Here is a 57,671-nt window from a genome sequence, read left to right as displayed (position 1 = left end):
AAGTGAAACCACATCTTGATGTTGATGAATTAACGCCTCACCTAAGATAACTTTTTGACTTGCGACTTTATACCAAACGAGAATTTTAGATTGATGGAACATACCAGCCTCCTGCCGAAATGAATCGAGCGAGTTGTTAGTCTACAGATAAATTCACTCGCTGGATCGATCATTTTTTCAGCTAAAAGGGCAAGCTTCAGCAAATCAAACGGTTACTATTTAGACTAATTAGGCATACTGCGGCTTATCTAAAACGTCTCTGGTAATAAGTTGGTAAATCACCATCTTATCAGGTCAAGATGGTTGTTTATTGAGCATGCTAGCTGGTAAATGCATCTCTTTAAGGCTCGTTACACTGCTATAGTGAGCGAATATCGGCTTCGCTGACAAATAACGACGTAGCATATCCCCCGCAATGGTTGCGATCAGCTGCTTTTGATCGTCTGCAGAATAAGTACGATTAAATTTTAACTGTTGTGCCCATTCGCCATGAGGGGTCGATAATGCCAAACAAAAGGCATCGTCTTGCAGTGGACCACTTACTAACGCAAGATCTGTGGCACACTTCTCTTTTGTCGCTCCTGCCAACGCAAATACCGCAGCAAGAGGCTCTTGTTCACTCAGTCCGGCTTCAGCACCATGACTTAATATCCAACTATGACCACTTAAGCGAGCAATTTGCTCATCACTGAGTAACCAATAGGAAAGCCATCCCTTCGTCGCCTGCTCAGCTATCGATAACGACAGTCCTTTATCTCGCAATAAATGCCCAAGATGAGTCAGCATAGGTTCATCGACACTCACCACATAAGCTTCAATATGCGAATGAATCAGCTGTAATACCCTGACTCGTGTCGCTAAATCATTAGCCGGGCCAAAAAGTTTAATTTCGATAAAAGGCAAATACGAGCGATAGCCAAGTTGATAACCTTGTGGAAGCTGTAACTTATCAAGCTTATCGGAAAGCCCGGATTCCGAGCTACCAAACGTATACAACTTGCTGCATTCAAAACCGACTTGTTGCGGAAACTGCTGTTGTAGGTCTGGCAAAATCTGTTGCTGAACCATCAACTTAAACTCGCTTGGCACCCCTGGCGTAAAATAAAACCAGCAATCATTGATAGACAATTTAAATCCACATGCGGTACCAATAGGGTTATCAATCAGGGTCGCTTTCTCTGGTAACATCGCCTGTTTAAGATTACTGTCTGGCATGGTTTTTTGGCGCTGAGCAAAAAAACGTTGTAATACTTCAACCCATTCAGGAAAGACGACTAAACGTTGATCAGCGGCTTGAGCCGCCGCCGCTGTACTGAGATCATCGCTGGTCGGGCCTAATCCACCATTCACAATGACGACCTGATTATTGAAGCTGAGCATTAACAACTCTTCGACCAAGGCAGATTGACTATCACCTACCGTAGAACGTTTGGTGAGACTAAAGCCATTTTCAAAAAATAGCTGTGATAACCAAGCCGCATTGGTATCGACGATGTCACCATGCAATACCTCTTCTCCAGTACTTAACATTGCTATCTTGAGCATAGTTTGACCTTATTTGAGTACTCGTTTCTCATTATAGCCATCAGTATAACCAACCGATGGCATTAGATATACTTGGTTGAATGCTTAAATCCGAACCAACGCTATACTTGAACACTGAAAATGACCGCAAGCGGTAAGTCGTTCAATGAATAAGCCTATTGATCATTTTCATCATGAGCATTTTCATGGATAATTAACCCTTTATACTACTGAGCATGTTGAGCGAGCTAAAAACTCAACCGTTTGACCCCATCAACAACGATTTATTTAATGATTGGAGCGTTTTGTGCCTAAAAAATATAGTCTTGCATTGCTATTATCTTGCACTTCTTATGCCAATGCGGCGTACTATCAAATGCCCCAACATATAGAGTTATCTTATAATGTCGACTGTCTACAAGTCGTTTGTCATCAGCCAGAAGCCGTAGTTCCTTCGCAACTCACTTTTGTTACACCATTAAAGCAACAACCAACACTAAAGATCGAAGATTCATCACTACCGCGTTATTTAACCATTTCAGATACTCGGGACTGGGCTTATTTAAGAGGTCAAACATACACCATATTAGGACTCAGTGTTGCGACGGTAGGATTGATGACTCTGCTCCCTGAATCGATCACAAAATGGGATGAAGAGGACCGCAATCTAAGTGGCTTAGGCCGAAAATGGAAAGATAATGTCACTTCTGGACCAACGTGGGATCGCGATGAGCATTTTCTGAACTATATTATGCATCCATATTTTGGCGGGGTGTACTACACCGCGGCAAGACATGCTGGCTTTAATGAATTTGAGTCTTTTCTTTATTCGGCCACGATGTCGAGTTTCTTCTGGGAGTATGGTGTAGAAGCGTTTGCTGAAGTCCCCTCTTGGCAAGACCTCTTTATTACCCCTTTCTTTGGCGCGGTAGTCGGAGAACTGATGTTTGAGAAAGAGCAAGACATTGTCGCCAATGGTGGTGAAGTATTTGGTTCTCAACGTCTAGGCAGCGTCAGCCTCTTTCTGTTGAATCCTGTTGGACACATTCATAGTTGGGTCAGTGATGCTTGGGGTGGTAGTGCTGAAGTGACATTCCAAAGTACACCTTGGTTTGGTGATAGCAATGCGGCTAAATTTGCCCTCAATTCCGGTGCAAAATACGATAGTCAGTTCTATGGTATTGATTTTAAAATTTCTTTTTAACGGATTCTCAAGGTGGCCTTTTCGCTAAAGGTCACCTTATTCAATGACTTTTGTGCGAAAAATAGAATTATCAGACCTTGATCGGTATCCTTTTCGCAAACATTGACCTACCTCAATTTTTATTCATCATAACCGCCTACACTGATAATAAGCGTTCAGGCTATGCTAGGAGGTCATTATGAATAGTACTTTTATTGTAAACTTTGTTGGCACAGCCACTGCCGCAACGATCAAACAATTGGCGGCGATCACTCATGAAAATGAGGGAAAATGGCTAATCAGCAAAGTCAACTTCATCGACAATCAAGTGGCTGCGGTGATTAAAATTGAAGTACCGCAAAACAACGCGGACATAGTGAAATCCGCCTTTCAATCTCACTCCGAATTGCTGGTACAAATTATTGATTGTGAAGCACAAACAAACCAAGAAGAGCAGATTTATCACGTCCGCTTAGATGCCAATGATCGGTTTGGGATTGTTAATGAAATCACCCATTTACTTGATGGGCAAGGGATCAATATTCTTGATATGGATTGTCAACGAGTGTTTTTAGCAACTGGTGGTGGCGTGAGTTCGAGTCTATTTAGTTCAACGATGGCCATTCGTTTACCAGCAGAAATCCGGATTGAAGATGTCATTAAAGAGCTGGAAGCACTCAGTGAAGATACTCGGGTAATGTTAGAATCTTAAATAAAATTGCTCCAATAACAAAGGGAGGCATAAACGCCTCCCTTTGTTATGCAGTGCTAAGCAGACAAAAGTTAAACCGACCACTGAGACAAAGAACGTTTGAAATCTTGATAACCAAATTCATTTAATTTAATGATTTGTCCATCACGGCGCTCGCAATACACCGATGGCATTTTTAGGCCATTAAACCAGTTTAGCTTCACCATGGTATAACCGGCGCTGTCCATGATATGCAGCTTTTGCCCGATCTGTAATGGTTCAGCAAACTTGGCAACACAGAACTGATCGCCAGCAAGACAAGAGCAAGAACCAATCACATACTCATGTTCACCCTGTTCATTGGCTTCGAGTACCGATGCTGGCTCACGATAAATCAAAGTATCAAGACGATGCGCTTCTGTCGCCGAATCAACAATCGCGGTTTGCATTTCGTTATCTACAATATCAACAACGGTCACGACTAAATCTGTGGTTTGAGTGATGATCGCTTCACCCGGTTCAAGATACAACTGAACCTTGTGCTTATCAGCAAAAGCTTTCAGCGCATCGGCGAGTTTATCTACATCGTATCCCGGCCAAGTAAAGAAGACACCGCCACCTAAGCTTACCCAGTCAAGTTTATCGAGATAAGCACCAAACTTGTCAGAAATGGCATCAAGCAGCGCAATAAATGCGTCCACATCCTTGTTCTCACAGTTCATGTGGAACATCACACCATTGATAGAGTCGAAAACACTGGTATCTAACTTATCAAACTGTACTCCGAGACGAGAAAATTTACGAGCAGGGTTAGCTAAATCTTGCCCCGCATAACTCACTCCCGGATTTAAACGTAAACCTAGTGATGCCTTACCTTTCACCAAGTGGCGATAAGCCGCCAACTGAGATTGAGAGTTAAAGATCATTTTGTCGCAAATATCAGCAACCTCTTTAACATCCTGCTCACTGTAACCAACACTGTAAGCGTGAGTTTCACCGCCAAACTTCTCATAACCTAGCTTGACTTCAAACGGGCCCGAGCTGGTCGTGCCATCAAGGTAAGGCTTAATGATGTCAAACACGCCCCAAGTCGAGAAACATTTCAATGCTAGCACTAATTTAACCCCTGAACGTTCTTTTAAACGCTTAGCGATTTCCAAATTAGCGATCAACTTCGCTTCATCGATCATGAAGTAAGGGGTGTTTAATTCACTCTTTTGCATCTGATTTTATTCCTATTCATATCCAGTGACTTTCATTACTGGAAATATCCTAAAAAGGAAAAAACAGCCGCTACTCAGTAGCTGCTGTTTTAAACACGCGGTATTTATTTCACATCTCTAGAATCAATATCCAAGCAATCAGTTCTAGGATGCCCTCAGCGATCATTACTTGAGAATTTTAATATCAGGCTGTCCTGGCTCAAGTTCAATCACATCCCAGTCCAAACCAATCGATGGCATGGTTTCTAAGAACGGATCGGGATTCAACTGCTCCATATTGAATACTCCAGCTTCAGCCCACTCACCACGGAAAAACTGTAGCGCAGCAGTAATCGACGGTACACCCGTCGTGTAAGCAATTGCTTGGTGCTCAACATCCTTATAAGCCACTTGGTGATCAGCGTTATTATAGATAAAGACACTGCGTTCTTTGCCGTCTTTTCTACCTTGAACCCAAGTACCAATACAGGTCAATCCGGTATAACCAGGAGCGAGTGACGTTGGATCGGGTAACATGGCTTTTAACACTTGCAATGGTTTCACTACCGTTCCGTCATGCAGAGTTAATGGCTCTGGATTCAGTAAACCAATATCTTTCATCACATTAAAGTAATTCAGGTAGCGATCGCCAAAGCCCATCCAGAATTCAATCCGTTTAGCTGGAATAAATTCCTGTAGCGAACGAATCTCGTCATGAGACATTGAATAGACTTTAAAGTTACCGCAATTAGGGAAATCAAACTCCAGCATACGGGTATGGCAAGGAACGCTTTTCCACTGTCCCTCTTCCCAATAGAAAGAGTCACCCTGAATTTCCAGTAAGTTAGTTTCTGGATCAAAGTTGGTGGCGAATTTTTTACCATGATCGCCCGCGTTAATATCTAACACGTCGATGGTATCAATTTCATCAAATAAATGTTTGACCGCATAAGCGGCAAATACACTCACCACACCTGGATCGAAACCCGCACTCAAAATACCGGTAATACCTGCTTGTTTAAACTTATCACGAAATGCCCATTGCGGATCGTAAGCTTCTGGTACTTGCTGCCCTTCTGTGCATAAGTCAACAGCCACTGACGTATCTAGATAAGAGACTTTTGCTTGGTAGCAAGCTTCCATAATTGTGACGTTAACCCAAGGAGGACCAGCATTGATCACTAGATCAGGCTTCACCTCATTAATCAACGCAACAAGTGCAGCAACATCATCGGCATCCACTGCGCGAGCTTCTAGCTTCTTAGTCGAATCTTTAAGGTTATTTTTACCTTTAATGGATTCAATGATCTTCTCACACTTCCCGATAGAACGAGAAGCAATGGTAATATCACCCAGTACGTCATTGTTTTGCGCTGCTTTGTGAGCAACTACCCAACCAACACCGCCCGCACCAATCTGTAGAATTGACATAGTATCCGTTACCTTTATTTCGCTAGCTCAACCGCTAGAGTTTCAATTTTAGCCAGTAAAGATTCAAAATCTGAAATCTTTAAGCATGGGTTCAAGATTGTGAATTTCAAAGCTGTTTTGCCATCCACTATGGTTTCGCCAAGTACAGCGACACCGCGTACCAAGGCCTGCAGACGAACGGTTTTATTCAGTTCATCTAAATCAGACGCTTGTGTGTTTACCGCGCGGAACAACACGGTAGATAAACAAGGTTCAGCTAACAGTTCAAAAGCGTCATGCTGGCGAACTAGCTGCGCCACTTGTTGAGTTTGCTCAAGCAAGTGATCATACATGGCACCCATTTGTTGTGGTCCCACGTTTTGCATAGTCATAAACACTTTTAACGCATCAAAGCGTTTGGTCGTCGCAATCGATTTATCGACCAAGTTTGGTAACGTATCGTGTTCACGGTTTAAATAATCCGCATGATGAAGCAGGTATTTAAAGTTGTGTTTGTCTTTCAGTAGTAACGCACCACAACTGATGGTTTGGAAAAACAGCTTATGGAAATCGACACTAATAGAGTCAGCGCGTTCGATACCATTTAAACGCTGCTTGTGACTACTTAAAATCAGCGCGCCGCCATAAGCACTATCGACGTGCATCCATAGATCATGTTGCTGAGCGGCATCGGCAATCGCCACTAAGTCATCAATGGCACCGTGATCGGTTGTCCCTGCCGTACCCACAATCGCAAAAGGTATTAACCCTTCCGCTTTCGCTTGGTGCATCACAGCGTCTAGCTGAGTGACATCCATCGTGCCATTTGGCAATGCGTCAACAGCAAGAATGGCTTTTTCACCTAAGCCCATCCAAGATGCAGATTTTTGTACCGTAAAGTGTGATTTTTTCGAACACACAATCCGCAGCTTATCGGCATAGTCAGGCAAACCAAGTTTTTGAATCGAATGACCACTTAATTTATCGGCAATCCAATCACGAGCTAACATCAAGCCCATTTGGTTACTTTGCGTGCCACCACTGGTAAAAATACCGTCCGCTTGTGAACCTAAGTGGTATTTGTCACACATCCAATCGACCACTTTCTGCTCAACAAAGGTTGCCGCAGAAGATTGATCCCAAGAATCCATGGATTGATTGAGTGACGCGATGATCGCCTCAGCCACTACCGATGGCATCAATGGTGGAGTGTGCAAGTGAGCAATACAATCTGGATGCTGAACAATGATCGAATTTTTAGCAATCAGTTCAGCAGTATCTGAAATCACATCGTGCAAAGACGCATTTTTATTATCCAGATCAACGGCGTTAATCGCATTTTCGAGGATCTTTGGTTCTAACCCCGAATAAGGCGCATTAACTTGCTCAAATACTGCTTTCATTGCAGCCGTAGTGTGATTCATTACTTGAGCGAACGCTTGGCTGCCTAAATGCCCAGTATGGATAAAGTGCTTTTTCCACTGTTCATTCGCGGCTTCAGGTTCTTTCAAGCCTCCGCCAGCCGCAAGAATGGCTTCTTCTAACACACGTAATGCAAAATCAATTTGCTCGAAAGAGATGATCAATGGTGGTAAGAAGCGGATCACCGAACCATCACGTCCGCCTTTCTCAACAATTAGTCCGCGCTCTAATGCGGCGCGTTGAATCGCCAGCGTTAATTGTGGTGCCGATTTAGGCTCGCCAAATTTATTCAGCTCACCACTTGGATCTTGAATTTCTAAGCCAAGCATCAGACCTTTACCACGAACCTCGGCAATACAATTCACACGGCGTTGAATGTTTTCTAAGCCCATGCGTAAGTATTGTCCCGCAATATTGGCGTGCTCAACCAAATTATCGCGAACAATAATTTCTAGTGCTTTAGCTCCAGAGATCATCGCTAATTGGTTACCGCGGAAAGTACCCGTATGTTCGCCTGGACGCCATGTATCGTGCTGTTTATTGATCACCAAAATCGACATCGGTAAACCACCGCCAATCGCTTTTGATAAGCAAAGTACATCAGGGATGATTCCTGACTCTTCAAACGCAAAGTGATAACCAGATTTACCAACCCCACACTGAATCTCATCGAAAATCAGTAAAATGCCATGTTCATCACAGATACGGCGCAACTCACGTAACCAAAATGCTGGCGCAGGGATAACGCCACCTTCACCTTGCACGGGCTCGACAATAATGGCAGCGGGTTTCATGATACCGGCTTCGTCATCATGCAATAAGCGCTCTATATAACGAATGCTGGCTTTGGCTCCCTCATCACCGCCGAGTCCAAACGGACAACGCAGGCTGTATGGGAAGGGCATAAAATGCACATCGGACATTAAACCGGTACGACGTGCCTTGGTATTTAGGTTGCCCATCATACCCATCGTCCCATTGGTCATGCCGTGGTAAGCGCCACGAAACGCAAACATGGTATTACGACCAGTCGTTTGCTTGGCTAATTTAATCGCGGCTTCGACGGCATCCGCACCAGAAGGACCACAAAACTGAATGACACACTGTTCAGCAAGTTCTGTCGGTAAAAATCCTTTCACTATTTTAATAAAATGGGTTTTTGCCGTAGTCGCTATATCCAAGGTTTGATAAGGCAAGCCAGAATCGAGCTGGTCTTTCAACGCTTGATTGATTTCAGGATGGTTATAGCCTAACGCAAGCGTTCCTGCGCCAGCTAAACAATCGAGGAAAAGCTGTCCACGGGTATCTTCCACTAAACAGCCAAAAGCCTGTTTAATCGCAATCGGTAAACGACGTGGGTAAGAACGTACCGCGGATTCGTGTTCGGCTTGATCAAGCAAAACTTGATCAGGCGTTAGATCATAAAGACCATCTAGTATTGGTACTTGGTTGGAAAAACAGGTTGCGATAGTGTTATCGACTTCAAAGGCTGTACTCATCTTCGTCCCCTTGAAATGGTTAAAATTCTGTCCATTATTCATCGTCGTGCGAGGAAAAATGACAAATAGCAAAATTTCCGATGCTGTCGTAAGACACCTTCGGAATACGGACCATTAGCGTAAATGGCAAATCACTAAAACAGAGAATCAAGGTTCGGTTATGCTGCTGTCTTGATAAACAGGGCATAGAGGAAGCACAAAGCTGATTATTAATGTGTGTAAGTTAAGTGAGTTCAATGTTGGGTTTCCCATTCACATGCTGTTTCCACAGCAAGAGTATCCCGTCTATCAGCAAAAGGTTTGCTGATACCTACCCTACGTGGTGCCGCAATCAGCTTGAATGTTCACCACGCGTATCCCCCAGAAAACGCAGTCCGAGATTGAGGCGGACGTTAACATAAAATTGACCGCGTTCGCAATGATTTTTATTCTATCATTCAGCCAAATAATCACTGTATCATTCATACTCTTGAGCAATAAGTGGTAACAAACCTCTAGCGCATGATCCATGCACTAGAGGTTGATGATTAAACATAATAAAAGAGCAATTAGAGTTGGTTGACCCTAGCTTTTGTTGTCGTGGTCTTTACCCGCGGGCTCGGCTTCTTTGACGGGTAAATGACGGCTGGCCAATTCATGCGTTTCTAGATCATAACGCTCTTTAATCACGTCCTTCACGACACCATCCCACTGTGGTACGCCAACAAAATAACTAGCGCGAGCTAAAACATGAGCAGCAATCGGTGCCGTCAAGATAACAAATACCACTACAGCGAGAGCTCGTACCACAAAGGCCATGTCTCCCCAGTTAACCACAGCAAACGCCACCACCATCAAGCCAACACCCAATGCCCCAGCTTTGGTTGTTGCATGCATGCGAGTTAATAAATCTGGCATACGGTTAATACCAATGCCTGCTAGCAACATTAAAAATGAGCCGGTAAGAATGAGTATCGCAATAATTAAATCAGTCATCGTCTCTGTGTCCTCGTTTTTCTAAATAACGGGAAAAACCGACCGCTGCCATAAATGACGTTAAGGCCAACACAATCGCCACATCAATAAAATAAGGCTGTTGATAGCGAATGCTGTAGAGCACGACTAAGCCAACGGTTAAAGAGGCCATTAACTCTAAGGCCACCACCCTATCAGGTAAAGATGGACCTTTTAATAAACGTACCGTTGCCAAAACCAAGCTAATTGCTAACATGGCAAAGCAAAGGGTATAAACAATATTCAACATAGTCTGTTACCCCAGTAAATCAATCACACGAGCTTCAAGACGCTTGAACTCTTCAATCTGACGAGCTTCATTCTCAAAGTACATTAAATGGACATACAACACGCTTCTATCGGTGGCCACATCCAATGCCAAAGATCCCGGTGTGACGGTAATTAATGTCGCAAACATAGTGATCGCCCCTTCGTCTCGTAAATCGAGAGGAATCGCAATCACGGCTGGTTTCATTAAATGCGTCGGCGTTAATACATCATAAGCCACTCGCCCATTAGCCTTAATTAAATCCCAAATGAAAAACAGTCCAAAACTGATCACTTTCGGTAATTTTTTAAAATAGGCTTTAAACGTTGGGCTATCTCGTAGCAAATAAGCCAAAATCACGTAACTCATCAGCATGCCAGCAAATAAGTTAGAGATGGTATAGGTACCCGATAAGATGAGCCATACCAAGGCAAGCAGCATATTCCATCCAAAGGCTTTCATGACTGACCTCCAAGTACCGCATCAATATAAACTTGTGGATTCATCACCTGCTCAGCGGTAGCATTCATCAGCTGAATAAACCACTCTGCACATAAACCGATGGTAACACTCATTAACACCATAAGGATGATTGGAACGTACATACAGAAACGTTCACTATCACTCATCGGTGAATTCGTTTGCGCATCATCAGGTAATTTCTTCCAAAAAGCCTCTGCCCAAATTTTAATCATTGAATAAAGTGTTAGAAGGCCAACCGCTAACGCAGAACCAACGGCAATCCAATGGCTAATACCAATCCCTCCGGTTATCACCACATATTTAGCAATAAAACCAGAGAATGGCGGAAGTCCAGCTAACGATGCAGCACTGATCGCAAACAAGAACGCTAATAAAGGCGCACTACGGTATAACCCACCTAACTTATCCAGTTGGTAGCTACCGTAACGACGATACATCACGCCGCTGATCAAAAATAAATTAGTTTTCACAATCATGTGGTGTACGACGTATAAAATACCACCAGCAATAGCTAACGGTGTGAACAACGCTAAGCCTAACAGCATATAACCAATCTGACTGACACTGTGGAAAGCAAGGATACGTCGAACCTCAAATTGAGCCGCAGCCCCTAACACACCCACCACCATGGAGAAGATCCCCATCCATAACAAAATAGTTTGGTGAGTAAATGCCACATCGGAGATAAAAATCAAACTAAACACGCGATACAACGAATAGACGCCAACTTTAGTTAATAGGCCAGCAAAAATCGCAGAAATCGCTACTGGTGGTGTGTGATAAGATGCAGGTAGCCAGAAAAACAGCGGGAACGCTGCTGCTTTAATCCCGAACGCCACCAAAAAGAGCAACGAGATTAACGTGACAATTTGTGGGTTGTCGGATGCCGCTAGCTTTTGCGCTAAATCAGCCATATTTAATGTACCAGCATAAGCGTATAACAAACCAATTGCTGATAAAAATAACGCCGATGATAATAAGTTTAGGGTCACATACTTTAATGCCCCTTCCATTTGGGCTCGTTCACCGCCAAGGATCAATAGACCAAATGACGCAACCAGCATGATCTCAAACCAAACGTAGAGGTTAAAGATATCGCCAGTTAAGAAAGCACCGATCACCCCAGCCAGCATCAGATGCAATAATGGATAAAAACCAAACGCTTCGTGTTCTTCGCTCATGGTTGCCAATGCATAGATGGAAACACATAACGCAACAAAAGCAGAAGACGTAACTAACGTCACCGCCAGTAAATCGGCGACCATGGAGATACCAAACGGCGCTTGCCATCCCCCCAAGTGAGTAACTTGAATTCCATTTAAATACACGTTGTGGAATAAAATCAACGTAGCAATCAATAGTGTGGAGTTGGAAAGCACACTAACCCAACGTTGCAGCTTTCGATGACGCCAAATGACCATCGATAATGCCGCTGCAAACATAGGAATAAGAATAGGCATTAATAACATCATAATTGAGTATCTGTCGTCTTCATTTTGTTCATGTCATCCGCACCAATGACTTTATAGGCGCGATGTATCAGTACTACGGCAAAAGCCAGTACGCCAAAGCTGATCACAATCGCCGTTAATATCAAAGCCTGTGGGAGTGGATCGGCAATATCAGCAAACGGTACGGTCATTCCTACCGGGATCAACGGCGGAGCACCTCTCACTAGCCCGCCTCCGGTGAAGATCAGTAAATTAGCCGCATTGGATAAGATCATTAAACCAATAACAAGCTTAACAATACTGCGACGTAACATCATAAATAGAGCGGCGGCATACAATCCGCCAATCACGAAAGCAAATAAAGTGGTCATGTTACTTAATCCTCCACTTCAGCAAGGGTCAGCAATAACGTCGTTACCATACCAATAACGACCAGATAAACCCCGATATCAAATAATAATGGTGTACTCAATTTCAGTTCACCGACGCCAGGTAGATAAACCGTCCACCACACGCTGGTCAAAAATTCACTGCCGGACAGAATCACACCGATCACACCACTAAACATGGCAATCATTAATCCAACCCCCATCAGTTGTGAACTATCGACACCAATAAGACGTCGGGTCTGGACTGGTGTGAAAGCAAACAGATGCAAGGCAAAAGCACTGGAGGCAACAAGACCAGCAATAAAGCCGCCCCCTGGTTCATTATGTCCACGCAGCAATAAGAAAATCGAAAACAGCAACAACATTGGCAATAGAAATCGTGCCGCGACTTGTAGAATTAACGCACTATCTGTTTTCATGGTTTATTTTTCTCCAACTTGATCATCGCCGTGACTCCAATGGCGGCCAAAGCAAGAACAAATAGTTCACCCAAGGTATCTAACGCACGATAATCAACCAGTATTACGTTAACAATATTGCGTCCTTTTGCTATCACATAACTATTTTCAATTAAGTAATCACTGATCCGATCGGGTTCGGCAAATTGAGTCACGGTCATCACCAGCAATGTCATCATGCCACCAAACACAATGGCGACAAAAGCATCACGCCAACGAACGTCTGAACTTGATAAGCGTTGAAAACGCGGCAATTTAAACAATACAAAGACCAACATGATCACCGTTAGCGTTTCAATCAGTATCTGGGTAATCGCCAAATCAGGGGCACTAAAGAAGACATAAATCAACGCCATACTAAAGCCTAGTGCGCCGATCGCTGCAACCGCACCCAAACGCTGCGAGGTGATACAGGCATAACTCACTACCGCAATAATGATGCCCGAGATCAGAATCTCGTAAACCTCAACGCCAGAAAAATCCAGCGTACCATACCAACCAACGCGCGTGGCAATGGTGTAGCCAACCAATACAATGGTGGTAATAAAGATGGTTAAAATGTAATTGGAAAGATAACCATTTTGTACACGACCTGTTAACCATTTAGAAAAAATCACTAACCCTTGCATAAAGAGGTCGTAACCTTTTTCTGGACCATAGTTAAGTAAAGGCTTAGCCAAAATAGCTTTAGGCGCTAAACGGCCCCAGCGTTTAAAGAGTAAATAGCCCCCTGCTAATGCGACTGCACTGAGCAGTAAAGGTAAATTAAATCCATGCCATAAAGATAAAGCGATAGGATCAACCTTATACCCAGAAATGGATGAAGCCGCAGCAGTAATGAGTGGTGAAACCAATGATGGAATCAAACCAAAGATTAGCCCTAAACTTGCGAGGAGTGAAAAACCAATCCGCATAGCAAAAGGAGCTTCATGGGCTTCTTTCGGCGTTGTGATCACCTCTCCCCAAAACGGCTTAATCGCAACCAGTCCGGCACAAGCCGCTAAGCAGATGGAAGAGACTACGCCAACAAACAGTAATGAACTTTGCCATGGACTGGTTAACAGCCCTTCTAACATCGCTTCTTTAGCAATAAAACCGAAAACCGGTGGAATACCTGCTAGAGCTAATGCCGCTAGTGACATAAAAATCGCCGTCTGTGGCATGCTGCGCCGTAAACCACTCAACTGACGAATGTCTTTGGTTCCGGTCTCATGGTCCACCGTACCGGCGGCCATAAACAAAGCCCCCTTGTACAGTGCATGGGCCAATAAAAACACCATGGCAGCAATTAACGCCGCTTCTGTACCAATCCCTATTAATAAGGTTAAGGTGCCTAAAGAAGCAACCGTGGTATAAGCTAAAATACGTTTTAGATCGGTACTCGTCACCGCCATTACCGAGCCTACCAACATCGTCAATGCACCGACGCCAACGAGCAGCATCGTCCAAGTGCTGTCTCCTGCCATGACTGGTTGTAAGCGAGCCATTAAATAGATACCAGCTTTCACCATCGTAGCGGAATGTAGGAATGAGCTAACTGGCGTTGGTGCTGCCATTGCGTTTGGTAGCCAAAAATGAAATGGAACCTGAGCCGATTTAGTAAATGCTCCCGCCAATACCAGTAACATCATTGGTAAAAATAGGCTATGTTGCTGGATTTCTGCTCCTTGACGGACAATTTGATCCAACTGGTAGGTACCGGCAATCTGACCGAGCAATATGACTCCCGCCATTAAAGCAAGGCCACCACCGACCGTAACAAACAGCCCCTGCAAGGCTGATTTACGCGACTTTTCTTGCTCATGATGAAAACCAATCAGCATATATGAAGTAATACTGGTCAGTTCCCAGAAAACAAACATCGCCATAATGTTATTCGCTAACACGACACCAAGCATGGCGCCCATAAATGCACAAAGATACATCACTAGCTTACGCTGATCGACGTGGCCTGACAGGTAACTTCCTGCATACACGACAACTAATGTACCGATCCCAGTGATCAATAATGCAAACAATAGGCTTAAGCCATCAAGACGAATATCAAGCGAAATACCTAATGACGGAATCCAATCGTAATAGAATAATAAGCTATGCCCAGCCGTCACCTGCGGAACAAAGCCTAAGAAATACACAAACAGCAAGGCAGGAAGCAAAGCAACCCACCATACTGCACGCTCACCTAATTGGCGATACAGCCAAGGTACAAAAAAAGCAACAATAAAACCTGACATTAATGCTAATAGCATCTAATGACCTCCAAACGTCGAAATCCTGTCGTAGACAACAAGGGTTCGTTTCCCTAATGCAAGTGATTAAATGACAACCACACTAAAAATAAAGCTGAACGGCGAATGCGAACCGTGTTACGTATTATCCTAAAAGGTTAATACTTTAATATAAACAACTTACATGAAGAGTAGCTTACTCTTCCTAAAACAAGAAAGCATAAAAACAAAGTTTTATGCTTTCTGAGAGTATATTGACCTTTCAAGGGATTTTTCTATAAACCATGAAGCATTAACACAAAGTAAAGATAGGCACATGCATCGTGGTTCAGCACCAACCAGAACTTACGTTACTGCCATCACCCATGTATACGGCTCGAACAGTCAATAAGGCCTAGTATCTCCTTAACTAAGGCTCTAATACCATAGGATAGCAATCTCTTGAAACATTAAGCCACTATCCAATCACACTATGTTTAATCCGCCGACTAGATTGGCGAAGCATTGAGTGATTAGAACTTCGCTTTGATCTCCTTCACTAAAATAGGCTCATCAAGCAATACTTTTTTCGGTAGCGTAGCACGTAGCATAATATAGCCCGCCAGCGCCGCGGCGGTTGACCCAATCAAGATACCTAAACGGGCATAATTATCCAAAATAAGATGAGCATGACCGAACGCTAACGAAGAGATAAAGATCGACATCGTAAAGCCGATACCACATAACACCGAGACAGCAAAAATATGCCGAGTATCAATACCTTCTGGTAACTTTGTCATCCCTAATTTGACGGAAATCCAGCTAAAGGTAAAGATGCCAAGCGGTTTACCGACAAAAAGCCCTAACGCGACACCAACAGGTAACGTTGATGTTAATCCCGCTAACGAGATCCCTTCTAACGAGATCCCTGCATTCACAAAAGCAAACAGCGGCAGAATGGCAAACGTTGACCATGGATGTAACCAATGCTCTAAGCGCTTTAATGGCGATGGAGAGGTTGCCTGTTTACCTTTCAAAGGAATCGCAAAACCGATCATCACGCCAGCAAGGGTGGCATGAATCCCTGATTGTAGGACAGCAAACCATAATATTGCGCCAAGTATCAAGTATGGCACTAACGACGTGACCTTGTAACGATTAAGTAAGTATAAACCACCAGCCGTCAGTAAACCCATTGCTAACGCAACACTCGATAGCTCACTGGTATAAAATAGGGCAATAATAATAATCACGCCAAGGTCATCAATAATCGCCAACGCTAATAGAAAAGCCTTCAAACTCACAGGCACTCGATTACCCAGTAACGCCATAATCCCCAAAGCAAAGGCAATATCGGTGGCCGCAGGAATCGCCCATCCCTGGCTTGCCGTAGGATCCGCTGAATTAAACCAAGTGTAAACCAATGCTGGCGCTAACATTCCCCCTAAAGCAGCAATGGCTGGGAATAAAGCCTGCTCTTTTGATTTTAGCGATCCTTCGATTAATTCGCGTTTTACTTCTAGGCCAATTAATAAAAAGAAAATCGCCATCAGCCCATCATTGACCCAATGAGAGAGAGACATACCGAAGACATAAGCATGCAGAGCATGCTGATAAAGCTCATTAACAGGTGAATTGGCAATCAACATAGCCGCAATAGCAGCCATAACTAATAAGACTCCACCCGCGGCTTCTGTTTTAAAGAAACTACGAATCATGCGTATCATGGGGATATCGTCCTTTGTGATGATAAGAATCAACGATGAAATGTACCTAACGACACTAAACACAATAAATCCGGTACAAGAAGATGAGACTGAGTCTACTCACTCGCTGCTCGGTTTAAAAATCGCTTCTAATGAAACTAAACATCGGAAAATCCGATCTATAAAGACAAAACAAACGTAATTTCCGTCGTTAAAATAGACAAAAATAATGTAATAAAATATGTTCACTCAAAAATCACATCAAAAGATCATTTATAAAAATAAAACTTATCAAATAGTTAAAATGATAATATTGATTTTAAAGAAAGGAATTCAGAATTCGAAATAAGTCAAGACACGATAAAATGAACAGCCATGCTTGTACCGGTAAACATGAGGTAAAAATAGAAGATGGGGAGATAAATCAGCTATTGAGTCGTCATACGCTTAAACGTTGAACACAATAAAAGGCATGAGCTAGGGTCTGTTAACTTTTCGAGCTGATTTTTACAGCAGTTAGTGGTTTTTTATACAAGGCATAAGCGTTGGAATGTAGTAACTCTACCTGATAAGCCGATAACAGGGTAGAAAGAAGCCACCAACGCTGCCCGAAGGATTAGGCCAAAATACACGGGCTACGATCAAACTAATAACCCGTCAGCTGCATAAAACCACGAGCAGAATGCGAGCCTTGAGAATGAATGGGCCCTTGCCAATAAGGCTGGGTGAAGTCTAACCACAGATTAGGATTCAGTGGGCTCAAGGTAATATCGATATTTTCTTTAGCGATCACGACCTGCCATTGCAAAGGTAACGTTTTTCCATTGGCAAGTTTGACTGATGGCAGTGGTATCATCTTGATTTCTTGCTCAGTCAAATGAGTCACCTTTCCATCTTTACTCGCCAAGGTGCCATAAATATGAGGTCTTTGATGCAGGTAGCGATGTCGAGTGACACTCAACGTTCGCTGTTGATCAAGGTGTAATACAAACCAATCTAAACCTTGCTGCTCTTGGCCTATCAGGCGGCTGCCCCACTCTTTACTTATCCATGCCTGGCCACGTACGGCTATCGGTTGTGTATAAGGCGTTAAACGTAATGTACCTTGAATAGAGACAAATGGCGCATATACCGAGTAAGAAGCCAGTGATGAATGATGATTTTGTCGCAGCTGAAACCCTTGTTCGCCCGGTAAAATATAAGGACCTTTAGGTGTCATATGCATCGCCAATTGAAAATTATCGGTGGCAATATCTAACTGACTCGGCAATGGCCCCGCACTTAATGATCGCCAATGCCAGTTATCGATCCACATCCGAAATGGCGGTGTTGTCACATCGGCTTGACCAATCCCCCCTCGAGCAATACGCTGTTCTTTCCAAACTTGATAAGCATTGGCTACCGCAACATGCGATAAAAATAGTTGCGAATTTTGCCAGCCGACGCCTTGCTCAGAATCATTGGCCAACTTAAAGAAATTCCATACTATCCCGTATTCTTGGCCCTGTTCATCTTGCACATTAGCGAATACATGCCACCACTCATGTTGATAGTGAGGATGCAGAGCAAAATCTTGGGGTAGGCGTACGGGATTATCGGGAGAGGCATCAGCAAACGCCTGTTGCCCATCGATAGAATAAGTAACAGGTGACAAACGATCAGCCGATAAAGTCAGAAAATAAGTCACACCTAGCCAGATCAATAAACAAAGCGCGACCAAAAAGATCGCCACCAACCATCGCTTGTAGCTCATGATCTTGCTCATAATGCATCCCTTAATGATTTAATCGCCGACTGACGAACTAAACGCATCACTGGAAGCGCCCCAGAAATAATCAGCGCCAGCATCGATAACATAGCCGTTTTCGCATAAGCGGCTGGCATCAGTTGTAACTCAATACTCCATCCAAATGAGTAACGGATCACCACATCAATCACCAGTGTTGCTAATGCCAAACCAAGCGGCAAGGCAATCAATAAGGAAATCAACCCAAAAACCAATAGCTGTAACGCACCAATCACCACTAACTCTTTACCTGATACACCCAAACAACGCAAAAGGGAGATATGCCGCTGACGAGAGACCTCTCCCGCTAAGGTTGCAAAGAATATCCCACACACTGCAATAAACAGCGTAATGTTACTTAAGCTATCAGCGATAGCAAACGTGCGATCAAATACCTGCATGGCTTGATGATGAATAGAACGGTTATCAAATACACGCTCAGAATTAAGACGAAAGACACTATTTAAGCGGGTCAGTAATGCTTCCCCTTCCGTTACCTGATCAGCGTTAAGCGTCACCGCTAAAGAGACATTGCCGCTACTCATAAAACCGTGCAACCAACTTTGGTGAGACATCATGACTTGATGGTAGGGATTCCCATAATCATAATACACCCCGACCACTAACCAATGTTGTCCTAAAGGCATCGATAAATCGATATAGTCACCCGGACGAATGCCAAGCCGTAACGCCATTGATTCGCTAATCATTACGCTGCGGGATTGATGAAGAAGATACCAGTAATCGGGAACACCAACTTTAATGGTTAATGATTGCCGCTCACCTTCAGAATCACCTGTACTCACCATTTGGATCATACCTTTGTCACTGGCGAGATCTTTTTCCCAACGATGCCAGACTTCTTGCACTTCAGGTTGTTGAGTCAGCCATTGTGTCATCCGTGCTGCCGAACTATTGGTTGGATAAAGATAAATATCCGCGGCTAATCGTTGATTCAACCATTTATCCGTGGTGTCTCTAAAACTGCCGACCATGGTTTCTACACCAATATTCGCCGTCATCGCCAACATGAACGCCATGGTCGCAACGCCTCGATAACTCATGCTGGCAGCGGCATCCGCAAAAAACCAACGTATTTTTACGCCACGTAAAGTATAAGAAAAACTGACAAACAGTTTCCAAATAAAATAAGGCGTTAACAACGCGGCGCTGAGGAGCATTAAGGTAATGATCACAAATCCAGAGGTTTGACTTTTCGGTGCTTGATAAATCGCGATGGCTGAGACGAGCAAGCCACAAGCCACTAATCCTTGAAAGGTAAATTCTGAGCCAGCAAAACGAACCATCGACAAACGTGTGGTTAACCGGATCGGTTGAGACTTGAGCAGACGAATTAACGGCCAAGCACAAGACGCTAATGCAGCGCAAGTAGCCATCAGTAAACTATAGCTACTCCAGCGCCAGCTCCACCCAACGGAAAGTCCTACGTTTGCATCATACAAATTGCTTAAGCTAGCAGATACCGAGGGTAATAATTGGTTGGCCAAAACTAACCCCAAAACGTTACCACATGCCCAACTGATTAAAATCAAACCGATCAATTCTATCGATAGCGCTTGCGCTAATTGCCAACCAGAAACTCCGGTTTGTCGTAAGATCCCCACTAATGGCTGACGCTGAATTAACGATAACGACATGGCTTGATAGAAAATAAACATACCGACTAAAAAAGACAGCATACCCAGTGCAGTTAAGTTCATATGAAAAGCTTGGGTGAGAGACTCTAACTCACTACGCGTGGTACGTACTAACGCCATTCCACTGGGTAAGCTATCGGTTAATCTTTGCAATTTCTCTTTTGGCATATCACCGCAAGCAATCACCGATAACCCAGAGCTTTGACGAATACTACGCACCAATGAAAGGTCGGCAACGACTCGTGTACCATGAATCAACCCATTGGTATCAATCAATAGTGGGCCAAGTAGGCTGCCATCTTGTAATGAAATGTAGTCGCCATTATTCCAACCTTGTAACGTTGCAAAGCCATCACTGACTAAAATCGGATGTGGCGATTTAAATAAGGCTAACGTACTGATTTCACTTAATGACTGACGATTATTAAGAGGGAGCATCGCTACCGGATCAATCCCTAAAAGCGAAAACTCCGTCCCAGTTATCGTGGTTAAGCGATAATGATCAATAGGCACACATTGATGGAAACCTTCTCGACGTAACTGAACGTAAAAACCTTGAGGAATTTTATTAGCAATATGTTTCGGTCGAATGCGATAAGGAAGAGGATTGGCAAACAGTTTTTCACCATGCTGATAGCTTTGTTTTGCATGATGATTAATCGCCGTCACACCAACTAATAAAGAAACACTGAGTGTTAAACCCAGCCAGACGAGAAAAATTTGTAACGGGTAGCGACGATAATGCCCAAGTAACGCTTTAACTACGGGCAATAACATGCAACCTTCCTCCTTGTAAGCGAATACAACCTTCCATGTGCTGCGCCACTTTTTCACTGTGAGTGACTAACAATAAGGTACATTGTAACTGACGACTCAATGAAGTCAGTAAGCGCATCACTGCTTCAGCATTGCGTTCATCAAGGCTACCGGTTGGCTCATCCGCTAGAAGAATTTTGGGTTCCATATACAAAGCACGAGCAATTGCCGCTCGTTGCTGTTGACCACCCGACACTTCTTCAGGATAACGACCTAAAAGCGGCATTAAATCTAACGAGGAGAGAATTTGTCTCAATAAACCTTGGTCTTCGGGCAAACCTTTGAGTTGCCGACAGAAGCGGATATTATCGGCGACATTTAAAGTCGGCAACAGGTTAAACTGTTGGAATATATGACCAATATTATTACGCCGAAAGGCGGTGCGTTTATGCTCTGATGTACTGTGCATCGCAAAGCCGGGAAACCAAATCTCCCCCGAGTCAACACTATCTAAACCAGCGATCAAATTGAGTAAGGTGCTTTTGCCAGAGCCACTCTCCCCCATTAATGCCAACTGATCACCTTGATTTAACGTCAACTCTGCACCTTGCAACACAGGGTGGAACTCATCACCATCCACAAAACCTTTGCTCAGGTCTATCAGCTGTAACATTAAACCGCTCACACCATTGCTTAAAATTAGGATTGAGAATCTACACTAAATCCCTTCGGGTAGGAAGTATTTTGGCTGTAGATCACAGAATATAAACATAATTGCACCAACTTGTTGTTATGTGTCTAATTTCCTATCAAATTCCGCATCCATTTTTTACTGATCATTCGCCATAATGAGCCGACCCATTTGATCAATTCTTCGACTAAAAACAACAAATAAATCCACTCAGGTTTAACGTTAAAATAGATAGCGGCAATCGCCGCCAGAGGGATACCGATAATCCACTGCGCGACCACATCCTGTCCAAGACAAAACTTGACATCGCCTCCAGCACGAAGGACTCCGACAATCACTGTCATGGGTACTGAACGCAAGACAATACCAAGGCTTAAAATCACAATGAATTTTTCTGCTAACTGACGAGTTTCTGCGGTCAGAGCACTAAACGCATTTAAGATAGGGATCTGCACAATAAACAGAACCATAGCAACCAGTATCCCAGACAGCAGACTCAGCACCGTAACACCAATGGCTTGGTAATAAACCGCATCATACTGCTTAGCGCCTAACTGATTGCCGATCAGTACTGCGGCCGCATTAGACATACCAATTAGAAAACTCAAAGAAATCGATTCAACAGGCGTCATGACGGATAAGGCAGCCAGCCCCTGCACTCCACTTTGGCCCATGATGGCGTGGTAAACAAATAACCCCCCAGCCCATGCTAAAAAGTTAAACGTCGTCGGGAGTGATAAGCGTAGAAATCGTTCAATGGTTTGCCAGACCATAACCGCTTTTACATCAAGTAGTCCAAAAGCTAATAGATGCTTTTTCCAATATAAGTAACCATACAAACAGCCCACTTCAAGAAAACCACTGAGTAACGTTGCAATCGCTGCGCCTTGAATGCCGAGTGCTGGAAAGCCTAATTTGCCGAAAATTAGCACCCAGTTCAAAAATACGTTGGCCAGAATCCCAATACTACTGAAAAAAGTACTAATGCCTGGCTTATGCATCGCACGTAGGCCGACCGCCATACTACTGACACAGGCAACCGCTAACATGCTAAAAGAGGTAATAACGAGATATTGACTGCCCAGTTGATTAACGAGAGCCGAATCGGTGGTCAATGCCATAATTTGCTGTGGAAAAAATAAAAATAAACCCACCGTTAATACCGCAAACAACATCGACACCAACCAAGTTAAGGCGGTACTTTCTCTCACCCCCTGTTTATTCGCTGCTCCCCAATATTGAGCGGTTAATAGTGCCCCACCTGTCGTTACTCCTACGAGCATAATTGTGGTCACGAACGTAGCTCTTGCCGCCACACCAACCGCCGCAATTTCTGCCTCACCGAGCTGCCCCAGCATCAACACATCCACTAGCCCGCGGCTAGAAAACATAATGCTTTGTAAAGTAATCGGCAAAGCAATCGCTATCAAGCGACGCAAAAAGTCACCTTTGGTGTAATATATCACTTGTGAAACAACGGACAACGGAGCACCTCAATGGCAAACATTAACGAGAAAAAGGCATCTTGAGTCGCATCAATACCAATCGCCGGGCCGTTTCATCGAGATTACTGGACCAAATGATATCGCTACAACGTCAAGTTAGAAGGCTGAATAGTGGCTGAAGATTATACGCTCAAGCCTTAGCCTATCCCAAGGAATAAAAATGAAAAAAGTATTAGTATTAGGTGCTTCAGGTTACGTCGGCTCTCAGCTTATCCCTTTATTACTTGAACAAGGTTATCAAGTCACCGCGGCGGCTCGGCAAGTCGATTATTTTACCGATCGCACTCCTAAACATAAAAATCTGACCATTATTTACCTTGATTTAGCCGATCAACAGCAGACTTGTCACTGGGTCAAACAAGCGGACTTAGTCTACTTTTTAGTGCACGGCATGGCCCATGGCGGTGATTTTATCGACTACGAATTATCCCTAGCGAGTAACATGCGCGAAGCTTTACAACACAGCCAAGTCAAACACGTCATTTATCTTAGTGCTTTACAACCACCATCCGGCCATTCTGACCATTTAGCCGCTCGACAAAAAACTGGCGAAATTTTACGTCAAAGCAAAGTTCCCGTAACCGAATTAAGAGCAGGAGTGATCATCGGCCCTGGCTCAGCGGCTTTCGAGATCATGCGCGATTTTGTTTATAATTTACCCATTCTGATCACACCGCGATGGGTCGATTCAAAAGCCAACCCGATTGCTTTAGCTAATCTTAACCATTATCTGTTAGCGCTTGCTAAGGAAACCCCCGAACAACATCAACAATTTGAAGCGGGTGGCCCCGATACCCTCACCTACCGTGAACAATTTGAAGTGATTTGCCGATTAGCCAATAAACCCTTTCGGCTTTGGTCTACTGGTTTACTCACTCCTCGAATGGCCTCTTACTGGCTTGGATTAGTGACCTCGGTTCCGTCGAGTATCGGACGCGCATTGTTAGATGGCCTTGCCCATGATTTTATTGCCAATAACGATGCGCTTCAGCAACGTTATCCACAAACAATGATTGGTTATTACGATGCGGTAAAGTCCACCATCGAACAAGAGGGTACCTTTGTACGCAGTAATGTCTGGGGCTTTGACCCCGGCGCAATGCAGCGTTGGCAACCGGGGTTTGGATTTTATCCTAAGTATACCGGCGCAACCATAACCACCGATGCCAGTGCAGAACAGCTCTGGAAAGTCGTCAAAACCATGGGCCAACGCGATCAAGGCTATTTTTTTGCTAATTCGTTGTGGCGAACACGTGAATGGCTCGATGTGTTATTTGGTGGAGGAAAACCGGTTCGACGCAGCCCACCAGGAACCGAGTTACAAGTGGGCGATTTTATCGACTCATGGAAGGTGATTCGCTGCCAACCGCCGCGCTTTTTGTCTTTATTGTTTGGCATGAAAGGGCCTGGCTTAGGGCGTCTGGAGTTTGCCATTAAAGATCTTGGTGAACAACGTGAACTGACTATTACCGCATGGTGGCATCCACAAGGGTTTCGAGGCCTTCTTTATTGGTTTGTGATGATGCCTGCGCACCTATTTATTTTCAAAGGTATGGTCAGAGCGATCGTGAAAAAAACCAAAAAATGAACCCGTGGGTGTCACTGACCGACGGATGAGTTACCCCGGTCACAATCACGGCGAAAACCCTCGACAGTGCGTAGAATTGACACTATTTTACATTGATAATATCAATGCCAACTTATAATAAATAACACAAGGGTATCAATGTGAACGTCATATATCGATGGATAAGCCTACTCTGTATCGGATTAATATCCTTTCACACACCAGCGACATTCGCCAATAGTGGCTATACCGAAACCCGCTACCCATTGGTACTGGTCCATGGCATCTTCGGTTTTGATAGTATCGCCAAAATAGATTACTTCTATGGCATTCCTCATGCACTCAGTAAAGATGGTGCTACCGTATTTACTGCGCAAGTCGCAGCCGCTAACCGCTCAGAAGTACGCGGCGAGCAACTATTGGCACAAGTTGAAACCATTCTAGCCCTAACCGGCAAAGAGAAAGTCAATCTTATCGGTCACAGTCAAGGCAGTCCAACCGCTCGTTATGTCGCCTCAGTGCGTCCTGATCTGGTTGCTTCGGTAACTAGCGTTGGTGGTGTTAACTGGGGATCGCGAGTCGCTGATATTGTGAGAAATACCGTACCAGAAGACTCGATTTCTGAGGCCTTAGCCGTCAAAATCACCAATAGTTTTGTCACTTTGATCAACGTACTCTCCGGTGGCAAGGGGCTAGAACAAGATGCCTTAGCGGCGCTCGATACCTTAACCACGGAAGGCTCATTGGCTTTTAACCGTCATTATCCAGAAGGCCTTCCGACAACCTATTGTGGGCAAGGTGAAGCGATCGCCAGTAATGGTGTTCATTATTTTTCTTGGACTGGTTCATCGGCCATTACTAACTTGCTTGACCCCACCGACATCCCTATCGGAGTTTTAAGCCTTGCTTTTGATGAACCCAATGATGGCTTGGTCTCTGTCTGCAGTAGCCATCTTGGTCAAGTCATTGGTACCCACTATAAAATGAATCATCTCGATGAAGTCAATGGGCTTTTAGGCATTCGCCATCTTTTTGAGGTTTCACCCGTTACTCTTTATCGTCAACATGCCAATCGTTTGCAACAACTTGGACTGTAATGATGCGTTATAAACCCATGATGGTTGCCCTAGCACTCGGAGTATTGATAGTGACATTGTCACTAATATGGTTGCATGATGATCAACCCGTGACCGCCCAACCACCGAGTGTACTGAAAAGTGACGTTGATCTTTCCTCCCCTCGCGATTTCTTGAATTATCTGGTATCAGAAATGGATCAGATCGATGTTAACTTATTAAAACAACAATTTGCGCATTATATTGATGAAAAAATCAGCTTTGATGAGCCTTTGTTTCATCAATTAATCGACTATCACCACGCTCTCGATAAGTTAAGCTTTTCATCACTGAACGGACTCGCTGCAGATTGGCAACGTCTGCATGACAAAATCGTTCATCTTCAAGGCGTTCATTTTTCTACCGATCAGCAATCTTTATTTACTGAAGAAAATCGTATTCGACAGCTCGCGATTGATAAACAAAAACTGTTTGAAATCTATCCACAACAAAAAGCGCAACGCTTATGGGATGAGCAGATAAACCAACAACCGGATTACATTCAACGTAATGAACATAATGATCGTTTATTAAAAGCGGTTCTCACATTAGATGAGCAAGACCCACAAGACCACTACCTAGCTTTAAAAGAATGGGTAGATGAAGAAACCATTCAACGTCTTAATCACCTTGGGCAATCAAGACAGCAGTTTGATCAACAGTGGCAGCATTATGTTGAGCAAAGAAAAGTAATTGTTAAACGTTTAGCCGATCATCCTGATCAGCAACAAACACAGTTAGACGAGCTACGTCGTCGCACGTTTTCCGAACAAGATTTACGACGTGTACAAAGTTTAGAACGCATTCACTTTGATCAATAAGCACTGTGATCAATAAGCACTTTGGTCAATGAGATAGTGTAAGTAAGGGGTCGAATGAGTCACTCACCATTGCGGACAATAATTATCGGATTGAAGTGAGCAAACATCATCAACAACTGATGTAGATTCAAAGAGGAAACATTACTTTTATACTTATCAGAGCCACGATAAATCGTCGCTCTGATTTAGGCTAACACGGTGAAATTAAGGGGCTTGAAAAGACAGGGGAATTTCCGCTAATTGGGTCCCTTGATTATCTGGAAAAATCACATATTCGCCATGGTATTTGACGTTTGATTTGTAATCAGTGCGTTTATGAAGCATAAATCCTGCTGCCGCAGCTTTCTCGACAAATCCGGCATGGTGACCACGCACAAACCAGTTCATGGGTTTTATCAAGGCTTCGCCATCAAAACAATCATCACACTGCCTTGAGCAAAGCGCGAAAGAGTTTTGCCCTTCGATAAATATTTGTACTTTACCACAATCAACTAATGGTTCAGAGGTTGAGACTTCCCATCCGGCTTGTTCCATTTCGTCCAAAAAGGCATCTATTTTCTTATCCGTTAAGTGATTATCAGCATGCTCATTGAAAAACTGGGCGTAATACGCCGAAATACGTCGAAATTGCAACCACAATCCTGATTGATTCCCCTTCGAACGCCCCGCTTTTTGCCAAACGGTTAAATCATCGCGTACACAGCGGTCAAAACGCTGACTTTTTAAAGATTTGCTCACCCAATGCACTAAAAAATGATTATTTGCCACGGGAGCATTCGCCAACTTTCCAGCAACGTGTTCTTGTGCTAACTCTTCTAACGCGCTGTTCACCAGCTTCTGAATTTCTAAATAATACTTCGCCACTATGCGTTTCTTCCCAATGTCCAATAAAAACCCGCAGACAGCACGGAACATGCTGACATCACTAAAATCATTGGCCAAGTCACATCGCTTGGCATTGAGGCAACCACGGCACCAATCACCGAGCCGGTACCAAAGCGCAATGTACCGGACAAAGAAGAAGCCGTACCAGCGATTCGAGGATAACCGCTCAATAATAGCCCCATCGCATTACTGCCAATGGTTGAAATGGTGCCAATAAACAACACCACAAAAGGAACGGTTCCCCATAATCCCCAATCAAGTGCCCAACCGACAAATAAACCAACGCCCGCCAATAACTGAATAAATAATCCAAAGCGCAACATGGCATGCGAACCAACGCGTCGCACAAATCGACCATTAATGCTGGTCATCGCGATCATCGCAATAATATTGAGCGCAAACAGATAACCAAACTGGTTTGGTGTCACACCATAAATGTCAATATAAACAAAAGATCCTGCGGTCAAAAAGGCAAACATTCCCGAAAATGAAAAAGCTCCAGCGAAAATCAGCCCCATCGCCTGACCATTACGGCATAATTGCGCATAGTTTTTCATGGTGTTCATAAATCGCAATGGTTGACGATTTTCTATTGCCAGTGTCTCAGGCACTTTCCAAAGTACCATCGCCATCACGACCACAGCAAAGATAGCCAACACCCAAAAAATGGAACGCCAACCAAACCAAACGGCTAAATGCCCACCAATCAATGGCGCAACTAACGGCGCGAGTGTAACCACTAAGGTGACAAAAGACATTGCACGAGCAAAGTCTTCTCGATCAAACATATCGCGCACAACCGCCTGAATCACTACCGCGGCAGCTGCGCCTGCAAACCCTTGAGCGGCACGAATATAAGTTAATGCCTCGATACCATGTGTCGTGGCACTAAAAACCGAAGCCACCGCAAATAAAAACACCCCTGACAACATCACCGGACGACGACCATAACTGTCCGCTAACGGGCCGTGTAATAATTGTCCAATCGCAAAACCTGCAGTATAAGCCGTTAACGTTAATTGCACGGAACCGGCAGTAGTACCTAAATCTTTCGCGATAGCGGGCATTGCAGGTAAATACATGTCGATAGCGAGTGGGGTTAACGCCCCGATAGCGCCCAACACAATAAACAGCAAAAAGCCAAGGCTAGAAGCATCATATTTAGCGGGGGCAGTATTGGAAGTCATAAGTCTCCGTTTTATCAATGAATATGATTTAACTCTGGTCGATAGCCTATCGACTCAATCGCTGATGTTGCCGATCAGCAACCCATTTCTTTATTCCGAGGGCTTAGGATAAGCGTTCGCTACGAAGCCGATTGTATGTTCAAATATAAGGAAACTCGATGGCCGTGTTTCCTAAGGTTGAGCGATCAGTTCCAGACAGAAGCGATTTCCGATTCGGTCAAATAACGAGATTCTCCCGGCTCAAGGCCAGGGTCCAAAACAATATCGCCCACACGTTCACGATGTAACCCAACCACCTTATTACCAAGGGCAGCAAACATGCGCTTAACTTGATGATATTTACCTTCGTGAATGGTCAACAAAACCTGTTGTTGATCTATGATTTCTAGCTGAGCAGGTCGGGTTAGATCTCGCTCACCGCGTAACTCAATTCCCTTCGCGAACTGCTCAGTATACTCGGCGGTAATAGGATCCGCGAGCCAGACACGGTAGGTTTTTTCACAGTGGTGTTTAGGTGAAGTCACTCGATGTGACCACTGCCCATCATCAGTGATTAACACGAGCCCTGTCGTATCAACGTCCAAGCGCCCAGCAAAATGCAAGTCCCGTTGGTTAGCCTCATCCAATAACACAAATGCCGTTTGGTTGAAGCTGTCTTCATGAGAACAAACATAACCTTGAGGCTTATGCAGCATAATATAACGAGGGCCACTTAAGGTCAGCGCTCTGCCTTGCCACTCAACCTGGGATAACTCGGTAACTTGACATGAACCACTTTTACGAACAATACCATCGACCGTTACATCGCCACTTTTTAAAAGTTGAGTCGACTCTTTACGTGTGGTGCCGAGCGCATTACACAAAAATTTATCTAAACGCATGAATACCTCATCTGCTTTAAGTCAGGTATTATACAAGCCTCACTCAAAATAGTTGAACTATTTCACATAATTAATCCCTTGCCTTTATGTATACCTTACGACCTTATCAAGCAGATTCAGTCAAAGCCGTGATTCATTACTTTCGTCAGCACAGTACCCCTGCGGTGATTGTCCTCCCTACCGGTGCAGGAAAAAGCTTAGTGATTGCTGAATTAGCACGTTTAGCCAAAGGACGAGTATTAGTTCTTGCTCATGTGAAAGAACTGGTGGAACAAAACCATGCCAAATATGAAGGCTATGGACTCACTGGCGGAATATTTTCTGCCGGACTAGGACGAAAAGAGAGCGAACATGCGGTGGTGTTTGCTTCCGTACAGTCTGTGGTACGAAATTTATCGACTTTTCAACAGCCATTTTCGTTATTAGTGATTGATGAATGTCACCGAGTCCCCGACGATAAAGACAGCAGCTATCAAAAAGTCATTAGCCACTTATTGACCCTCAACCCTAAGATGAAGGTGCTCGGTTTAACCGCAACCCCTTATCGACTAGGCATGGGATGGATCTATCAGTATCACACTCGTGGACTCGTGCGCAGTGAAGAGCCACGTTTTTTCAAAGACTGTATCTTTGAATTACCGATCCACTACTTGTTGGATGAAGGTTTCTTAACTCCAGCGCGTCTGATTGACGCACCTATCCTCAGCTACGATTTCTCTCAGTTAAGCCCAACGACTAGCGGACGATACAAAGAATCTGAACTCGATCTGGTTATCGAGCAATCCAAACGCGCAACACCACAAATCGTTCAACAAATTATTCAGTTAGCACACAACAAGCAAGGAGTGATGATTTTTGCGGCTACGGTTCGCCACGCCCAAGAAATCCTCGGTTTACTGCCTGAACAGCAATCCGCCTTAGTGATTGGCGATACCTCATCACAAGATCGCGACCGGATTATCCAACGTTTTAAACAGCAAGAGATCAAATTTTTGGTCAATGTCTCAGTATTAACCACCGGTTTTGATGCTCCACATGTCGATTTGATTGCTATTTTAAGGCCTACCGAGTCGGTGAGCTTATACCAACAAATCGTCGGTCGAGGTTTACGTCTCGCGCCGGGAAAAACCGAATGTTTGGTGCTTGATTATGCAGGTAATCAGTATGATCTGTATCAACCCGAAGTCGGCGATCCAAAACCCGACTCCAACAGTGAAATCATTACTATTCCTTGTCCTGCTTGTGGCTTTAATAATAACTTTTGGGGCAAACTGGATGCTAACGGCTTTCTTCTCGAACACTATGGGCGGCGATGCCAAGGCTATTTTGAAGATAAAGAGACTGCAGAGCGCGAACATTGCGGCTACCGTTTTCGTGCTAAATATTGCAATCAATGCGGAGCCGATAACGATATCGCCGCGCGAATTTGTCACGAATGCCAAGCGACGCTAGTGGATCCAGATAAAAAGCTTAAAGAGGCATTAAGCTTAAAAGATGCATTAGTGTTCGAGTGTCTCACCATGACATTCAGCGTTCATAAAGATAGCAAAGGAAAAAACCATCTTCGTGTGACTTATCTTGGTGAGAATAACGCCCAAGTGCACGAGTTTTGGTCTCTCACAACCCCAAAACAGAAAGCTATCTTTAAACAGCGTTTCGTTCGCCCCCATCTGGCCGATAAACATCGGCCATTTGACGCCGCATCACCGAGTAAAGTCGTCGATCATCAGCACCGTTTTCGACCACCGCAATTCGTTATCGCACGAAAAAATGGCCGATTTTGGGCACTGAGGGAGAAAATTTTTGCCGATGAGCTCAGTGATTAACCAAGCTGATTATTGCCTACTATGAAGCCATCATTTTTATTGCTCATCCTAACGTAGAATGTTAGTATCCGCGCTCGTTTTGAGAGTGATTATTATCGCTAACGAAGCGCTACGACAGCACAAGGTCGCATTGATGCTGTCACACTTATTATTTTTTTACTAATTTGAGAGTAAATACTATGAAATTCAATGCAGTAGTGCGTACTGAACTAGGTAAAGGTGCGAGCCGCCGCCTACGTCACACTGGTCTATTCCCAGCTATCGTTTACGGTGGTGAAGCAGCGCCAGTATCTATCGCTCTAAAACACGATGACATCATCAACCAAATGGATAAGCCAGAGTTCTACGAAGCGATTACTCTAGTTATCGACGGTGCTGAAGTTAAAGTTAAGCCTCAAGACGTTCAACGTCACGTGTTCAAGCCAAAAGTTGAGCACATGGACTTCATCCGTATCTAATTCCCTACCAAGGAATTTGTTGGATCAAATCCAACCTTTTGCATAAATAAGATTTTTTGGCCTTACCATCCAAACCATCTAAAAATTAGAAACCCCGATGCTACCAACATCGGGGTTTCGCCGTTTTAAGGGCTTTCTTTTAAAGCAATGCCCTCATGGTTTATCGCGTTAGCGGTTGTGCGAAATATTAAAGTAAGCGACCTCTTTTTTAAGCTCGTTAGCTAAACGATTTAACTCGTGCCCTGCATTTTCATTGACTGCCATCAATTGGATCGACTCACTCGACATGGATGAGATTTGTCCCATCGCTGAAACCACTTCACCAACCACAGCCACTTGATCATCCGTCGCTGAAACCACTTCTCGAATACGATGAAGCGTATCTTTGGCTTGTTTTTCTATATTAATCAGTAGATCGCTGGCTTGCGCGGTTTTTTGATTACCCTCTTCGACCTGAGGCTGTGTCGCTTGCATGGCTTTAACACTGATCGCCGTTTGAGACTGAACTTCACTGATCAATGATTCAATCTGCGAAGTCGCTTCCCCGGTACGCTTGGCTAATTGACGAACTTCATCAGCAACCACGGCAAAGCCGCGACCAGATTCTCCGGCTCGTGCTGCTTCAATCGCAGCATTCAACGCGAGGAGATTGGTTTGTTCTGAAATACCACTGATCACATTTAATATTCCACCAATATCTTTGGTCTTCGCTTCAAGTAACTTGACCTGTTCAACCGTTGAGTTGACCGTAAGAGCGATTTTTTCCATTTGTTTAGCGACCGAGAATACTAGCTCACGTCCTTGATGCGCATTATCTGTCGTTATGACTGAATTCGTTTCAGTTTGTCTAGCAATATCCGCGATTTGATCAATCGTATGACGCATATCTTCTAATCGTGAAAGCGTATCTGCGGTTAAACTTGATTGCTGCTTGGCCGAACTCAAAACTCGACTCGACCCATCAGAGACCTCTGAAACTTGACCAACAATCTTGGTTGAAGCTTGAACAATATTACTGACGATAGCCGTTAAGGTTAATGACATACCTGACAATGAATCTAAAATACTGTCTTTCGCTCGTTGTCCATAGCTGTGGGTTAAATCCCCTTTTGATAAGCGTTTGATCGCCTGCTGCGCTTCATAAGGTTCGCCTCCCAATGATTGGCGAAAGCTTCTCTCAATGACGATAGCGACGAGTAATGAAATCACGATCGCCACTCCCGATAGCAACAGCATTAAGTTTTGAAAACCACTTGCTTGTTCACGAGCCGCGGGCGTCATCTGCTGATTCAACTCTTCTTGATAGTCAATAAACTGGTTGATGCTATTCAACCATTCAACAAATGCCGGTCGAACCTGATCAAGGAGCGCTACATTCGCATTAATGTCTCTTTTCTTATCACTGATGATCGATTGCACCATGGGTAAGGTTTTTTGCTGGATTTGATCAATACTGCGTAAGATAGCCTGCTCTTTCGGCGTAAATATCACGCCACTGGTGATCATTTTTTGCATGTTATTTTCAGAGTCTTGATAAAAACGCGCTAAGTTTTTTATTTCATTTTCTAGGGCGTTGAGTTCCGCATTATTTCGTGCAATGGCGACATCTCTAATCGCAATAGCGCGATCATGCACGCTACCTCGATAGTTAATCGCATAACGCTGTTTGAGTGAGTTGACATCGGTAATTTGTGACAAGGTATCGTCAATTAAGTTTACTTTCTGAATACCGAGTATCGTCAATAACAACATTAAACACACTAAAATGCCAAAGCCCAGTGCAAGTCGCGTTTTCACTTTCCATTGAGACATAAAGTCCATGGCTTCCTCCAAAAATAAGTATCAATAAATTATTAGTATTTCTTGTTATTAAGCTTGCTGATATTTAATGCAAAAAATAGGCTAAATGGGGTCAATACACCGATGTATCACACGTTCAGACAAAACAGTTTTTACTGTGTCGTACGCCGAATCAGCGCTGAACAGGTTGTACGTAACGCAAACTAAAAAGACCACTTTAGTCTGATTAGGTATAGTGAAATAAACACAGCAGCGCTAATCGAATCTACGTATTAATTTGATAGGAAAAAGTGATAATTAACCGCTCAGTTTTCTACTATGCACTTCAACTTATCATCAAAGTGAGTGATTGCACTCGATACTTATTGATTGAACGCTCAATTTTCAAACATTCTGTAACATCGTCGTCATCTAAAAGAGAAATAATCCAGCGTATTCTCGGTATTTTACTACTCAAACACGGCAGTGATAGCGAGAGAGCCTCTTTCTAACGGTGGTTATCATTATGTTTAAATTAAACCAGTTCAACATTAGTACTCGCTTATTTTGCTTAAGCGCCTTACCCATCATCAGCTTACTGGTCGCACTTGGACTTTCATTTGAGGCCGCTCAGGAAAAAGACCGGCAATTCACGCGGCTTTATCAACAGCATCTACTGCCACTGAGTGATATTTTGGCGACCCACTCTTTACTGAGACAAGAAGGTTTAGATGACTTAAGACGCTATCGCACCGGCTGGGCAAGTCAAAAAGATACCGTAGAAAAAATAGAACAGTTAATAAACCAAGTGGAAACCCACTGGACAGCTTATCAACGGACGCAAAGTGGTGTGCTCGACCCATTACGTCAACAAGCGGATGAGCAATTGCAAAAAGCTATCGAACTTTATCAGCAGTGGATATCACGGGCGGGTAGCGATGCAATAACTATCCGAATTCTCAACGAATCAACGTTTGGTAATGAAATTAATCAAGTATTGGTTCCGCTCGGTGACACACTGAATCAATTAGTTAACCAACAAATTAGTAAAGCCGATGACGTTCAACAAGAAGCAATGATCTTGACGACTAGAATGATGCATTTTTACCTATTTGGCGGAGCCGCTTGGATTATCTTGCTCATGGTATTCGGCTGGTTGATCCAACGCTCTATTCAGCAGCCATTACGCCAATTACGTAATAGTATTCAATACCTTGCTCATTCTTCTAATCTAACAACACAAGTAACGGTGCAAGGAAAAGACGAAGTCGCACAAACAGCACAAGCGCTCAATACGATGGTTAATAATTTCTGTCACTTGATCATAGAAATTGAAAATAAAAGTGTCGATTTACACCAAAATGCTCAACGTATGCTCACGGTAAGCGAAATGGTTGAGGACAAAGCAAATACGCAAAGCCGACAAACCACAAGCGTCACAAAAGCGATGGATGAAATGGAGCAAACCATTCATGCAGTCGGTGAACACACACAATACGCGCAAACCGTGATTGCCCAAGCGGAAGCATTGAGTTCGCAAGGAACGAATACCGTACAAAAAGCCAGTGCTGGAATAAAAAGCTTAGCGAAATCGATTGATGACTCAGCACAAATCATTCGTCATCTGCATAAAGAATCTACCGAAATATCCCAAGTATTAACCGTCATCCAGACCATTGCTGAACAAACGAATTTATTGGCTCTCAATGCTGCGATTGAAGCGGCACGAGCGGGCGAAGCAGGTCGAGGATTTGCTGTCGTCGCTGATGAAGTTCGTAATTTATCTGGCAATACTGAACAAGCTACCCGTTCGATTAACGATGTACTTTCTCGATTACAAAAGGGCGCTAATGACGCAGTCACGGCGATGCAATCGGCAAACCAACAAGCTTTAGCCAGTGTTGAATTTTCTGAACATTCTGAACAGGTTCTTAAACATATTCGTCAAGCCTTTGAAGAGGTTGCTCTGGTTAACCAATCGATCACTACGGCTAGTCATCAACAAGCCAGTGTCGCGAAGCAGACTAAAAGTATTATTTATCAGCTCGGTCAAGAAACTCATGGGCTAGAACAACAAGCAACACAGGCAAGAACAGTCAGTGAGCGATTAAGCGATGCTTCTCAACAGCTTGGGGGGAAAGTACAGCATTTTACCACCGTATAGGTACTCTGGGTGGAGCTCTTGACACTTTGGCCTTGATTCGCAAAGACTAAATAGTAATGCCCTCAAGTACAATATCGTACTTGAGGGCCGAAAAAGATCGGTTGATTGATAATGCCTGCAACGACTAAAAATGCATGATCGGCCAATCAGACACTAAAGCTCGCGCTTTAAGCTGTTGGTTTGGATTGGTCGCCACTGGATGGCTGGCAAACTCAAGCATGGCAATATCATTATGTGAATCACTGTAGGCATAACAATCACTAGCACTGATGCCCTGTTCGGCCAACCAACGATTAATTACCGCCACTTTTCCTTCCCGATAACTCAACGGGGTTCGCGCCTGTCCGGTAATAAACCCTTGCTGTGTCTCTATCTCAATACCAATCGCGGCATCAATCGCTAATAACTGCTGCCAAGGGCGCACCAAAAAATCCTCACTGGCTGAAACGATCACGACTCGACGTCCAGCTTGTTGATGCTCTCTGATCAATTGTTGCGCCATCGGATATAACTGCTTGAATAAATGCTGCTGCACAAATGCTTCCGCTGTCTGACTGACTTGCTGATACTCCTTACCGACAAGAGGAGCAAGGGTGAGCTTTAAATAGTCATGCATATCCAGTATACCATGATCGTATTCAGCCATCATTTGCGCATGCTGATGATGCAATGCACTCTCTTTCTTCAGCCAACCTATCTCCGACATGTAATGCCACCACTGTGCTGAGCTATCAGTGGCAATCAATGTGTGGTCTAAATCAAACAGAGCCAGTTCCATATTTTTTCCTAATTAAGAATCCTTAATATAGGATGCCAAGCCAAAATGCGTTTGTATAGCGAGTCTAGCTCGGTCTTAGCCCTATATTTACTAATACCTGTCATGGAAGCTTCATCTTTCTTCTTTATGGTTAAACCACATCCCATTGGAGTTAATCATGAGTCAGTTACCCCCTCTGAATGCGTTACGTGCATTTGAAGCCTCAGCTCGTTTAGGCAGTTTTACCAAAGCGGCCGATGAACTCAATGTCACGCAAGCTGCGGTCAGCCAGCAAGTAAAAATTTTAGAACATCATCTCAAAGCCACATTGTTTATTCGTGAGGCGAAAGGCATTCGACTGACGGATGCGGGACAAAGTTATCAACCCGTATTAAGCCAAGTTTTTCACTCATTACGAATCGGAACTGAAGACCTGTTTGGTGAGCGAGGAAATAACACATTATCACTGCGTGTATCCAATACATTTGCTGAGCATTTCCTTGCCCCAAGATTGCCGAGTTTTTTAAAAGATTATCCTCGTTTTCGAGTTCGGTTATACACCTCGCCATGGAGCCAGTCTGATCAAAGGAGTCAACCTGATATTGAAATATACAACGGTTATGGTGACTGGGATGGGCGTCAAGTCGAACGGCTAACTCATGAATACTGGCAAGTGGTATGCCGCCCACAAGCCATAAACCATTACGGTAACGTCACTTGTGCCAAACAGTTATTGGATTGGCCACGAGCCGCCATTATTGGTTATCGAGAAACTTGGCTCGATTGGTTTAGTCAACAAGGTATCACTGAGATTGCCGATGCACCTTGCTTAGAGTTCGATACCACTACCCTAGCAATTCAAGCGGTTCGTCACGGTGATATTGCCTTACTGACGCGTAATTTTGTGGTCGCCGATCCTCTTGCTAAAGGTAGCCTCGTGCTGGCGCATCCAGCGAGCATGACAACGACCGGAGGACATTACCTCGTGTGGAAAAAAGGCGATCATCGCCCCAAAGTATTGGCTTTTTGTGATTGGATCCGCCGTGAAGTTGCCAAGCACCATGCAACACAAGCTGATTTATTAGGGCTAACATAAGAAATTCTAAGTCATTTAATACAGCGGCGTAACGGTTTCGTCATCTAACTTGCTTAACGTATTCATAATAAAGTCCACCAAGAATATTCACTCAACAAATACGTTATTAGGAGTTAACCATGTCAGCACGACACATTTTGGCCAAAGGAATACTCGCTCTCTCGGCAAGTTTTTCTTTTATGCTTTACGCAACAGAACTGACCGTCTACACCGCCATTGAATCAGATGATTTACGTAAATACGCCGAGCGTTTCAACCAAGCTCATCCAGACATTAAAATTAACTGGGTACGCGATTCAACGGGCGTGATTACAGCTCGTCTATTGGCAGAAAAAAACAATCCTCGTGCCGATGTGGTTTGGGGACTGGCGGCAACCAGCCTAATGTTGCTGCAAGATGAAGGGATGCTACTGCCTTACTCACCTAAAGGTGTCGAAAAACTGTCGCCTAAATTTAAAGACAGCGCTCAACCCACTCATTGGGTCGGTATGGATGCTTGGATGGCAGCCATTTGTTTTAATACTATTGAAGCGAAAAAACACAATTTGCCGATGCCAATATCGTGGCAAGACCTTACTAAACCGGTCTATCGCGGTCATATCGTGATGCCAAATCCAGCCTCTTCAGGAACCGGCTATTTAGACGTTTCTTCTTGGTTACAGCTGTTTGGCGAACAACAAGGCTGGGCGTTTATGGATAAGTTACACGCTAACATCAAAAATTATACCCATTCCGGATCTCGTCCTTGTGTCCATGCCGCTACCGGAGAAACCGCTATCGGTATTTCTTTTGCCTTTCGCGGCGCACGTGAAAAACAACGTGGTGCGCCCCTTGAGCTGATTTTCCCAACCGAAGGTGTCGGCTGGGATATGGAAGCGACCGCGATCATCGCGGGGACAAAGCAACAACAAGCGGCTCAAACACTGGTTGATTGGTCAATCAGTCAGTCGGCGATGGAAATGTACAACGAAGGATACGCCATTGTTGCCATGCCCGGTATTGCTAAGCCCGTCCAATATTTCCCAACCAATGCAGAAAGCCTACTGATTGATAATAACTTCCAATTTGCAGCGGCTAATCGTGAGCGGATTTTACGCGAATGGGAACGTCGTTACGACGCTAAATCTGAAGCCAAATAATCGAAATAATGGGTAACCAGTTTCTGATTTGTCGCAAATAGCAGAGACTGGTTGCCGCCTCTTTACCCCTTTTATCCCAGCTTAGTTAAGGAGAACATCATGCGATGCCAAGGCAGCCAACTGGTTCTTGAAAATATCAATAAATGGTTTGGTGAAACTCAAGTGCTAAATAACATTCACTTAACTATCCAACCTGGAGAGTTGATCTGTTTTTTAGGTCCTTCTGGGTGCGGAAAAACGACTTTATTGCGAATTATCGCCGGATTAGAGCAACAAAATAGCGGGACGTTATTACAAGGCCAACGTGACATCAGCACACTGGCTGTCAAAGAACGTGATTTTGGGATTGTCTTTCAATCTTACGCGCTGTTTCCCAACATGAGCTTGTTCGATAACATTGCGTTTGGCCTACGTTGCCAAGGCGCAGAAAGTCGTTTAATTAAACAACGTGTCAATGAGTTACTCGACTTGGTTGAACTCTCCGAACATGCCCATAAATTTCCCGCACAAATCTCCGGAGGTCAACAGCAACGTGTCGCTCTTGCGCGAGCGTTAGCACCTGCGCCGGGTTTACTACTACTGGATGAACCATTATCCGCCTTAGATGCTAAAGTCCGTGCCCATTTACGTCATGAAATTCGCAGTTTACAAAAACGCTTAGGCGTAACAACGATTATGGTCACTCATGATCAAGAGGAAGCCTTAGCCATGGCGGATCGTATCGTGGTCATGAACCACGGTGTCATTGAACAAATTGGCACCCCAGAGCAAATTTATAACCAACCCGCCAGTGCTTTTGTTGCCCATTTCATCGGTCAAATGAATTTCATGACACCGACACAAGAGAGTCAAATCCATCAACTTAGCGCGGTGCAACAAGCTTTGGCAACGCATAGCCATCCAAACCCAATTGATAAAACCCTACGTATCGCCGTAAGGCCGGAGCACGTTTCCCTCGTTGCAACTCATGAAAGTCATATTCAAGCACAAATCAATCATATCGAATTTATGGGGGCTTTTTTACGCTGTAGTTTAGTGATCGAGGGCATTTCAGAAGCGCTTTATGCAGATATCACTATCGGACTTGCTCAGAGGTTACAACTGCGTACTGGCGATTATGTGGGCGTATCATTACAGGCAAACAGCATTCACTGCTTTGCGGCATAGAAGTTAAACAAAGGAAAGCACCATGTTATCAACTAGGATGTCGCCGTCCAGATTCTCTTTCGCTTGGCCTCAAGAATGGCGAATCAGCGAGCGCTTTTGGCTAACCTGTTTATTAGCGGTCGGTCTATTATTTTTGAGTATCGTTTTATTGGGGCCATTATACGCGCTCTTTAGCCGCAGCCTAATGAATGCACAAGGCGAGTTTGTTGGGCTCGCTAATTTCGCAGCTTATATTTCATCGGGCGGCATCACTACCGCGGCTTACCATTCGCTTTGGGTGGCGTCGATGAGCACGGTCATCGTGATTTTCTTCAGTTTTATGGCTGCTTACGCTCTCACACGCACTCAATTACCGGGCAGCCATCTGCTGCGTCTTTTGCTAACGATCCCAATTTTAGCCCCTTCATTATTGCCGGCGATCAGCTTAATTTATCTATTTGGTAATCAAGGTATTCTCAAGTTTTTACTCGCCGACCAGACTATTTATGGCCCAATTGGTATTGTCCTTGGTTCGGTCTTTTGGACCTTTCCTCACGCGCTAATGATCCTCTGTACGGCACTTTCTCATGCTGACGCAAGACAATATGAAGCGGCAGCGAGCTTAAAATCCTCACCATGGCGCACCTTTTGGTCTGTCACTGTGCCTTCGGCTCGTTATGGCTTAGTCAGCGCCAGCTTTGTCGTCTTTACTTTAGTGATCACCGACTTCGGCGTGCCCAAAATCATTGGTGGTCAATTTAATGTTTTAGCAACGGACATTTATAAACAAGTGATTGGTCAACAACGATTTGAAATGGGAGCCGTGGTCGGTGTGATCCTGTTACTTCCTGCTCTACTCGCCTTTGCCGCCGACCTTTGGGTGCGCAAAAAACAAGTAGCCAGTTTAAATGCACGTTCAGTCCCTTATCAACCGCCACGTTCATGGCGTAAAAGTCTATTTGGCATCCTGTGTGTGGCACCAAGCGGCTTATTTATCCTGACGATTCTCGGGATGGCAGGGATGGCTTCACTGTTTACTTATTGGCCATACAATTTAGATCTCACTTTCGCCAACTATCAATTTGAACGTTTTGACGCTCATGGCTGGAAACCCTATCAAAACTCGCTGATGATGGCCTCAACGACCATGATTATTGGCACTACGGTCGTCTTTTTTAATGCGTGGTTAGTAGAGCGCACGCCACAACCGGCTTGGTTAGCCAGAATCTATCAGTTTGTGGCGTTACTACCGATGGCAGTACCTGGTTTAGTCTTAGGAATCGCTTATATCTTCTTTTTCAATCATCCAAGTAATCCACTCAATGTCTTTTATGGGGGATTAATGGTGATGGTATTATCAACGGTGGTGCACTTTTATTCGGTCGCACACTTAACGGCGGTAACTTCATTAAAACAATTGGATAATGAGTTTGAAAGCGTTGGCGATTCACTTAAATCGAGTCGGATTCATCTCTTTTCTCGACTCATTTTGCCACTCTCTTTACCCGCGATGTTGGATATTGCGCTGTATCTTTTTGTTAACGCAATGACCACCGTTTCAGCCGTGGTGTTCTTATATGGCCCTCACTCTCGTTTAGCCTCTGTAGTGGTGATGAGCTTAGAAGAAGCGGGCGGAACGGCTCCTGCGGCGGCCATGTCCATGGTGATCTTTTTTACTTGTGTTATCGCTAAACTGATTCACAGCGCGCTGCATTATGGGTTATCTCGCTCCACCAGCCGCTGGCGAAATAAATAAACGTCGAGCATTAATACATCAAAAGCGCCCCGAAGAGCGCTTTTGATGATGCAGTACTGAGGTTATGTCTCGCTGTTCGTTACGCTTTTAACATATCGCGCGCCACCGCCTCAGCAACTTTAATTCCATCAATCCCGGCAGATAAAATACCGCCAGCGTAACCAGCCCCTTCACCCGCAGGATAGAATCCTTGTAAGTTAATGCTTTGGAAATCTTTACCACGTTTGATACAGATAGGCGATGACGTCCGGGTTTCTACGCCAGTTAACAAACCATCATCCGAGGCAAAACCTTTGATTTGGCGATCAAACGCGGGAATGGCTTCACGAATCGCTTCAATAGCAAACGCCGGTAACGCTTTCGATAAATCAGTCAGTTTAATACCGGGAGTAAAAGAAGGCTCAACATCGCCGAGAGCATTTGGCTCACGCCCAGCCAGAAAATCACCTATTGTTTGTGCTGGTGCATCGTAATTGGCACCGCCCAATTGGTAAGCGCCCGACTCCAATTCACGTTGGAAACGAATCCCTGCTAATGGGTCACCAGGATAGTCACGTTCAGGATCAATACCAACAACGATCGCACTATTCGCATTGCGCTCAGCACGAGAATATTGACTCATGCCATTCGTGACCACGCGCCCTTCTTCTGATGTGGCGGCGACCACGGTTCCACCCGGACACATACAGAAGCTGTATACCGTACGACCGTTTTTGCAATGATGAACCAGTTTATAATCGGCAGCGCCCAAAATCGGGTGACCCGCACTTGGGCCAAAACGCGCCTCATCGATCATCGATTGTTTATGTTCAATCCGAAAACCAACCGAAAACGGCTTAGCTTCCATATAAACACCGCGTTGATAAAGCATTTCAAACGTATCACGTGCACTATGACCAACGGCAAGTACAACATGGCGAGAATGCAAGACTTCACCATTGGACAACGTCACACCAGTGATTTTACCCTCTTGTTGATGAATATCATCCACTCGGGTGCTAAAACGAATTTCACCGCCCAGTTCAAGAATCGTCGCGCGCATTTTTTCAATCATGGTCACCAATTTAAAGGTACCAATGTGTGGTTTACTGACGTACATGATCTCTTCTGGTGCACCAGCAGCAACAAACTCGGTGATCACTTTGCGACCATAAAAGTTAGGATCTTTGACTTGACTGTATAGCTTACCATCAGAGAAGGTCCCTGCTCCGCCTTCACCAAACTGAACATTCGATTCAGGGTTTAATGTCCTTTTGCGCCAAAAACCGAACGTATCTTTAGTCCGCTCACGCACTTCTTTTCCACGTTCAACAATGATCGGCTTAAAACCCATTTGTGCTAACACTAAGCCAGCAAATAAGCCACAAGGACCAAAGCCAATCACTACTGGACGCTCAGTCAAATCAGCCGGTGCTTGAGCAACAAATTTATATTCCATATCTGGTGTGATTCGAACATGAAGATCCTCACTCAACGTCGCCAATAACTCAGCTTCGTTCTCGACTTCCACATCTAAAGTGTAAATCAACTGGATATTGTTTTTTTTACGAGCATCATAGCCACGTTTGAACAGAGTAAAAGAGAGCACTTGCTGTGCAGGAATACGCAGTTTTTTGGCAATCGCCTCGCGTAGTTCGCCTTCTTCGTGTGTCAAAGGGAGTCTGATTTCAGTTAAACGTATCATGAAGTGATGTCTCGTATCGGTTGGTGTCTTAGCTAGAGCCATTAAGGCCCGGCTCACAATGGCGCGCATTTTACGAGAATTTGCTTTCTATGTCATACTAAATCCCGATTCAGCAAAGATTTGAGCGCATTGACCGTAACATTCCGTGCAGAGAATGTTGAATTTTGCCTTCGGATCCGTATCATGCCCCTTCTTCGTTTTTGACTGAGTAAAGAGCAACCTGTTATGGCGTTTGTAGTCACCGATAATTGTATACAATGTAAATACACAGATTGTGTGGCGGTATGTCCAGCCGATGCCTTTCACGAAGGACCCAACTTTATGGTCATTAATCCAATTGAGTGCATTGACTGTGGCCTCTGTGTGCCGGAATGTGATGCGCAAGCGATTTTTCAAGAAGATGAATTGCCCGACGATCAAAAGCTATTTATTGAGCTTAATGCCGAGCTGGCGGAAATCTGGCCAACACAAACCGAAGTCAAGCCAGCCATGGATGAAGCAGCTAAATGGAATGGCGTGCCAAATAAGCTCTCAATGCTAGAGAAATAGCCAAGTTACCTGATTTGTCTCTCACAACAACACCAGCTTAGCGCTGGTGTTTTGCTTTATACCCAAACGACGTGGAGTAGCCATATCAAATAGCAATAGGGTACACGAAAATAGTGATTAGCTATGTTGACGACGCATATTATCTAGAATAATTCCTGTCGCCATCGCCACGTTCAATGACTCTGCTCCACCAAACGCCGGAATAGTAATTTTATCAGTTACCCATTGCGCAGCCGGTTCGCGGACACCATGAGATTCACTGCCCATCAACAAAATCCCTTGGGCACTAAAGGAGGTTGCATGGACACTTTCCCCCTCTAAAAACGCACCATAAACGGGTAAATTGGCTTGTGCCAAGTAATGCGGTAAATCCACCAAACTCACTTGAACGCGACCAAAACTGCCCATAGTCGCACTGATGGTTTTCGGATTATAAGGATCAGCGCAATCGACACTGGCAACAATATGTTTAATCCCATACCAATCTGCGACTCGAATAATCGTGCCTAAATTACCAGGGTCAGAAACACCATCTAAAGCAATCATTAAACCTTGTGCTTTGGGGACTTCAACCTTCGGGATCTCGACCACTGCTATCGCGGCATTATTACTGACCAACGTACTGGCTTTGGTCAACTCATCCAGTGACGCTTCAGTGCAAGCGTAACCCACTAAACTCTTCGCATGCAGGTTAAGAAACTCAGCGGTAGCGAAAATGTGCTGAACGTTAAAGGCGCAATGAGTCAATTCAAGGACATTTTTTTCACCCTGAACCAAAAATAAGCCGTGCGCTTTACGTTGTTTTTTTTGCCCTAACGCGCGCAGTAATTTGAGTTGGTTTTTTGAAATCATGATTTTATCCCAGATGAAAGCGCGCCGATTATAAAGTAAAGCGCCCTAGAGCTAAAGAGCACTAGGGCGTTGTGGCAACAATCGTTACGAAGAAATTCTCTTCGTTTCTACTCTCTTTCCTATTTTTAACCATTTAGCTAGCGCACGATAAGGCTGATATTTATCGTATAACCAGTTAAATCCTAAGGTATAAAAGAGGAAAAACGTAATAAAGACCGCTTCTAAAGCTAAGGTTTCTAATAACGACATTTGTAAAAACCAGCCAACAAACGGAATCGTGATCAGTAATAACCCGCCTTCAAAGCCAAGTGTATGACCAATGCGCATCATTAAACCACGTTGAATCCGCTCACCACCAAACCACCTATCAAAATACACGTTATAAATATAGTTCCATACTGTCGCGGTAACACTCAGAATGATACTCACTAACGCCATATCACCCGTTCCTTTACCAGAAAACCACGCAGCAAGGGGCACCATCATTAATAGTGCAATAATTTCGAAAACCACAGCGTGAAAAATACGCTCATTCCGACCCATGATGAATTACCTCAATTCAGCTATTCAAGAGTCATCATTTTATCTACAATAAGGATACTTAAAAGTTAGATACCATCGGTAAAAACGATATGTTCAACATCGATCAGCTGCGTGCTTTTGTGAAAACCGTAGAAACAGGCTCGTTTTCCTCAGCAGCAAGAGAACTTGGCAAAGCACAATCAGTGATCAGTCAGCACATCATCAATATGGAATTAGATTGCGGGGTCGATCTCTTTGATCGTAGTGGACGCTATCCAAAGCTAACCGCTAAAGGGGAAGAGTTAATGCCTTATGCACAAGCGACATTGATTCAGCTTGCTCGCATGAGTAGTAAAGCATCACAGCTCTATACCCCTGATGCCAACCAATTAATTTTAGCGATGGATGAAGGAATTCCGCTCGCTAAACTGCCGATTGCTTTACGTCAATTAGAACAAGCCTTTCCTCACCTTCAGATCGAGTGCTTAATGGCCTCAAGCCGCGATATTATTGAGTTAGTCGAATCAGGACGCGCCACCACTGGACTGATTTTAAGTGAACCAGACTTACCCACTTGCTTAGATTTTTTCAGTTTAGGTCATATCGCCTTTGATGTATTTGTCGCTAAACATCATCCACTGGCTAACATACCGATTACACACATTGATGAGTTAAGACAATATCGACAGCTCACCGTGCGCTCTAAAAACAGTCAATTTAGTAGCTTAAATCAAGCCTTTAGTCCGGACATTTGGTACACCGATAACTATTACACAGTTCTAGAATTGGCGGTGAACGGCTTTGGCTGGTCCTTTTTACCTAACCATCTCGCGCAAAGCGTGCCCAATGCGCTGACTCGAATTAATGGCACGTTCACCAACTTTGCATGGGAGGTTAATATTGACCTGATTCAACACCAAAAATGGAATACCGATCCTTTGCACCAGCAAGCACGTAAAGCTTTATTAAGCTTATTTAATGACTCGACAGATGAATAACCCGCGTCATCTATACCCAAACAACTTGGAGTTGCAGGTAGGCGGCAAGTGAGTGAATCCCCATAAGCATAGACAGACGATGTGATTGGGTGAATGAACGTAGCCAACACCGCTGTAGCTTCAAGTACGAAGGGGATATAACGTTGAGTGATCGCCTCTCAATAAGCCAACGTATTGGTTAATAATCAAGGAGGAATCATGAGACAAACACTGACCACGCTAGAAAAGTACTTTTATATCAATAAGTTAATTATTCATGCATTAGATATGGCGCTTTATCAAGCGTCAGTAATTATTGATGACCAAGAGTATTGGGTAGTCGATAACAACGATAATCTGTTAAAGGCCCACTCTATCGTAGAAATGCAAAAACGTTGCAGAAAGCTGAATACACAGCAGCAAGTGCTACGCCATCAAAGTCCTTATGATGAGATGATTGGCCCCCCAACTCGACAAGGTGATAATACTCTCGAAGTCCCTCTTCGTGATAATGGTTACTACTAAAGATAAAAACCGTAAGAGTGGTGGTGAAAAAAGTCGTAGGGATTTTTTCACCACCATTTTTTTATGCTTGTCTGTTATACCATTACTTACTGATCGCGGTGATAATCATTGCTGTCGATATAGTTATCAAAAATCGCTTTTCCAATCTTAACGATTGCCTGATTTCGCTGCTCGATTGATGCTTCTGTTTGAGCGATATAGATACTAATAATAATTGGTGATTGCGTTTTGCTCCAAACGATAGCAGTAATACTCCTTGCGCCAAAACCTCCAGCACCAGAACGATCGCCTATTCCCCAACCATTAGGTAATACCGAACGCAATAAGTTATCCGTGACTTGATTATTTATCATCCACATTAACAATTTTTGTTGGCTCGATTCAGAAAGTACAGATCCAAATAGTAGTTCATGGAGAGTAATGACCATTGCATTTGGCGTGGTCGTATCTCGAAGATCATTCAGTAATCCTTGATTCAAATCCGGTTCGATACGATCTAAGCGGGTGACTTCGTCACCCATTGCTCTGATAAAACTGGTAATGCTTTCTGTGCCGCCGACAGCCTTAATAATCATATTAGCGGCCGTATTATCACTCGTAGACATCGTTGCCTGACAAGCATCATCGAGTGTTATTTCTTGGCCTACGTATTGCTCGATAATCGGCGAATACGTAACAAGATCATTTTCTTCTATCTTTACTTTACTAAGCGGATCAATATCACCTTGCTCTGAATCATGTAATAACTTGGCACAGGCGATTGTTTTAAAAGTACTTGTCAGAGGGAACCGTTCCTCTCCTCGATAATTCCAATGTTCACCGGTTTCGGTATTAAAAACAGCGACACCTATACGAGCAGAAAGTTGCTCCTCGATTGATCTTACCTCTTGCTCGACTCGCGTTAACTTTTCGCTAAAGGCAAACGATGCTGAAGGCATTAAAATTGAAAGGGCTAAAAAAACGCTTAGTATTCTCATAATGACACGCTCATAACTTAGATTGATCACCATTCTACCGATAAATTATCTACAATAAAATCAATAGGAACAGTACGTACTCCTATTCGATTCAATATTTTGCTTATCCTCTAAGATTTTGGCGCTATACTGCTCGCCCCAATTTTAAGAGGAAAACGTTGTGAACAATGAAACGTCAGTGATCATTGGCTTATGTAACCCGAAAAGCCCAACCAATGTCGGTGGTGTACTGCGTGCGGTGGGGTGTTATCAAGCTGATGCGATTCGTTATACGGGAACCCGTTACGACCGAGCAGTGAAACTGCAAACGGACACCAAAAACCGTCAAAATAGCATTCCCCTGATCGCCGTCACTGATATCACCGCAAATTTACCGAGTGGTTGCAAAATTGTTTGTGTGGAACTGGCAGAAGGCGCGACGCCACTGCCTGAGTTTGTTCACCCTCCACAGGCGCTTTATGTATTTGGTCCTGAAGATGGCTCTATTCCTCAAGCCATTATCAATCAAGCCGATGATGTAGTCTATGTCCCGACCGTGGGCTGTATGAATTTAGCCGCTAGTGTTAATGTATTACTGTATGACCGACTTGCCAAAACTAACGCTGACATCGATCATCAACAGCAAATCATTACCAATCGCGATGTCAAAAACCGCTTGAAGTTTCAGCGCAACAAACTCAATCCAGCGAATGATTAATCGAAAACTCTCTATCTCTTCCCTCATCACTGTGTTTTGATTCATTCGAACAAAAAGCCAGTACGCTCTACACTCATACTGGCTTTGCTGTGTAAATCATCGTGAATTGCGGATTAGACGATTTTCGGTTGCCCATCTGAGGCCGTCGCGCCACCATCAACGGGCAAATTCACACCATTGATAAATGAAGCATCATCACTGGCTAAAAACGCGACTACCGCAGCTATCTCTTGTGGTTCAGCGGCACGCCCTAATGGGATGCGTTCATTAAATTTATTTCGCACTGAATCAGGCCAACCATTGGTCATATTGGTTTTCACTAAGCTTGGGCATACCGCATTGATGCGAACGCCAGCTAAACCATGGTCTAGCGCCATCGCACGCGTTAAATTGACGACGGCTCCTTTCGTTGCACAATAGAATGCTGCGCCCCAATCACCACCTAAACCAGAAACCGACGCGGTATTAACAATGCAGCCACGGGTTTTCAATAACTCTGGTAAGGCAAATTTCGCGCAGTAAACCACCCCATCGATATTGACTGCCGAAATTTTCTGCCAGTCTTCTACGCTGCATTCCAGTACCGTTCCGGGAATATGAATCCCCGCGTTGTTGACTAAAATATCCAGTTGACCAAAGCGCTCTACGCAAGTTTGCACCAAGGCCGCCACTTGCTGGGCATTTGATACATCCACTTTTTGCGCGGCAACACGAGACTTATCAAAATACTCTAAAGCATTCAGCAACTGCTCTTGATCCCAGTCGGCGAGCATCAGTTGAACGCCTTCATCATATAAACGCTGTGCAATCGCTAAACCAATGCCATTAGCAGCACCGGTGATGATCGCGACTTTATTCGTTAACCCTTTCATAGTAACACTCCTTCATTATTGATTTGAAAAACAGGATCTTGATGCTGCTCACTACGAGCCTGCATGAGTTTGTAGTTGTCTGAGTAATCGACTGGAATCGCGACAACTGCTGGCCCTTCGACTTCCATGGCTTGGCGAAGAATAGGCATTAATTGATCCGCTTGGGTCACGGCAAATCCATGCGCACCAAACGATTGCGCGTAAGCTTGAAAATCAATTGGGCCAAATTTTACCCCTGAGCTGCGTTGATATTTTTGTTGTTCCTGCATTTCGACCATGTTGTAAGCATGATCAACCCAGATAATATGGACAATGTTGCACTTTAAGCGCACCGCGGTTTCTAATTCCATGCTCGACTGCATAAAGCCACCATCACCAGAAACCGAGACCACTTTATGCCCAGGTTTTAATAGGCTCGCAGCAATCGCCCAAGGTAGCGCAACGCCCATGGTTTGCTGACCATTCGAGACCAACATCTGCCGAGCTCGAAAGCAGCTTAAATAGCGCGCAATCCAAATATGAAAGCTCCCCATATCAAGGCACAAGGTTGTATCGGGTGTGATGATCGCCTGCATGGTTTTAATCAAGCTTAAAGGGTGAAAACCTGCGGCTTTCTGCTTAATCGGATAGCTTTTGATGATATGCCTTTGCTGCGTCACTTCTTCTAAAATCGATAATGCCGTAGGCGATAAACGGACAAATTCCGTCATCTGTGCACAAAGGGCTTCTAACGTTGCTCCAATATGACCAATCATTTCAATACAAGGTTGGTAGTGTTGTTGGTACTGTGCTGGTTCAATATCAATATGAATGATCGGGCAACGACGCGCATTCCATAGCTCTGGGTCGTATTCGATCGGGTTAAAACCGATGGTGATGATTAAATCCGCATCTTGCAGTAACACATCTCCCGGCTGATTATTAAAAAGTCCGACTCGGCCAGCAAAATGGTGATAGTAGTTAATATCCACCGCACCTGCCGCTTGATAAGTGCCGACCACCGGTAACTGCGTTTTTTGTAAAAATTGACTGATCATAGAGGCGGTGACTTGATCGCTCGCATGTAAGCCAAGCAGCACCACGCAGCGCTGCGCTTTACTGATCCGATTGGCGGCCTCTTCAACCGCCGCCAGATCAGCATAACCGGTTGGGCGATAGCTAGGTGGGATGACTAAATCGGTCTCCGTTTGATCACTTAACACATCTTGCGGAACGCTGATAAAACATGCCCCTTGACGACCAGACTCGGCAATTCGAAACGCATTAGCCATGATTTCACTCGCCGCATCAACATGCTGGATCTCTGCGCTGTATTTGGTTACCGAGCGAAAAATGCTCACGGTATCCATACTCTGGTGAGTCTGTTTTTGCTGGTAAGTTCGTTTTACCGCACCACCAATAGCCAACATCGGATCGCCCTCGGCGTTGGCCGTTGCAACGCCAGTCACTAAATTTCCACATCCCGGTCCTGAGGTCGCCAAGGTGACTCCCGCTTTACCAGTTAAGCGGCCCATGATACCAGCCATAAACGCGCCATTGGCTTCATGTCTCACCGGGATCAGCTCAATGCGGGTATCTTCAAGTGCGTCAAATAACCGATCAATTTTGGCACCGGGTATACCAAACACATAACGAACGCCTAAAGTTTCTAACTGTTGTGCGATTAACTGCGCGCCATTGCGCAAGGTATGATGAGAAGACATAACGTTTCCTTTTTGACTGACAAAGTATTGGATTATTTTTCAGCCGCTTCGATGGCGGAATAAAGATCTTTTGGCATCAGTTCGGCATCAAGAAACTCGCTCGATATCGGTGTATCAATCACTAAGCGCGACACACGACCGATTTGTAAAAAACCCGATGAAACAACGTAATCCTGAACATGACCGCCCCCCGTTCTCGCTTGATCAATAAAGTGCTCATGGTAACCGGGGACATTAATCCCCGTGGTGTATCGCGGACTACGAAACCCTGCCATCACCCCCGATTGATGTTTAAAATGAAACGTTGGCTGCTGTTTGATCGCTTCGAGCATCGGCCGATAAGGACGCTGCTGTTTAGGTACGGTGCGGGTTTGGACTAATGGAAAATCCCCTTCAAGCCGAATCGCGCAAAATACATTGTCACTAGGCACCAAACGATCGATAAGCTGATGCACTTCCTGACGAGTTAACGTGTCATTAATGGGCAATTCAATGTCTGGTTTAAAGAAAGTAAACACCGCAAAAGGCGTTTTTTGATCAAGTTGAGCAGGATGCGCTGAGCCATTAGCGTGCAATTGGAATACTTGACTATCAAAAGCGATCAATTCGCCATCTAATTGATTAAATGTCCCTAAACCGAAGTCTCCGTGTTTAAGCAGTTCGGCAATCGTTGTCGAACCTTCATAGACACCAGCAATCAAGGCACTCATCAGCGAAGTCTGATAAATCTCCCCTTCTCCCGAACCTTGCTGATAATGAGCAAATTGTTGTGCAATTTGCTGAGGACAAGAACAGACCGCAGAGATAAAACGTTGCATCATTCAATCCTAATATGAACTAAAGCGTACATTTAGATTGACTTGCTATGCGCAACAAATCCAATATAAAAAAGATTTATTTTGATATGAAAAAAATATGGATGAACCATGGAATTTCGCTACATGAAGTATTTTGTCGCTGTCGCCAAAGCCAAGCATTTTACCCGCGCCGCTGAGCAGTTGGGCATCGCCCAGCCACCACTCAGTCAACAGATCAAAAAGTTAGAGGATGAGCTTGGGGTCACTCTGTTTAAGCGTCTGCCTCGTGGTGTGGAGCTCACGACTGCCGGTGAAGTGTTTTATCATGACGCGCAGCATATTTTAGAAGAAGTCGAACGCTGCCAACGCAAGTTAGAACAAATTGCACGCGGTGAAAAACAAGAACTGCGTATCGGTTTTGCCTCCTCAACCGCCAGTAGCCGCAGCGTTTTAGAGAATATCCGCCAATTGCATGAACAGTATCCAACTCTCCATTTAATTGCCGTTGAGCACTCAATGCCTGAGCTCGTTACGTTACTTAAACAACAACGTCTAGAGCTGGCTTTTCTGCGCTTGCCTTGTTATACCTGTGAGTCACTCAACCAACAGATCTTATTTGATGATCCTTTTGTGGCTGTCATGCCGATTAATCATCGATTGGCCGCTCATTCAACACTTTATTTGGCGCAGTTGCATAATGAGAATGTGCTGATGTTTCCTAGAGATACTGGACCCGCGTTATACGATCGTATTGAGGCAGCTTTACATCATGCCGGCGTACATATAGCTCAGCCTTACGCTGCACCACAACTGCGTACCGCGATTACCATGGCACAAGCCGGTTTTGGTATCGCCATTGTACCGTTATCTTTAACTGAGCATCTCGACCAATCCGTCGTTATACAACATCTCAACGACATGCCTTTTGTCAGCCAGGTCGCATTGGTATGGAATAGCCGGCATCATCACCCGTTAATTAATACCAGCATCCAATGTATGCGCAGCCCTAAACAGTGATCGACACCGTCACGAAGACGTATAATAAGCATGATAATGTTAACCGGACCCAACCATGACTAAATTAACTTTATTTTATGATGCCACTTGCCCATTGTGCGTTAAAGAAATGGATACTCTTAAGCGACTAGATAAAAAACAATCGCTTAAGATGATTGATATTTATAGTGAGGATATTGCCGCTTATCCACAGATTGATATTGAGCAAGCAGGCATTATTTTGCACGGATTAGACGAATCACAGCAACTGATTCTCGGCTTAGACGCGGTGCATCGTGCTTGGCAATTGGTCGGAAAAGGTTGGATTTATGCTCCACTACGTTGGCGATTGATTAAACCTTTGGCCGATAAAGCGTATTTGTATTTTGCCAAGCACCGTTATCGTTTCTCGTTTTGGTTAACTGGCACCGCTAAATGCACTAATAACCAATGTTCGCGTTAACTATTTTTCTTTAGCGCCTAGATTGACATCAATTGAAAGCCAGTTGCTTGTGCAAAGCGCGATCGCTCTTGCATTGTCAGTGGATATGATCAGATACTTAGCCTATCAATACTGCTCAATCATTTTCTAGTGACCGAATACTAATACTCCGCCGATCTCGCTAACCAGATCGTGCCATTGGTTACTGGCTGTGGTTGTATCGTAATGTCCAAACCGACGTCATCAATGAGAGCAGCAACTCTCTTTATCAATCGACGGAAAGATAAGGCCTACTTTGAAAAATTCCAGACCTCACAACGCAGATCATCAACCGACATTTTTCTTCCTAGATTATGAAACGTGGGGGACGAGCCCAGCCAAAGATCGTCCCAGCCAGTTTGCTGGTGTGCGTACCGATATGGACTTTAATATCATTGGCGAGCCGCTGGTCATCTATTGTCAACTGCCCAGCGACTATTTGCCCTCACCAGAAGCCGCTTTGATAACGGGTATTACGCCACAAAAAGCGATGGCAGAAGGGTTGCCAGAACCAGAATTTATTGCCCGCATTCATGCTGAACTGGCCACGCCGAATACCACCAGTTTAGGCTATAACAGCATTCGTTTTGATGATGAAGTAACTCGCTATACCTGTTATCGGAATTTTATTGACCCCTACGCTTGGAGTTGGCAACAAGGCAACTCACGCTGGGATTTACTTGATGTGATGCGTGCTTGCCATGCTTTGCGCCCAGAAGGTATTGAATGGCCTGAAAACCAAGAAGGCTTTACCAGTTTTAAACTGGAGCACCTTTCTAAAGCCAATGGTATAGAACACAGCAATGCTCACGATGCGATGGCTGATGTGATTGCCACCATTGAGCTCGCAAAAAAAATCAAAGCCGCACAGCCTAAGCTGTTTGATTATTTCTTATCGATGCGCCATAAGCGTAAGCTGATTGATTTGGTTGATATTGTTAACATGACGCCATTAATGCATGTCTCTGGCATGCTAGGACGTGAGCGCAGTTACACCAGTTGGGTTGTACCTATTGCTTGGCACCCCACCAATCAAAATGCCGTAATCGTGGTCGATTTGGCGAAAAATCCCGAGCCGTTATTTGAGTTAACCAGCGAGCAACTCTTACAGCGCCTCTATACTAAACATGATGACTTGGCAGAGGGTGAGCTACCTGCGCCAGTTAAGTTGATTCATTTGAATAAGTGCCCCATTTTAGCCCCAGCGAAAACCCTTACCGCTGAAAATGCCGCCACCATAGGTATTAACCGCGAGCAGTGCTTGGCTCATCTTTCGCAAATTCGTCAACAACCAACATTGCGTGAAAAGTTAGTGGATGTGTTTAGTGCTGAACGTGATTTTTCAGCCAGCAGTGATGTCGATAGCCAACTCTATGATGGGTTCTTTTCTCCTTCCGATCGCGCGGCAATGGACATTATTCGCTCTGCGGCGCCGGAGTCGCTCGCTGATTTAGATATTCAATTCAGTGATCAACGCATTGCGCCCCTGCTGTTTCGTTATCGAGCTCGTCATTATCCTTGGACACTCAATGAAACAGAACAGCGCCGCTGGGCAAGCCATTGTCAAGATTACTTTGCTACTCAGTTACCAAGTTATATGCTCAACTTAGAAAATTTGGTCGAGCAACATCAACACGATGCTAAAAAAATCGCCATACTGAAAGCGGTGTATCATTATGTTGAAGCGCTGGCTTCTTAAACGGCTTATAAAAAGAAGGCTTTATTAACGCTATGATACCTAACTTAGCCAAATTATTGAAAACGACCGCGCAGTACGTAGTCTCAATGGGACTGATTTTCCTCTGTCTTTGGGCTGGAGTTAGCCTACAACATTGGTTAGGAATTACGATTCCAGGCAGTATTTTTGGCTTGTTGATTTTATTTGCTTTACTGGCTGGCGGTCTCGTTCCCGTCGACTGGGTTCGGCCCAGCGCGCATCTTTTTATCCGTTATATGATTTTGCTGTTCGTACCGATCAGCGTCGGTTTGATGGTCCATTTTGATAGGTTATCCGCTAATCTTTGGCCGATTCTCGCCAGTGCGATTGGCGGTACCGCTTTGGTTTTAGTTTCTCTTGGCTATGTGCTTGATCGCTTTCTCAAAAGAGGCAAAAAATAATGTGGTTACTGGTTACGCTGATGGTGTTTTTTTTCGCTCGTTGGGTAGCACAAAAATACCGTTCACCTTTGGTCAACCCATTGTTGATCTGCATCGCTATCTTAATTCCGTTACTGATCGTTTTAGAGGTTCCTTACCAAGTCTATTACGCCGATAACCATTGGATCAGTGATTTACTCCAGCCCGCCGTCGTGGCGCTGGCCTACCCTCTTTACGAACAGCTGCCACAAATCCGTTCGAATTGGCGGATTATTCTATTAGCCTGTGGGGTGGGAAGTATTATGTCCATGCTCACGGCCAGTATTATTGCCTTATCAATGCAAGCGGATGTCGCGTTAGTCGCTGCCTTGATGGGCAAATCCGTCACCACACCGATTGCCATGGAAGTGAGCAGTAATTTGGGTGGAGAGCCCGCTATCGCCGCCATTCTTGTCCTGTTGGTGGGGTTATTTGGCGCGATTATGGCCTACCCGATTTATAACCTGCTTAATATTACCCACCCGATTGCCAGAGGCTTAACCACAGGGACTGTTGCTCATGCTCTGGGTACTGCAACCTGTGCTGAAAAAGATCCTCGAGACGCGGCGTTCAGCTCGTTGGCTCTTGTGCTCTGTGGTGTAATCACCTCCATTTTAGCTCCCGGCTTGTTTGCTTTTAGTCTATGGCTTTTTTATTAAACTCGCCTTGTTGAGGTTTTGGGGAATTCGATGGGTATTATGTGTGACCTCACTCTAATTATGAAAAATGAAATCAATTTACATTTAAAAAAGTGATAACAATCACAGATTGGCCGCGATAATTATCTAAAATGGAGCTCAATTGACCAATTAAGGATGAATTATGCATAGCCGAATTGAACAGGCATTATCACCAATGCCAGCCGCGCTTACCGAGTATCTAACGCCCATCGTCACGGCTGATCATTTTGATGCCACCCTTTCTGCTGATCAATTCAATCAATTACTCGCCTTATCGGGATTAAGTGACGCCGATCTCAGAGTCGCTTTATTGCCACTCGCTGCCGCTTATGCGTACGTACCTATTTCAAATTTTCATGTGGGGGCGATTGCTCGAGGAGTAAGTGGACGACTCTATTTTGGCGCTAACATGGAATTTTCTGGAGCACAGCTAGGACAAACGATTCATGCAGAGCAAGCCGCGATCAGCCATGCGTGGATGAAGGGTGAACAAGGTCTAGCCAGTATGACCGTTAACTATAGTCCTTGTGGTCACTGCCGACAGTTTATGAATGAACTGAACACAGCTCCCTCTTTAACCATTCAACTGCCACAACGTGAAGAAAAGTCCTTACAGTATTATTTACCTGAATCTTTTGGTCCAAGTGATTTGGGAATTCAATCTGCATTAATGACCCCGATTGATCATGGTTACCGTAGTGATGAGCAAGATGCATTAATTCAAACCGCCATCGGCGCACTCAACCGTAGCCATGCCCCTTATACTAATAATCTCAGTGGCGTAGCTTTGCGCAGTACTTCTGGTGCTGAATACAGCGGCGCTTATGCCGAGAATGCCGCTTTTAATCCAAGCTTACCACCGTTACAAGTCGCGTTAATCCAATTGCGTATGGCTGGGGAAGAATTCACCGACTTAGCGGGCGCTGCGTTAGTCGAGATGGCACAAGGTCAAATCAGCCATTTAGCCGATACACAAGCCACGTTAGAAACGATTAATCCAGACCTTCCATTGTCTTATCTTGCGTTGTAACCATGACGTTCCAACCCTACATCGCTCGTCGGTTTAGGGTTGGAGTAGTGTCAAAAAATGCTCCTTTGCCTGCTCCGAAGTCATCGGTTTATAAAAATAGTATCCTTGGATTTCATCAATATCCCACACCAGCAATTGCCTAAGCTGATCGACACTTTCAACACCTTCAGCAACCGTCGTCATACCCAGCTCTTGAGCCATATAGATAACCTGAGATCTGGTTAAGCCAGAACTAAGCAATTACTCTCTAACAGCTCAAACTCTTGAGCTGTTAGATCTAGACTGGGCTTTTTATCCCTCAAGCAGTACGCGATTAATCCGCCCAACAGATTCA

At 44.3% G+C, this 57,671-nt stretch carries 51 protein-coding genes and 1 pseudogene (1 of these 52 running past the window's edge); 22 read left to right on the top strand and 30 right to left on the bottom strand.

Annotated features, from left to right (window positions below; translation table 11 throughout):
* Both FKQ60_RS00260 and FKQ60_RS00255 read right to left on the bottom strand, forming a co-directional pair.
* Window positions 1–102 carry the 5' end (the start) of a hypothetical protein gene (locus tag FKQ60_RS00260; protein WP_040904342.1) on the bottom strand. The gene continues 165 nt to the left of window position 1, outside the view, so the window shows 102 of its 267 coding nt (coding positions 1–102); the start codon lies at window positions 100–102; its stop codon lies beyond the left edge, outside the window.
* Between the two features lie 192 nt (window positions 103–294).
* Entirely contained in the window at window positions 295–1,545 is a 1,251-nt protein-coding gene (locus tag FKQ60_RS00255) for a CinA family nicotinamide mononucleotide deamidase-related protein (protein ID WP_170905184.1), read from the bottom strand.
* Window positions 1,546–1,831: 286 nt separating this feature from the next.
* Between FKQ60_RS00255 and FKQ60_RS00250 the strand changes: the two genes are divergently transcribed.
* Both FKQ60_RS00250 and FKQ60_RS00245 read left to right on the top strand, forming a co-directional pair.
* Entirely contained in the window at window positions 1,832–2,728 is an 897-nt protein-coding gene (locus FKQ60_RS00250) for a DUF3943 domain-containing protein (protein ID WP_158143932.1), read from the top strand.
* A gap of 178 nt (window positions 2,729–2,906) precedes the next feature.
* Window positions 2,907–3,419 carry an ACT domain-containing protein gene (locus tag FKQ60_RS00245; RefSeq protein WP_004395364.1) on the top strand — a complete coding sequence of 171 codons (513 nt, stop codon included), beginning with the start codon at window positions 2,907–2,909 and terminating at the stop codon, window positions 3,417–3,419.
* Window positions 3,420–3,490: 71 nt separating this feature from the next.
* Here FKQ60_RS00245 and nspC read toward each other — a convergent pair whose 3' ends face one another.
* The 15 genes from nspC to FKQ60_RS00170 form a co-directional block, all read right to left on the bottom strand.
* Window positions 3,491–4,621: a carboxynorspermidine decarboxylase gene (gene nspC, locus FKQ60_RS00240; RefSeq protein ID WP_170905834.1), complete on the bottom strand. Its 1,131-nt coding sequence runs from the start codon at window positions 4,619–4,621 to the stop codon at window positions 3,491–3,493.
* Window positions 4,622–4,786: 165 nt separating this feature from the next.
* Window positions 4,787–6,031, bottom strand: a complete 1,245-nt coding sequence (locus FKQ60_RS00235) for a carboxynorspermidine synthase (RefSeq protein WP_170905833.1) — start codon at window positions 6,029–6,031, stop codon at window positions 4,787–4,789.
* A gap of 14 nt (window positions 6,032–6,045) precedes the next feature.
* Window positions 6,046–8,931, bottom strand: a complete 2,886-nt coding sequence (locus FKQ60_RS00230; RefSeq protein ID WP_170905832.1) for a pyridoxal phosphate-dependent class III aminotransferase — start codon at window positions 8,929–8,931, stop codon at window positions 6,046–6,048.
* A gap of 564 nt (window positions 8,932–9,495) precedes the next feature.
* Window positions 9,496–9,906 carry a monovalent cation/H(+) antiporter subunit G gene (gene mnhG, locus FKQ60_RS00225; RefSeq protein WP_040904343.1) on the bottom strand — a complete coding sequence of 137 codons (411 nt, stop codon included), beginning with the start codon at window positions 9,904–9,906 and terminating at the stop codon, window positions 9,496–9,498.
* Window positions 9,899–10,174 carry a cation:proton antiporter gene (locus FKQ60_RS00220; protein ID WP_040904345.1) on the bottom strand — a complete coding sequence of 92 codons (276 nt, stop codon included), beginning with the start codon at window positions 10,172–10,174 and terminating at the stop codon, window positions 9,899–9,901. The genes mnhG and FKQ60_RS00220 overlap by 8 nt, the downstream gene beginning before the upstream one ends.
* A gap of 6 nt (window positions 10,175–10,180) precedes the next feature.
* Window positions 10,181–10,654 (bottom strand): Na+/H+ antiporter subunit E, encoded by a 474-nt coding sequence (locus tag FKQ60_RS00215; protein WP_040904346.1) that lies wholly within the window; start codon window positions 10,652–10,654, stop codon window positions 10,181–10,183.
* Window positions 10,651–12,147, bottom strand: a complete 1,497-nt coding sequence (locus FKQ60_RS00210) for a Na+/H+ antiporter subunit D (RefSeq protein WP_040904348.1) — start codon at window positions 12,145–12,147, stop codon at window positions 10,651–10,653. Before FKQ60_RS00210 ends, FKQ60_RS00215 begins: the two co-directional genes overlap by 4 nt.
* Window positions 12,144–12,497: a Na+/H+ antiporter subunit C gene (locus FKQ60_RS00205; RefSeq protein ID WP_040904349.1), complete on the bottom strand. Its 354-nt coding sequence runs from the start codon at window positions 12,495–12,497 to the stop codon at window positions 12,144–12,146. Before FKQ60_RS00205 ends, FKQ60_RS00210 begins: the two co-directional genes overlap by 4 nt.
* Before the next feature lie 5 nt (window positions 12,498–12,502).
* Complete coding sequence (locus FKQ60_RS00200; protein ID WP_040904350.1) at window positions 12,503–12,934, bottom strand: Na+/H+ antiporter subunit B; 432 nt, start codon at window positions 12,932–12,934, stop codon at window positions 12,503–12,505.
* The gene (locus tag FKQ60_RS00195) at window positions 12,931–15,222 is read right to left on the bottom strand and encodes a putative monovalent cation/H+ antiporter subunit A (RefSeq protein WP_004395373.1); all 2,292 of its coding nucleotides are present in this window, start codon (window positions 15,220–15,222) and stop codon (window positions 12,931–12,933) included. The genes FKQ60_RS00200 and FKQ60_RS00195 overlap by 4 nt, the downstream gene beginning before the upstream one ends.
* A gap of 491 nt (window positions 15,223–15,713) precedes the next feature.
* Complete coding sequence (nhaA, locus tag FKQ60_RS00190; RefSeq protein WP_170905831.1) at window positions 15,714–16,907, bottom strand: Na+/H+ antiporter NhaA; 1,194 nt, start codon at window positions 16,905–16,907, stop codon at window positions 15,714–15,716.
* Between the two features lie 625 nt (window positions 16,908–17,532).
* Entirely contained in the window at window positions 17,533–18,651 is a 1,119-nt protein-coding gene (locus FKQ60_RS00185) for a lipocalin-like domain-containing protein (RefSeq protein ID WP_170905830.1), read from the bottom strand.
* Entirely contained in the window at window positions 18,648–21,107 is a 2,460-nt protein-coding gene (locus tag FKQ60_RS00180) for an FtsX-like permease family protein (protein ID WP_170905829.1), read from the bottom strand. Before FKQ60_RS00180 ends, FKQ60_RS00185 begins: the two co-directional genes overlap by 4 nt.
* A complete protein-coding gene (locus FKQ60_RS00175; protein WP_004395380.1) occupies window positions 21,088–21,759 on the bottom strand; it encodes an ABC transporter ATP-binding protein in 672 nt (223 codons plus the stop codon). The genes FKQ60_RS00180 and FKQ60_RS00175 overlap by 20 nt, the downstream gene beginning before the upstream one ends.
* Window positions 21,760–21,884: 125 nt before the next feature.
* Window positions 21,885–23,261, bottom strand: coding sequence for an MATE family efflux transporter (locus FKQ60_RS00170; protein WP_170905828.1), 1,377 nt, complete (start codon window positions 23,259–23,261; stop codon window positions 21,885–21,887).
* Between the two features lie 181 nt (window positions 23,262–23,442).
* Between FKQ60_RS00170 and FKQ60_RS00165 the strand changes: the two genes are divergently transcribed.
* The 3 genes from FKQ60_RS00165 (at window position 23,443) to FKQ60_RS00155 (ending at window position 26,785) form a co-directional block, all read left to right on the top strand.
* The gene (locus FKQ60_RS00165; RefSeq protein WP_170905827.1) at window positions 23,443–24,870 is read left to right on the top strand and encodes a DUF2867 domain-containing protein; all 1,428 of its coding nucleotides are present in this window, start codon (window positions 23,443–23,445) and stop codon (window positions 24,868–24,870) included.
* A gap of 161 nt (window positions 24,871–25,031) precedes the next feature.
* Window positions 25,032–25,946, top strand: a complete 915-nt coding sequence (locus FKQ60_RS00160; RefSeq protein WP_170905960.1) for a triacylglycerol lipase — start codon at window positions 25,032–25,034, stop codon at window positions 25,944–25,946.
* Window positions 25,946–26,785 (top strand): lipase secretion chaperone, encoded by an 840-nt coding sequence (locus FKQ60_RS00155; protein ID WP_170905826.1) that lies wholly within the window; start codon window positions 25,946–25,948, stop codon window positions 26,783–26,785. The genes FKQ60_RS00160 and FKQ60_RS00155 overlap by 1 nt, the downstream gene beginning before the upstream one ends.
* Before the next feature lie 204 nt (window positions 26,786–26,989).
* Here FKQ60_RS00155 and FKQ60_RS00150 read toward each other — a convergent pair whose 3' ends face one another.
* The 3 genes from FKQ60_RS00150 to rsuA form a co-directional block, all read right to left on the bottom strand.
* Window positions 26,990–27,649, bottom strand: coding sequence for a DUF2913 family protein (locus FKQ60_RS00150; RefSeq protein ID WP_170905825.1), 660 nt, complete (start codon window positions 27,647–27,649; stop codon window positions 26,990–26,992).
* On the bottom strand, window positions 27,649–28,857 hold the full coding sequence (locus FKQ60_RS00145; protein ID WP_004395386.1) for a Bcr/CflA family multidrug efflux MFS transporter: 1,209 nt from the start codon (window positions 28,855–28,857) through the stop codon (window positions 27,649–27,651). The genes FKQ60_RS00150 and FKQ60_RS00145 overlap by 1 nt, the downstream gene beginning before the upstream one ends.
* A gap of 185 nt (window positions 28,858–29,042) precedes the next feature.
* Window positions 29,043–29,738 (bottom strand): 16S rRNA pseudouridine(516) synthase RsuA, encoded by a 696-nt coding sequence (gene rsuA, locus FKQ60_RS00140; protein WP_170905824.1) that lies wholly within the window; start codon window positions 29,736–29,738, stop codon window positions 29,043–29,045.
* A gap of 86 nt (window positions 29,739–29,824) precedes the next feature.
* On the opposite strand from rsuA, the gene FKQ60_RS00135 reads away from it, so the two are divergent.
* Window positions 29,825–31,564, top strand: coding sequence for a DEAD/DEAH box helicase (locus FKQ60_RS00135; RefSeq protein WP_170905823.1), 1,740 nt, complete (start codon window positions 29,825–29,827; stop codon window positions 31,562–31,564).
* 179 nt (window positions 31,565–31,743) lie between these two features.
* Window positions 31,744–32,022: a 50S ribosomal protein L25 gene (gene rplY / locus FKQ60_RS00130; protein WP_154168340.1), complete on the top strand. Its 279-nt coding sequence runs from the start codon at window positions 31,744–31,746 to the stop codon at window positions 32,020–32,022.
* A 168-nt stretch (window positions 32,023–32,190) separates the two neighbouring features.
* On the opposite strand, the gene FKQ60_RS00125 is transcribed toward rplY, so the two are convergent.
* Entirely contained in the window at window positions 32,191–33,843 is a 1,653-nt protein-coding gene (locus FKQ60_RS00125) for a methyl-accepting chemotaxis protein (RefSeq protein ID WP_170905822.1), read from the bottom strand.
* Between the two features lie 484 nt (window positions 33,844–34,327).
* Here FKQ60_RS00125 and FKQ60_RS00120 point away from each other — a divergent pair, with 484 nt between their 5' ends.
* Window positions 34,328–35,965: a methyl-accepting chemotaxis protein gene (locus tag FKQ60_RS00120; protein ID WP_170905821.1), complete on the top strand. Its 1,638-nt coding sequence runs from the start codon at window positions 34,328–34,330 to the stop codon at window positions 35,963–35,965.
* Between the two features lie 124 nt (window positions 35,966–36,089).
* Here the strand turns inward: FKQ60_RS00120 and FKQ60_RS00115 are convergent, their stop codons facing one another.
* On the bottom strand, window positions 36,090–36,743 hold the full coding sequence (locus FKQ60_RS00115; protein WP_170905820.1) for an HAD family hydrolase: 654 nt from the start codon (window positions 36,741–36,743) through the stop codon (window positions 36,090–36,092).
* Window positions 36,744–36,900: 157 nt separating this feature from the next.
* Here FKQ60_RS00115 and FKQ60_RS00110 point away from each other — a divergent pair, with 157 nt between their 5' ends.
* From FKQ60_RS00110 to FKQ60_RS00095, 4 genes are all read left to right on the top strand, one after another.
* Window positions 36,901–37,818 (top strand): LysR substrate-binding domain-containing protein, encoded by a 918-nt coding sequence (locus FKQ60_RS00110; protein WP_170905819.1) that lies wholly within the window; start codon window positions 36,901–36,903, stop codon window positions 37,816–37,818.
* Window positions 37,819–37,937: 119 nt separating this feature from the next.
* Window positions 37,938–38,957 carry a putative 2-aminoethylphosphonate ABC transporter substrate-binding protein gene (locus tag FKQ60_RS00105; protein ID WP_170905818.1) on the top strand — a complete coding sequence of 340 codons (1,020 nt, stop codon included), beginning with the start codon at window positions 37,938–37,940 and terminating at the stop codon, window positions 38,955–38,957.
* Window positions 38,958–39,056: 99 nt separating this feature from the next.
* Window positions 39,057–40,124: a putative 2-aminoethylphosphonate ABC transporter ATP-binding protein gene (locus FKQ60_RS00100; protein ID WP_154168350.1), complete on the top strand. Its 1,068-nt coding sequence runs from the start codon at window positions 39,057–39,059 to the stop codon at window positions 40,122–40,124.
* A 22-nt stretch (window positions 40,125–40,146) separates the two neighbouring features.
* Window positions 40,147–41,859 (top strand): putative 2-aminoethylphosphonate ABC transporter permease subunit, encoded by a 1,713-nt coding sequence (locus FKQ60_RS00095; RefSeq protein WP_170905817.1) that lies wholly within the window; start codon window positions 40,147–40,149, stop codon window positions 41,857–41,859.
* 79 nt (window positions 41,860–41,938) lie between these two features.
* Here FKQ60_RS00095 and FKQ60_RS00090 read toward each other — a convergent pair whose 3' ends face one another.
* Window positions 41,939–43,543: an NAD(P)/FAD-dependent oxidoreductase gene (locus FKQ60_RS00090; RefSeq protein ID WP_170905816.1), complete on the bottom strand. Its 1,605-nt coding sequence runs from the start codon at window positions 43,541–43,543 to the stop codon at window positions 41,939–41,941.
* A gap of 225 nt (window positions 43,544–43,768) precedes the next feature.
* Here FKQ60_RS00090 and fdxA point away from each other — a divergent pair, with 225 nt between their 5' ends.
* The gene (gene fdxA / locus FKQ60_RS00085; protein ID WP_154168352.1) at window positions 43,769–44,092 is read left to right on the top strand and encodes a ferredoxin FdxA; all 324 of its coding nucleotides are present in this window, start codon (window positions 43,769–43,771) and stop codon (window positions 44,090–44,092) included.
* 117 nt (window positions 44,093–44,209) lie between these two features.
* On the opposite strand, the gene FKQ60_RS00080 is transcribed toward fdxA, so the two are convergent.
* Together FKQ60_RS00080 and FKQ60_RS00075 are read right to left on the bottom strand one after the other, a co-directional pair.
* Window positions 44,210–44,944, bottom strand: a complete 735-nt coding sequence (locus FKQ60_RS00080; RefSeq protein WP_170905815.1) for an RNA methyltransferase — start codon at window positions 44,942–44,944, stop codon at window positions 44,210–44,212.
* 84 nt (window positions 44,945–45,028) lie between these two features.
* Window positions 45,029–45,487: a PACE efflux transporter gene (locus FKQ60_RS00075; protein WP_154168355.1), complete on the bottom strand. Its 459-nt coding sequence runs from the start codon at window positions 45,485–45,487 to the stop codon at window positions 45,029–45,031.
* Between the two features lie 89 nt (window positions 45,488–45,576).
* Between FKQ60_RS00075 and FKQ60_RS00070 the strand changes: the two genes are divergently transcribed.
* Together FKQ60_RS00070 and FKQ60_RS00065 are read left to right on the top strand one after the other, a co-directional pair.
* A complete protein-coding gene (locus tag FKQ60_RS00070) occupies window positions 45,577–46,464 on the top strand; it encodes a LysR family transcriptional regulator (RefSeq protein WP_161438903.1) in 888 nt (295 codons plus the stop codon).
* Window positions 46,465–46,662: 198 nt separating this feature from the next.
* Window positions 46,663–46,968 carry a DUF6482 family protein gene (locus FKQ60_RS00065; protein ID WP_170905814.1) on the top strand — a complete coding sequence of 102 codons (306 nt, stop codon included), beginning with the start codon at window positions 46,663–46,665 and terminating at the stop codon, window positions 46,966–46,968.
* A gap of 86 nt (window positions 46,969–47,054) precedes the next feature.
* Here FKQ60_RS00065 and blaCARB read toward each other — a convergent pair whose 3' ends face one another.
* Window positions 47,055–47,945, bottom strand: a complete 891-nt coding sequence (blaCARB, locus tag FKQ60_RS00060) for a CARB/PSE/RTG family carbenicillin-hydrolyzing class A beta-lactamase (protein WP_170905813.1) — start codon at window positions 47,943–47,945, stop codon at window positions 47,055–47,057.
* Window positions 47,946–48,105: 160 nt separating this feature from the next.
* Between blaCARB and FKQ60_RS00055 the strand changes: the two genes are divergently transcribed.
* Window positions 48,106–48,642 carry an RNA methyltransferase gene (locus FKQ60_RS00055; protein ID WP_170905812.1) on the top strand — a complete coding sequence of 179 codons (537 nt, stop codon included), beginning with the start codon at window positions 48,106–48,108 and terminating at the stop codon, window positions 48,640–48,642.
* A 113-nt stretch (window positions 48,643–48,755) separates the two neighbouring features.
* Here FKQ60_RS00055 and FKQ60_RS00050 read toward each other — a convergent pair whose 3' ends face one another.
* Genes FKQ60_RS00050 through budA form a run of 3 tightly spaced genes read right to left on the bottom strand, consistent with a single transcriptional unit; the run spans window position 48,756 to window position 52,035 of the window.
* Window positions 48,756–49,514, bottom strand: coding sequence for an SDR family oxidoreductase (locus tag FKQ60_RS00050; protein ID WP_170905811.1), 759 nt, complete (start codon window positions 49,512–49,514; stop codon window positions 48,756–48,758).
* Window positions 49,511–51,217 (bottom strand): acetolactate synthase AlsS, encoded by a 1,707-nt coding sequence (alsS, locus tag FKQ60_RS00045; RefSeq protein ID WP_170905810.1) that lies wholly within the window; start codon window positions 51,215–51,217, stop codon window positions 49,511–49,513. The genes FKQ60_RS00050 and alsS overlap by 4 nt, the downstream gene beginning before the upstream one ends.
* 32 nt (window positions 51,218–51,249) lie before the next feature.
* Window positions 51,250–52,035 (bottom strand): acetolactate decarboxylase, encoded by a 786-nt coding sequence (gene budA / locus FKQ60_RS00040; protein ID WP_170905809.1) that lies wholly within the window; start codon window positions 52,033–52,035, stop codon window positions 51,250–51,252.
* A 108-nt stretch (window positions 52,036–52,143) separates the two neighbouring features.
* Between budA and FKQ60_RS00035 the strand changes: the two genes are divergently transcribed.
* The 6 genes from FKQ60_RS00035 (at window position 52,144) to cdd (ending at window position 57,337) form a co-directional block, all read left to right on the top strand.
* Window positions 52,144–53,031 carry a LysR family transcriptional regulator gene (locus FKQ60_RS00035; protein WP_170905808.1) on the top strand — a complete coding sequence of 296 codons (888 nt, stop codon included), beginning with the start codon at window positions 52,144–52,146 and terminating at the stop codon, window positions 53,029–53,031.
* A gap of 55 nt (window positions 53,032–53,086) precedes the next feature.
* Complete coding sequence (locus FKQ60_RS00030) at window positions 53,087–53,473, top strand: DCC1-like thiol-disulfide oxidoreductase family protein (protein WP_170905410.1); 387 nt, start codon at window positions 53,087–53,089, stop codon at window positions 53,471–53,473.
* Window positions 53,474–53,747: 274 nt separating this feature from the next.
* Window positions 53,748–55,190: an exodeoxyribonuclease I gene (gene sbcB / locus FKQ60_RS00025; protein ID WP_161426336.1), complete on the top strand. Its 1,443-nt coding sequence runs from the start codon at window positions 53,748–53,750 to the stop codon at window positions 55,188–55,190.
* Between the two features lie 32 nt (window positions 55,191–55,222).
* Window positions 55,223–55,609 (top strand): CidA/LrgA family protein, encoded by a 387-nt coding sequence (locus tag FKQ60_RS00020; protein WP_158143958.1) that lies wholly within the window; start codon window positions 55,223–55,225, stop codon window positions 55,607–55,609.
* Window positions 55,609–56,286, top strand: coding sequence for a CidB/LrgB family autolysis modulator (locus FKQ60_RS00015; RefSeq protein ID WP_154168373.1), 678 nt, complete (start codon window positions 55,609–55,611; stop codon window positions 56,284–56,286). The genes FKQ60_RS00020 and FKQ60_RS00015 overlap by 1 nt, the downstream gene beginning before the upstream one ends.
* Before the next feature lie 163 nt (window positions 56,287–56,449).
* Complete coding sequence (gene cdd, locus FKQ60_RS00010) at window positions 56,450–57,337, top strand: cytidine deaminase (RefSeq protein WP_170905409.1); 888 nt, start codon at window positions 56,450–56,452, stop codon at window positions 57,335–57,337.
* 33 nt (window positions 57,338–57,370) lie between these two features.
* Here cdd and FKQ60_RS00005 read toward each other — a convergent pair.
* Window positions 57,371–57,562: pseudogene (locus tag FKQ60_RS00005) on the bottom strand (EAL domain-containing protein); the annotation flags it as partial.
* Window positions 57,563–57,671: the final 109 nt, after the last annotated feature.

Source organism: Vibrio sp. A11 (assembly GCF_013048705.1).
Lineage (GTDB): Bacteria > Pseudomonadota > Gammaproteobacteria > Enterobacterales > Vibrionaceae > Vibrio > Vibrio metschnikovii.
This window is presented reverse-complemented; position numbering and strand designations above follow the sequence as displayed.

Coding starts and splice junctions, on each gene's coding strand:
- FKQ60_RS00255 (WP_170905184.1), bottom strand. CDS start 1,545: ATGCTCAAGATAGCAATGTTAAGTACTGGAGAAGAGGTATTGCATGGT.
- FKQ60_RS00245 (WP_004395364.1), top strand. CDS start 2,907: ATGAATAGTACTTTTATTGTAAACTTTGTTGGCACAGCCACTGCCGCA.
- nspC (WP_170905834.1), bottom strand. CDS start 4,621: ATGCAAAAGAGTGAATTAAACACCCCTTACTTCATGATCGATGAAGCG.
- FKQ60_RS00235 (WP_170905833.1), bottom strand. CDS start 6,031: ATGTCAATTCTACAGATTGGTGCGGGCGGTGTTGGTTGGGTAGTTGCT.
- FKQ60_RS00230 (WP_170905832.1), bottom strand. CDS start 8,931: ATGAGTACAGCCTTTGAAGTCGATAACACTATCGCAACCTGTTTTTCC.
- mnhG (WP_040904343.1), bottom strand. CDS start 9,906: ATGACTGATTTAATTATTGCGATACTCATTCTTACCGGCTCATTTTTA.
- FKQ60_RS00220 (WP_040904345.1), bottom strand. CDS start 10,174: ATGTTGAATATTGTTTATACCCTTTGCTTTGCCATGTTAGCAATTAGC.
- FKQ60_RS00215 (WP_040904346.1), bottom strand. CDS start 10,654: ATGAAAGCCTTTGGATGGAATATGCTGCTTGCCTTGGTATGGCTCATC.
- FKQ60_RS00210 (WP_040904348.1), bottom strand. CDS start 12,147: ATGATGTTATTAATGCCTATTCTTATTCCTATGTTTGCAGCGGCATTA.
- FKQ60_RS00205 (WP_040904349.1), bottom strand. CDS start 12,497: ATGACCACTTTATTTGCTTTCGTGATTGGCGGATTGTATGCCGCCGCT.
- FKQ60_RS00200 (WP_040904350.1), bottom strand. CDS start 12,934: ATGAAAACAGATAGTGCGTTAATTCTACAAGTCGCGGCACGATTTCTA.
- FKQ60_RS00195 (WP_004395373.1), bottom strand. CDS start 15,222: ATGCTATTAGCATTAATGTCAGGTTTTATTGTTGCTTTTTTTGTACCT.
- nhaA (WP_170905831.1), bottom strand. CDS start 16,907: ATGATACGCATGATTCGTAGTTTCTTTAAAACAGAAGCCGCGGGTGGA.
- FKQ60_RS00185 (WP_170905830.1), bottom strand. CDS start 18,651: ATGAGCAAGATCATGAGCTACAAGCGATGGTTGGTGGCGATCTTTTTG.
- FKQ60_RS00180 (WP_170905829.1), bottom strand. CDS start 21,107: ATGTTATTGCCCGTAGTTAAAGCGTTACTTGGGCATTATCGTCGCTAC.
- FKQ60_RS00175 (WP_004395380.1), bottom strand. CDS start 21,759: ATGTTACAGCTGATAGACCTGAGCAAAGGTTTTGTGGATGGTGATGAG.
- FKQ60_RS00165 (WP_170905827.1), top strand. CDS start 23,443: ATGAAAAAAGTATTAGTATTAGGTGCTTCAGGTTACGTCGGCTCTCAG.
- FKQ60_RS00155 (WP_170905826.1), top strand. CDS start 25,946: ATGATGCGTTATAAACCCATGATGGTTGCCCTAGCACTCGGAGTATTG.
- FKQ60_RS00145 (WP_004395386.1), bottom strand. CDS start 28,857: ATGACTTCCAATACTGCCCCCGCTAAATATGATGCTTCTAGCCTTGGC.
- rsuA (WP_170905824.1), bottom strand. CDS start 29,738: ATGCGTTTAGATAAATTTTTGTGTAATGCGCTCGGCACCACACGTAAA.
- FKQ60_RS00135 (WP_170905823.1), top strand. CDS start 29,825: ATGTATACCTTACGACCTTATCAAGCAGATTCAGTCAAAGCCGTGATT.
- rplY (WP_154168340.1), top strand. CDS start 31,744: ATGAAATTCAATGCAGTAGTGCGTACTGAACTAGGTAAAGGTGCGAGC.
- FKQ60_RS00125 (WP_170905822.1), bottom strand. CDS start 33,843: ATGGACTTTATGTCTCAATGGAAAGTGAAAACGCGACTTGCACTGGGC.
- FKQ60_RS00120 (WP_170905821.1), top strand. CDS start 34,328: ATGTTTAAATTAAACCAGTTCAACATTAGTACTCGCTTATTTTGCTTA.
- FKQ60_RS00115 (WP_170905820.1), bottom strand. CDS start 36,743: ATGGAACTGGCTCTGTTTGATTTAGACCACACATTGATTGCCACTGAT.
- FKQ60_RS00110 (WP_170905819.1), top strand. CDS start 36,901: ATGAGTCAGTTACCCCCTCTGAATGCGTTACGTGCATTTGAAGCCTCA.
- FKQ60_RS00105 (WP_170905818.1), top strand. CDS start 37,938: ATGTCAGCACGACACATTTTGGCCAAAGGAATACTCGCTCTCTCGGCA.
- FKQ60_RS00100 (WP_154168350.1), top strand. CDS start 39,057: ATGCGATGCCAAGGCAGCCAACTGGTTCTTGAAAATATCAATAAATGG.
- FKQ60_RS00095 (WP_170905817.1), top strand. CDS start 40,147: ATGTTATCAACTAGGATGTCGCCGTCCAGATTCTCTTTCGCTTGGCCT.
- FKQ60_RS00090 (WP_170905816.1), bottom strand. CDS start 43,543: ATGATACGTTTAACTGAAATCAGACTCCCTTTGACACACGAAGAAGGC.
- fdxA (WP_154168352.1), top strand. CDS start 43,769: ATGGCGTTTGTAGTCACCGATAATTGTATACAATGTAAATACACAGAT.
- FKQ60_RS00080 (WP_170905815.1), bottom strand. CDS start 44,944: ATGATTTCAAAAAACCAACTCAAATTACTGCGCGCGTTAGGGCAAAAA.
- FKQ60_RS00075 (WP_154168355.1), bottom strand. CDS start 45,487: ATGGGTCGGAATGAGCGTATTTTTCACGCTGTGGTTTTCGAAATTATT.
- FKQ60_RS00070 (WP_161438903.1), top strand. CDS start 45,577: ATGTTCAACATCGATCAGCTGCGTGCTTTTGTGAAAACCGTAGAAACA.
- FKQ60_RS00065 (WP_170905814.1), top strand. CDS start 46,663: ATGAGACAAACACTGACCACGCTAGAAAAGTACTTTTATATCAATAAG.
- blaCARB (WP_170905813.1), bottom strand. CDS start 47,945: ATGAGAATACTAAGCGTTTTTTTAGCCCTTTCAATTTTAATGCCTTCA.
- FKQ60_RS00050 (WP_170905811.1), bottom strand. CDS start 49,514: ATGAAAGGGTTAACGAATAAAGTCGCGATCATCACCGGTGCTGCTAAT.
- alsS (WP_170905810.1), bottom strand. CDS start 51,217: ATGTCTTCTCATCATACCTTGCGCAATGGCGCGCAGTTAATCGCACAA.
- budA (WP_170905809.1), bottom strand. CDS start 52,035: ATGCAACGTTTTATCTCTGCGGTCTGTTCTTGTCCTCAGCAAATTGCA.
- FKQ60_RS00035 (WP_170905808.1), top strand. CDS start 52,144: ATGGAATTTCGCTACATGAAGTATTTTGTCGCTGTCGCCAAAGCCAAG.
- FKQ60_RS00030 (WP_170905410.1), top strand. CDS start 53,087: ATGACTAAATTAACTTTATTTTATGATGCCACTTGCCCATTGTGCGTT.
- FKQ60_RS00020 (WP_158143958.1), top strand. CDS start 55,223: ATGATACCTAACTTAGCCAAATTATTGAAAACGACCGCGCAGTACGTA.
- FKQ60_RS00015 (WP_154168373.1), top strand. CDS start 55,609: ATGTGGTTACTGGTTACGCTGATGGTGTTTTTTTTCGCTCGTTGGGTA.
- cdd (WP_170905409.1), top strand. CDS start 56,450: ATGCATAGCCGAATTGAACAGGCATTATCACCAATGCCAGCCGCGCTT.